51 protein-coding genes and 1 other annotated feature (1 of these 52 running past the window's edge) are annotated in these 57671 nt (G+C 40.2%); of the genes, 44 read left to right on the top strand and 7 right to left on the bottom strand.

What is annotated here, in order from left to right; genetic code table 11:
- The 13 genes from PCY16_RS09430 to PCY16_RS09370 form a co-directional block, all read left to right on the top strand.
- Positions 1–52: the final stretch of a cysteine desulfurase family protein gene (locus PCY16_RS09430; protein ID WP_175061058.1), read on the top strand. 1094 nt of this gene lie to the left of the window's left edge; 52 of the gene's 1146 nt are visible here — the last part of the coding sequence; its start codon lies beyond the left edge, outside the window; the stop codon is at positions 50–52.
- A 54-nt stretch (positions 53–106) separates the two neighbouring features.
- Entirely contained in the window at positions 107–1330 is a 1224-nt protein-coding gene (gene thiI, locus PCY16_RS09425) for a tRNA uracil 4-sulfurtransferase ThiI (protein ID WP_107372579.1), read from the top strand.
- A 105-nt stretch (positions 1331–1435) separates the two neighbouring features.
- The gene (gene gtfA, locus PCY16_RS09420; RefSeq protein WP_195414088.1) at positions 1436–2947 is read left to right on the top strand and encodes an accessory Sec system glycosyltransferase GtfA; all 1512 of its coding nucleotides are present in this window, start codon (positions 1436–1438) and stop codon (positions 2945–2947) included.
- Positions 2940–4259, top strand: coding sequence for an accessory Sec system glycosylation chaperone GtfB (gene gtfB, locus PCY16_RS09415; protein ID WP_002890082.1), 1320 nt, complete (start codon positions 2940–2942; stop codon positions 4257–4259). The genes gtfA and gtfB overlap by 8 nt, the downstream gene beginning before the upstream one ends.
- Before the next feature lie 4 nt (positions 4260–4263).
- The gene (locus PCY16_RS09410) at positions 4264–4800 is read left to right on the top strand and encodes a GNAT family N-acetyltransferase (RefSeq protein ID WP_195414089.1); all 537 of its coding nucleotides are present in this window, start codon (positions 4264–4266) and stop codon (positions 4798–4800) included.
- Between the two features lie 112 nt (positions 4801–4912).
- Positions 4913–4987, top strand: a sequence feature (ribosomal protein L21 leader region).
- 40 nt (positions 4988–5027) lie between these two features.
- Positions 5028–5342 carry a 50S ribosomal protein L21 gene (rplU, locus tag PCY16_RS09405; RefSeq protein WP_002885597.1) on the top strand — a complete coding sequence of 105 codons (315 nt, stop codon included), beginning with the start codon at positions 5028–5030 and terminating at the stop codon, positions 5340–5342.
- A 35-nt stretch (positions 5343–5377) separates the two neighbouring features.
- Entirely contained in the window at positions 5378–5668 is a 291-nt protein-coding gene (gene rpmA / locus PCY16_RS09400; protein WP_002885483.1) for a 50S ribosomal protein L27, read from the top strand.
- A gap of 57 nt (positions 5669–5725) precedes the next feature.
- Complete coding sequence (locus PCY16_RS09395) at positions 5726–6421, top strand: GNAT family protein (protein ID WP_195414090.1); 696 nt, start codon at positions 5726–5728, stop codon at positions 6419–6421.
- Positions 6422–6619: 198 nt separating this feature from the next.
- On the top strand, positions 6620–6994 hold the full coding sequence (locus tag PCY16_RS09390) for a DUF1149 family protein (RefSeq protein ID WP_002885550.1): 375 nt from the start codon (positions 6620–6622) through the stop codon (positions 6992–6994).
- Position 6995: 1 nt separating this feature from the next.
- Complete coding sequence (locus tag PCY16_RS09385; RefSeq protein WP_002886676.1) at positions 6996–7838, top strand: DegV family protein; 843 nt, start codon at positions 6996–6998, stop codon at positions 7836–7838.
- Positions 7839–7897: 59 nt separating this feature from the next.
- Positions 7898–8665, top strand: a complete 768-nt coding sequence (dapB, locus tag PCY16_RS09380) for a 4-hydroxy-tetrahydrodipicolinate reductase (RefSeq protein WP_049545670.1) — start codon at positions 7898–7900, stop codon at positions 8663–8665.
- Positions 8662–9864 (top strand): CCA tRNA nucleotidyltransferase, encoded by a 1203-nt coding sequence (locus PCY16_RS09375; protein ID WP_195414091.1) that lies wholly within the window; start codon positions 8662–8664, stop codon positions 9862–9864. The genes dapB and PCY16_RS09375 overlap by 4 nt, the downstream gene beginning before the upstream one ends.
- An 83-nt stretch (positions 9865–9947) precedes the next feature.
- Complete coding sequence (locus PCY16_RS09370) at positions 9948–11828, top strand: ABC-F family ATP-binding cassette domain-containing protein (protein WP_195414092.1); 1881 nt, start codon at positions 9948–9950, stop codon at positions 11826–11828.
- An 85-nt stretch (positions 11829–11913) separates the two neighbouring features.
- Here the strand turns inward: PCY16_RS09370 and PCY16_RS09365 are convergent, their stop codons facing one another.
- The 3 genes from PCY16_RS09365 to PCY16_RS09355 all read right to left on the bottom strand — a co-directional run bounded on the left by PCY16_RS09365 (position 11914) and on the right by PCY16_RS09355 (position 14412).
- Positions 11914–12417 (bottom strand): HdeD family acid-resistance protein, encoded by a 504-nt coding sequence (locus tag PCY16_RS09365; RefSeq protein WP_002886681.1) that lies wholly within the window; start codon positions 12415–12417, stop codon positions 11914–11916.
- Between the two features lie 68 nt (positions 12418–12485).
- Entirely contained in the window at positions 12486–13247 is a 762-nt protein-coding gene (locus PCY16_RS09360) for an NUDIX hydrolase (protein ID WP_002890096.1), read from the bottom strand.
- Positions 13248–13305: 58 nt separating this feature from the next.
- Positions 13306–14412, bottom strand: a complete 1107-nt coding sequence (locus PCY16_RS09355; RefSeq protein WP_195414093.1) for an AAA family ATPase — start codon at positions 14410–14412, stop codon at positions 13306–13308.
- A gap of 357 nt (positions 14413–14769) precedes the next feature.
- Between PCY16_RS09355 and gdhA the strand changes: the two genes are divergently transcribed.
- The 21 genes from gdhA (at position 14770) to metG (ending at position 37711) form a co-directional block, all read left to right on the top strand.
- The gene (gene gdhA / locus PCY16_RS09350; protein ID WP_037597452.1) at positions 14770–16122 is read left to right on the top strand and encodes an NADP-specific glutamate dehydrogenase; all 1353 of its coding nucleotides are present in this window, start codon (positions 14770–14772) and stop codon (positions 16120–16122) included.
- 182 nt (positions 16123–16304) lie between these two features.
- Positions 16305–17948: a hypothetical protein gene (locus tag PCY16_RS09345; RefSeq protein ID WP_195414040.1), complete on the top strand. Its 1644-nt coding sequence runs from the start codon at positions 16305–16307 to the stop codon at positions 17946–17948.
- A gap of 156 nt (positions 17949–18104) precedes the next feature.
- Positions 18105–18515: a peptide deformylase gene (locus PCY16_RS09340; protein WP_002886693.1), complete on the top strand. Its 411-nt coding sequence runs from the start codon at positions 18105–18107 to the stop codon at positions 18513–18515.
- 189 nt (positions 18516–18704) lie between these two features.
- A complete protein-coding gene (locus PCY16_RS09335) occupies positions 18705–19148 on the top strand; it encodes a MarR family transcriptional regulator (protein WP_195414041.1) in 444 nt (147 codons plus the stop codon).
- Positions 19149–19151: 3 nt separating this feature from the next.
- Positions 19152–20966: an ABC transporter ATP-binding protein gene (locus PCY16_RS09330; RefSeq protein WP_195414042.1), complete on the top strand. Its 1815-nt coding sequence runs from the start codon at positions 19152–19154 to the stop codon at positions 20964–20966.
- A complete protein-coding gene (locus PCY16_RS09325) occupies positions 20956–22734 on the top strand; it encodes an ABC transporter ATP-binding protein (RefSeq protein WP_195414043.1) in 1779 nt (592 codons plus the stop codon). Before PCY16_RS09330 ends, PCY16_RS09325 begins: the two co-directional genes overlap by 11 nt.
- A 107-nt stretch (positions 22735–22841) precedes the next feature.
- On the top strand, positions 22842–23465 hold the full coding sequence (locus PCY16_RS09320; RefSeq protein WP_037601875.1) for a GNAT family N-acetyltransferase: 624 nt from the start codon (positions 22842–22844) through the stop codon (positions 23463–23465).
- Between the two features lie 148 nt (positions 23466–23613).
- Positions 23614–24237 carry a GTP pyrophosphokinase family protein gene (locus PCY16_RS09315; protein WP_070576554.1) on the top strand — a complete coding sequence of 208 codons (624 nt, stop codon included), beginning with the start codon at positions 23614–23616 and terminating at the stop codon, positions 24235–24237.
- Between the two features lies 1 nt (position 24238).
- A complete protein-coding gene (locus tag PCY16_RS09310) occupies positions 24239–24916 on the top strand; it encodes a response regulator transcription factor (RefSeq protein ID WP_060972076.1) in 678 nt (225 codons plus the stop codon).
- 13 nt (positions 24917–24929) lie between these two features.
- Entirely contained in the window at positions 24930–26153 is a 1224-nt protein-coding gene (locus PCY16_RS09305) for a HAMP domain-containing sensor histidine kinase (RefSeq protein ID WP_070576553.1), read from the top strand.
- 236 nt (positions 26154–26389) lie between these two features.
- Complete coding sequence (pyrH, locus tag PCY16_RS09300) at positions 26390–27127, top strand: UMP kinase (RefSeq protein ID WP_002885551.1); 738 nt, start codon at positions 26390–26392, stop codon at positions 27125–27127.
- 14 nt (positions 27128–27141) lie between these two features.
- Complete coding sequence (gene frr, locus PCY16_RS09295) at positions 27142–27699, top strand: ribosome recycling factor (RefSeq protein ID WP_002885567.1); 558 nt, start codon at positions 27142–27144, stop codon at positions 27697–27699.
- A gap of 89 nt (positions 27700–27788) precedes the next feature.
- Complete coding sequence (gene cvfB / locus PCY16_RS09290; RefSeq protein ID WP_070576550.1) at positions 27789–28646, top strand: RNA-binding virulence regulatory protein CvfB; 858 nt, start codon at positions 27789–27791, stop codon at positions 28644–28646.
- 8 nt (positions 28647–28654) lie between these two features.
- Positions 28655–28870, top strand: a complete 216-nt coding sequence (locus PCY16_RS09285; RefSeq protein ID WP_002885591.1) for a YozE family protein — start codon at positions 28655–28657, stop codon at positions 28868–28870.
- 238 nt (positions 28871–29108) lie between these two features.
- Positions 29109–30407, top strand: coding sequence for a LysM domain-containing protein (locus PCY16_RS09280; RefSeq protein WP_080611532.1), 1299 nt, complete (start codon positions 29109–29111; stop codon positions 30405–30407).
- A gap of 79 nt (positions 30408–30486) precedes the next feature.
- Positions 30487–31551, top strand: coding sequence for a PhoH family protein (locus PCY16_RS09275; protein WP_070576544.1), 1065 nt, complete (start codon positions 30487–30489; stop codon positions 31549–31551).
- Positions 31552–31673: 122 nt separating this feature from the next.
- Positions 31674–32372 carry a hypothetical protein gene (locus PCY16_RS09270; protein WP_070576537.1) on the top strand — a complete coding sequence of 233 codons (699 nt, stop codon included), beginning with the start codon at positions 31674–31676 and terminating at the stop codon, positions 32370–32372.
- Positions 32373–32524: 152 nt separating this feature from the next.
- Positions 32525–33571: a hypothetical protein gene (locus tag PCY16_RS09265; RefSeq protein WP_037601891.1), complete on the top strand. Its 1047-nt coding sequence runs from the start codon at positions 32525–32527 to the stop codon at positions 33569–33571.
- 130 nt (positions 33572–33701) lie between these two features.
- Positions 33702–34580, top strand: coding sequence for a hypothetical protein (locus PCY16_RS09260; protein ID WP_037601893.1), 879 nt, complete (start codon positions 33702–33704; stop codon positions 34578–34580).
- A 102-nt stretch (positions 34581–34682) separates the two neighbouring features.
- Entirely contained in the window at positions 34683–35552 is an 870-nt protein-coding gene (locus tag PCY16_RS09255; protein WP_070576534.1) for a hypothetical protein, read from the top strand.
- Positions 35553–35707: 155 nt separating this feature from the next.
- The gene (gene metG / locus PCY16_RS09250) at positions 35708–37711 is read left to right on the top strand and encodes a methionine--tRNA ligase (protein ID WP_070576532.1); all 2004 of its coding nucleotides are present in this window, start codon (positions 35708–35710) and stop codon (positions 37709–37711) included.
- Positions 37712–37944: 233 nt separating this feature from the next.
- On the opposite strand, the gene PCY16_RS09245 is transcribed toward metG, so the two are convergent.
- The 4 genes from PCY16_RS09245 to PCY16_RS09230 all read right to left on the bottom strand — a co-directional run bounded on the left by PCY16_RS09245 (position 37945) and on the right by PCY16_RS09230 (position 40677).
- The gene (locus tag PCY16_RS09245; protein WP_060972083.1) at positions 37945–38790 is read right to left on the bottom strand and encodes an aldo/keto reductase; all 846 of its coding nucleotides are present in this window, start codon (positions 38788–38790) and stop codon (positions 37945–37947) included.
- Between the two features lie 10 nt (positions 38791–38800).
- Positions 38801–39697, bottom strand: coding sequence for a LysR family transcriptional regulator (locus PCY16_RS09240; protein ID WP_002885507.1), 897 nt, complete (start codon positions 39695–39697; stop codon positions 38801–38803).
- 238 nt (positions 39698–39935) lie between these two features.
- On the bottom strand, positions 39936–40187 hold the full coding sequence (locus PCY16_RS09235) for a CPBP family intramembrane glutamic endopeptidase (RefSeq protein WP_301354538.1): 252 nt from the start codon (positions 40185–40187) through the stop codon (positions 39936–39938).
- Positions 40120–40677, bottom strand: a complete 558-nt coding sequence (locus tag PCY16_RS09230; RefSeq protein WP_301354539.1) for a CPBP family glutamic-type intramembrane protease — start codon at positions 40675–40677, stop codon at positions 40120–40122. The genes PCY16_RS09235 and PCY16_RS09230 overlap by 68 nt, the downstream gene beginning before the upstream one ends.
- Positions 40678–41087: 410 nt before the next feature.
- Here PCY16_RS09230 and PCY16_RS09225 point away from each other — a divergent pair, with 410 nt between their 5' ends.
- From PCY16_RS09225 to PCY16_RS09180, 10 genes are all read left to right on the top strand, one after another.
- Positions 41088–43025 (top strand): GbpC/Spa domain-containing protein, encoded by a 1938-nt coding sequence (locus PCY16_RS09225; protein WP_060972085.1) that lies wholly within the window; start codon positions 41088–41090, stop codon positions 43023–43025.
- A 1302-nt stretch (positions 43026–44327) separates the two neighbouring features.
- Complete coding sequence (locus PCY16_RS09220) at positions 44328–45287, top strand: competence protein CoiA (RefSeq protein ID WP_060972094.1); 960 nt, start codon at positions 44328–44330, stop codon at positions 45285–45287.
- Positions 45288–45297: 10 nt separating this feature from the next.
- The gene (pepF, locus tag PCY16_RS09215; RefSeq protein ID WP_060972086.1) at positions 45298–47103 is read left to right on the top strand and encodes an oligoendopeptidase F; all 1806 of its coding nucleotides are present in this window, start codon (positions 45298–45300) and stop codon (positions 47101–47103) included.
- Between the two features lie 214 nt (positions 47104–47317).
- Positions 47318–48538: an OFA family MFS transporter gene (locus PCY16_RS09210; protein ID WP_060972087.1), complete on the top strand. Its 1221-nt coding sequence runs from the start codon at positions 47318–47320 to the stop codon at positions 48536–48538.
- Between the two features lie 71 nt (positions 48539–48609).
- Entirely contained in the window at positions 48610–49317 is a 708-nt protein-coding gene (locus tag PCY16_RS09205; RefSeq protein WP_014633986.1) for an O-methyltransferase, read from the top strand.
- 61 nt (positions 49318–49378) lie between these two features.
- Positions 49379–50521 carry a peptidyl-prolyl cis-trans isomerase gene (locus PCY16_RS09200; protein WP_002886735.1) on the top strand — a complete coding sequence of 381 codons (1143 nt, stop codon included), beginning with the start codon at positions 49379–49381 and terminating at the stop codon, positions 50519–50521.
- Between the two features lie 337 nt (positions 50522–50858).
- Positions 50859–51344, top strand: coding sequence for an LURP-one-related family protein (locus tag PCY16_RS09195; RefSeq protein WP_195414044.1), 486 nt, complete (start codon positions 50859–50861; stop codon positions 51342–51344).
- A 24-nt stretch (positions 51345–51368) separates the two neighbouring features.
- A complete protein-coding gene (gene alaS / locus PCY16_RS09190; RefSeq protein ID WP_021144605.1) occupies positions 51369–53987 on the top strand; it encodes an alanine--tRNA ligase in 2619 nt (872 codons plus the stop codon).
- A 175-nt stretch (positions 53988–54162) separates the two neighbouring features.
- Positions 54163–56718: an SH3 domain-containing protein gene (locus tag PCY16_RS09185; protein WP_070576512.1), complete on the top strand. Its 2556-nt coding sequence runs from the start codon at positions 54163–54165 to the stop codon at positions 56716–56718.
- Positions 56719–56926: 208 nt separating this feature from the next.
- Entirely contained in the window at positions 56927–57661 is a 735-nt protein-coding gene (locus PCY16_RS09180) for a response regulator transcription factor (protein WP_021144603.1), read from the top strand.
- Positions 57662–57671 lie beyond the last annotated feature (10 nt).

Here is a 57671-nt window from a genome sequence, read left to right as displayed (position 1 = left end):
GTTTCTCACGATTTTCAAGCAGGTCTACGCCAAGACACAAAAAGTGAGATAGCAAGATTTAAGCAATTAAACAATAAAACTAAATTCAAATTTAAAAGGAAAAGGAATGACACTAACATATTCAGAAATTATGGTTCGCTATGGTGAATTGTCTACCAAGGGCAAAAACCGTATGCGCTTTATCAATAAACTTAGAAATAACATCAAGGATGTTCTATCCATCTATCCAGATGTTAAAGTGACTTTTGACCGAGACCGTGGTCACATCTACCTCAACGGTACAGACTATGAGCCAGTAGCAGAGTCTTTGAAGCAAATTTTTGGTATTCAAGCCTTTAGTCCTGTTTACAAGTTTGAAAAAGATGTCGAGGTCTTGAAAAAGGCTGTTCAAGACATTATGACTGGGCTCTATCGTGACGGTCTTACCTTTAAAGTGACTGCTAAACGTAGTGACCATGATTTTGTTCTCGATAGTCGTGAGCTCAATCTTACTTTAGGAAATGCAGTTTTTGATGTATTGCCTGACATTAAGGCTCAGATGAAGGGCCCAGATGTCAACCTTAAGGTAGAAATTCGTGCCGAGGCGGCTTATATTTCTCACGAGGAAGTCAAAGGAGCAGGTGGACTACCTGTAGGGACTGCCGGTAAAGGAATGCTCATGCTTTCAGGTGGGATTGATTCGCCAGTGGCAGGTTATCTTGCACTTAAACGTGGTGTGGATATTGAAGCTGTCCACTTTGCAAGCCCTCCTTATACCAGTCCTGGTGCACTGAAAAAGGCTCAAGATTTGACCCGTAAGTTGACCAAGTTTGGTGGTAATATCCAGTTCATCGAAGTACCTTTTACTGAAATCCAAGAGGAAATAAAAGAAAAAGCGCCTGAGGCTTATTTGATGACCTTGACGCGTCGTTTTATGATGCGTATTACTGACCGCATTCGAGAAGAACGTCGAGGTCTTGTGATTATCAATGGTGAGAGTCTTGGTCAGGTTGCTAGTCAGACTATGGAGTCTATGCAGGCGATTAATGCTGTTACATGTACGCCAGTGATTCGTCCAGTTGTCACTATGGATAAGTTGGAAATCATTGATTTGGCACAAAAAATTGATACCTTTGACATTTCCATCCAACCTTTTGAGGATTGCTGTACTATCTTTGCACCTGACCGTCCAAAGACTAATCCAAAAATCAAAAACGTTGAACAATATGAACGTCGTATGGATGTTGAAGCCTTGGTTGAACGTGCGGTTGCGGGAATCATGGTGACTGAAATCACACCTATTGAAGAAGCGCAAGACGAAGTGGATACACTTATTGAAGACTTGCTCTAGTCTAGGAGGATATAGTACTAACATAGTAGTATTTAGGTGCTACTAGAGTTAGGTATGTCCAAAAAGAAATGTCGATGTTGAGCTTTTACCCAGAAAGGAAAATACATGACTGTTTATAACATCAATTTAGGAATCGGTTGGGCATCAAGTGGGGTTGAGTACGCCCAGGCCTATCGTTCTACAATTTTCAAAAACACAGGTATTAAGGCCAAATTTGTCTTTATGGATATGTTCCTGCAGGACAATCTTTCTGATTTGACCCGTAACATGGGGTTTGAAGATGAAGACGTCATCTGGCTATACAGCTATTTTACAGACCTGAAAATTGCTCCAACGACCTATACTGTCAAGGATTTGGAAAAGGAAATCCCTTATGACATCACGCGTCGTGAGATTAATGGCAAGGTGGTTAAGCTCTTTTGTGCCAAGGAAGATATTTTCTACGCCGCTTATTTGCGTAAAGAGGGTGAAGATATTGTCCATCGTGTGGAAAAAGTATCGCGTGGTTGCTTAATTCGTAAAGACTTTTACTCTTACACCAAGATGTTCACGGAGTACTACACCCCTGTAGATAACAAGGCCCACCTCTATCAACGTCGTTTCTTCAATGAGGATGGTAGTGTTGCCTATGATGAAATTGTTGATGGTAAGGATAGTGTCTTCCGTTTCCCAGATAAGATTTTGTCATCTAAACATGAATTTATCGCCTACTTCATGTCGCAACTTGGTCTAACTGACCAGGATATCGTTATTTTGGACCGTGCAACTGGCACAGGGCAGGCTGTTTTCCGCAATACCAAACCTGCTAAGCTTGGGGTTGTGGTCCATGCAGAGCACTTTAGTGAAAATGCTGTGACAGACAAGACTATTTTATGGAATAACTTCTATGAGTACCAATTCAGCAATGCAGATAAGGTTGATTTCTTCATCACAGCGACAGAGCGTCAACGTAGCATTATGCTAGATCAGTTCAACAAATACACACCATTTACACCTAATATCGTAACGATTCCTGTGGGAAGTTTGGATAAACTGAGAGAGCCTGAGGGAGAGCGTAAACCATTCTCAATCATCACAGCTTCACGTTTGGCCAATGAAAAGCACGTGGATTGGTTGGCTAAGGCTGTTGTTAAGGCTAAAGAAAGACTGCCTCAAGTGAACTTTGATATCTTTGGTACAGGTGCTGAAGAAGCTAAGCTTAAGGCAATTATCGAGGAAAATCACGCTCAGGATTACATCCATCTTAAGGGTCACCAAGATTTAACAGAAGTCTACAAGGATTACGAACTTTACCTATCAGGTTCTAAGAGTGAAGGTTTTGGCTTGACACTTCTAGAAGCTGTTGGATCGGGCCTTGGTATGATTGGTTTTGATGTCCGTTATGGGAACCAAACTTTTATCAAGGATAATGAAAATGGTTACTTAATCCCTCGATTTGAAAAAGATGACGAGCTTGCTATTGTGGCTGCCTTGGCAGAGAAAATTGTAGCTTTCTTCAATCGTTCAGATTTAGATCATGTTCATCAAGTCTCTTATGATATCGCCAAAGGCTTTTTGACAGAGGAGATCGAGCAGAAGTGGCTTAACTTAGTAAAGGAGATGACTAATCATGATTAATTTATTTGAGAACTATAGTCAAGGTAGTTGGGATCTCCATTACTCGCTGATTGTCGCTGGCTATGTAAATACAACAGTTTGTCTTTCAGATGATGGCTTTCTGCCTAGTGATGTGACCTCACCTTACCTTTATTTCACTGGTTTTGACAAGGTTCAAGGTTCTGCACTTTACTTTAATCAGGTTCCTGTGCCTGACTACTGGGAAATTTTAGGAACAAATAGTAACGCGGAAATCTTCCGTTTTGATAAGAAACGTGGTCATATTCACTATGCGCATCCTGCTCATCAGCGTCTAGTTAAAGCTGTGGATTGGTATGATGAGTCAGGTCGCCTGCGTGTGACTGATCGCTACAATAATAAGGGGTACCGTTTCTCACAAACAACTTACAATGTTAAGCAAGAAGCGACCATTACTAGTTATTTCACTCCAGACAACAAGGAAGTTATCGTCATTAACCATTTGACTAAAGACGTTATCTTGAATTGGAAAGACAAGGTCTACATTTTCAAAAACAAATCGGAGTTTGTAGTCTTTTATCTTAAAGAAGCTGGCTATGATTTGCGACGTATCCTTTATAACTCCTTGTCAACGCCTTTCTTGACAGCTATGAATCTTCCGAATTCTGGTCAAGATGTCCTCTTCTGGCAAGAGCCTATCACTGATTCAGTCCCTGGGAATATGCGCCTCCTTCTTGATAGCAATCACCGTCAAACTAAGATTGTAGTGCAAGAATACACGGCATATACGAATCTTCTAAAGTTGGTTAGTCCAGAGCAGGCTTCTCGCGTGGCCTTTCTCGGATTCATGTATCCATTTGCTCGTCAGAATAATTTCCAAAATCAAGCACTGATCTTGACCAACTCAGATCAGATTGAACACTTGGAAAACATTGTTAGTGAAGTGCCTACCATGCACTACCATATTGGTGCAATCACTGAAATGTCAAGTCGTTTGATGGATTTAGCTAAATATAGTAATGTTAGCCTTTATCCGAATATTACAACAGAACAGGTTAAACGTCTCTATCAAGAGGCTGATTTCTATTTAGATATTAACCACCAAAATGAAATCCTGTCAGCGACACGTGCTGCCTTTGAAAATAACCTGCTTATCCTGGCTTTCACGAACACAAGCCATGGTCCAGATTATACTGCACCAAGCAATATTTTCTCAGCTATGAATGCTGGGCAATTTAAACAAACCCTTAAAGAAGCCTTGGGCAACCGTGACTTCCTTAGTCACTTGCTTGATCGTCAACGTGAGCACGCTCATGTAGCAACACCAGAAGATTATAAGAAGGTTATTGGTTAGGAAAATGACACTAGAGGTTCGTAACATTTATCCTCTGACATCAACATTCAAGATGGTCGCTTCGCTTTATGAAGCGGCTTTTCCTGTGGAGGAGAGACTCCCACTTTGGCAATTGTCTTGGAATAATTTGAAAAATGGACAATCTTTCTTGGCTTATTTTGATCAGGGAGTTTTTATTGGTTTTACCTATGCAATCTGTACTGATAACCTGGTCTACCTTCTCTTTCTTGCGGTTGAGGAAAGTAAACAGTCGCAGGGTTACGGTAGTCAAATTTTGGCACAAGTTAGGGAAGAAGCAGGAGAACGACCGTGTGTGCTTACGATTGAACCCATGGATGAGGAGCAAGTCTCTAATCGGGCTCAACGTCTAAAACGTTTAGCATTTTATGAACGAAATGGCTATCAGGCATTGAATCACTTCTATTTTGAAGGAAGTGAACGCTATCAAATTTTGACAACGGATAAGAGCCTTTCCTTAGTTGATCTGGAGCGGGCTCTAGCTAAGACTTTCCTAGGAAGATATGGAATAAGAGTTGATTAGGGTAATCGCTACTTTGATAAATTTCAATGAGCAGAATAAGAATAATCAAAATAACTTTTTCTCTTGTCATTAGAGGGAAAAAATGATAGAATTGTAACGTTGACTAAATGCACGTCCTGTGCAACCGCACGACTACTGTTTACAAGTGGGTTCGGCCCCGCAGTACTAGGCGAGTCTTCACAGAGGGAAACCTCAGACACATTAAAAATTTTAATAGGAGGTGCATCATGAGCACATACGCAATCATCAAAACTGGTGGAAAACAAGTTAAAGTTGAAGTAGGTCAAGCGATCTACGTTGAAAAAATCAACGCTGAAGCTGGATCAGAAGTAACTTTTAACGAAGTTGTTCTTGTCGGTGGTGATAAAACTGTAGTAGGTACTCCAGTTGTTGAGGGAGCTACTGTTGTCGGAACTATCGAAAAACAAGGTAAACAAAAGAAAGTTGTTACTTTCAAATACAAACCTAAAAAAGGTAGCCACCGTAAACAAGGTCACCGTCAACCTTATACAAAAGTTGTTATCAACGCTATCAACGCGTAAGTTAGCGACTAATCACTAAGAAAGGACACAATCTTATGTTGAAAACTCTTGAAAACTTGCAACTTTTCGCCCACAAAAAAGGTGGGGGTTCTACTTCCAATGGTCGTGATTCACAAGCTAAACGTCTTGGTGCTAAAGCAGCTGATGGACAAACTGTATCAGGTGGATCAATCCTTTACCGTCAACGCGGTACACACATCTACCCAGGTGTAAACGTAGGCCGTGGTGGTGACGATACACTCTTCGCTAAAGTTGAAGGTGTTGTACGTTTCGAACGTAAAGGTCGCGACAAAAAACAAGTATCTGTATACCCAGTTGCTAAATAATTAAGCTAAAGTCTGCACTTTTGTGTAGGCTTTTCTTTATGAAAAAAGGAGAATCCTATGCCTTTAAATCACTACCAACAAGAAGTAGGGCCAAGTCTAGCAGATGCCAGTCCAGGTAAAATGCCAGATGTTGCTCTATTAGAAGGTCGTTATTGTAGCGTTGAACATTTGACAGTGGCAGAGCATTATGAGGACATTTTAGACTTTTACTTTACTAATCAGATTCTTTCGGATTGGACCTATATGTATGCGGACCCTTTTGAATCTGAAGAAGCTGTACGTCAGTGTTTGGAGGATTATGAGCAATCCCAGAATCCTTATTTCTTTGCCATCAGGGATAAGGCTTCTGGTAAAGTTCTAGGAACCTTTTCACTCATGGCTATTACACCCAAAAATCGCAGTGTTGAGATGGGGCGGGTAATTTTGGCACCTGCCTTACAAAAGACTCGAGCAGCCACAGAAGCTCAATACCTGCTTATGAAATATGTCTTTGAAGATCTTAACTATCGTCGTTATGAGTGGAAATGTGATAGTCTCAACCGCCCTTCTGCCAATGCAGCCATGCGTTTAGGGTTCACCTATGAGGGGCGTTTTCGTAACCATGCTATTTATAAGGGACGTAGCCGTGATACGGACTGGTTCTCGATTATTGACAGTGAGTGGCCAGTACTTAAGAAACGATTTGAGAATTGGTTGTCTCCTGAGAATTTTGATGAACAGGGACAGCAGAAACGTTCTTTGAGGGACTGTTAGCTATCAATGTAAGGCTCTTTTCTGATGAAGGAGCCTTATTTTAGTGTTCTTAGACCTAAATCAAAGCTCCTACTTTTCTAGTGATTATTATTGCTGTCAAAATCAGTCTAAATACTCATTTTTCTGTCAATAATATTCCCATAATAAAGCATATTTATGCTATAATAAAGAGTAATTGTATCAAGGAGAATATGACTAATGGATTTAATTCGCGAAAAAGTATTTGTTAACCGTTACCACTATGATGTTCGTAACCATGAGTGGGAAAAAGAGAATGGTGTGCCTAAAACAAATGTTGAAGTAACTTTCCAGTTGCACAATAAAGATGAAGAAGCTAACAATACGTCTGTTGTAGCTGTTTTGCAATTTATGATTGTCCGTGATGAGTTTGTTATCTCAGGGATTGTTTCTCAAATGGACCATATTCAAAACCGTATCGTCAATGAACCAAAAGACTTCTCACAAGAAGAAGCAGAAGCCTTGGCTGCACCGCTCTTGGATACGCTTCAACGTTTGACTTATGAAGTAACTGAAATTGCCTTGGATCGCCCAGGTATCAACTTGGAGTTCTAAGATGTCTCTTGCAGTTATTACGGATTCATCGGTTAATCTCCCTGCTGAGATTCAGGGCCATGCTGATGTTTATGTTTTAGATATTCCAGTCATCATTGAGGGGCAGCCTTTTGTTGAAGGAAAAAACTTGGATGTCAATCAGTTTTATGAACAAATGGCAAACTCTGAGGAACTGCTCAAGACGTCACAACCAAATCTAGCTGACTTGGATAACTTGCTTATGGAGTTGGAGGCGGAAGGTTATACCCATGTCATTGGGCTTTTCCTTTCTTCAGGAATCTCTGGTTTTTGGGCCAATAGTCAGTTTTTGATTGAGGACCATGCCAAGTTGAAGATTGCTTTTCCTGATACAAAAATCACAGCAGCTCCTATGGGAGCTATGGTGAGAAACGTTTTGCATTGGTCAGCCCAAGGAATGTCTTTTGAGAACATTTTGAAGAAGCTTGAGGAGCAAGTTGGCCAAACGACGGCCTATATTCTTGTGGATGATCTTAATCATCTGGTTAAAGGTGGTCGTTTGTCGAATGGTTCGGCGATTTTAGGAAATCTTTTGTCTATCAAACCTATTTTGAATTTTAATGACGAAGGAAAAATCGTTGTTTTTGAAAAGGTGCGTACAGAGAAGAAAGCTGTGAAACGTTTGGTTGCCCTAGCTGAGGAAAATCGTGAAATGGAGCTTAGTATCCTTCACACGAATGCTCCTGAAAAAGCTGAGGATTTTAAAAGACAGCTAGAAGCAGAGGGAATTAGTGTTTCAACAGTGGTATCCTTATGTGCCGTAATTGCGACACACTTGGGTGAAGGAGCGCTAGTACTAGGTCTAACACCTAAATTTACCAAATAAGTACTATCCATGTGGGATGGGCTTGTCTATGATTAAAATCAATAGAGAGGAAAAATGACATGTCTATTAAAGTTATTGTTGCTGGATTTAAAGGAAGAATGGGTTCAACTGCGGTTGAGATGGTCAAGGGAGATGACGAATTGACTTTGGCTGCCTTGCTTGACCCATTTGCGACAGAAAAAGAAGTGGACGGTATTCCTGTCTTCACAGATAAAGCGGATTTGGTTGGCTTTGATGCAGATGTCTGGGTGGATTTCACTATGCCTGCTGTTGCCTATGAAAATACTCGTTTTGCTTTGGAGAATGGTTTTGCACCAGTTGTGGGTACAACAGGCTTTACTGAAGCACAAATTCAGGAATTAACAGACCTTTCTAAAGACAAGTCTATTGGTGGTTTGATTGCTCCTAACTTTGCTATTGGTGCTATCCTTCTTATGAAGTTTGCGGCAGAAGCTAGCAAATATTTCCCAGATCTTGAAATCATTGAGCTTCACCATGACAAGAAAAAAGATGCGCCTTCAGGTACAGCAGTGAAAACGGCTGAACTTATTCGTGAGGTTCGCGAGACTAAACGTCAGGGAGCTGAGGATGAGGTGGAAACACTTGCTGGGGCACGTGGTGCGGAGTTTGATGGTTTCCGTATTCACAGTGTGCGTTTGCCAGGTCTTGTGGCTCACCAAGAGGTTATCTTTGGTGCCCAAGGAGAAGGATTGACCTTGCGTCACGACTCTTACGACCGCATTTCCTTTATGGGTGGTGTTAATCTTGGGATTAAAGAAGTTGTTAAACGTAATCAGCTTGTTTATGGTTTGGAACATTTACTATGAGATTAAGTTATTTGCCTTCTGAATTTCAGAAGGCTTTACCAATATTAGAGAAAATTAAGGCTGCAGGGTTTGAGGCTTACTTTGTTGGTGGATCGGTCCGCGATGCCCTTCTCAACCGTCCCATTCACGATGTTGATATTGCTTCGTCTTCTTATCCTGAGGAGACTAAACAGATTTTTGAGCGTACGGTAGACATTGGTATTGAGCATGGGACCGTTTTGGTCTTGGAAAATGGCGGTGAGTATGAAGTGACGACCTTCCGAACAGAGGACGTCTATGTGGATTACCGTCGTCCGTCTAGCGTGTCCTTTGTGCGTTCATTGGAAGAGGATCTTAAGCGTCGTGATTTTACAGTCAATGCTTTTGCTCTTAATGAAAATGCTGAGATTATTGATAAGTTCAATGGTCTTGCTGATTTGGACAACCGTGTCTTAAGGGCTGTTGGTAAGGCTGAGGAACGCTTTAACGAGGATGCTCTTCGTATCATGCGTGGACTACGTTTTGCAGCGAGCTTAGATTTCGATATTGAAGAAAAGACTTTTGAGGCTATGACCAGCCATGCTCCTCTTTTGGAAAAGATTTCGATTGAGCGAAGTTTCATCGAATTTGATAAGTTGCTCTTGGCACCACATTGGAAAAAAGGGGTTAAGGCACTTCTAGCGACTAAGGCTTATCAGTATCTTCCAGATTTTCAAGAAACTGCTGAAGAATGGCAGTCTTTTGTATCAGATTATGCTGATGACTTTAGATTTACAAGTTCTGAGCAGGCCTGGGCGGCAACTCTTTTGGCTCTCAAGCACGATAATCCACGCTCTTTTCTTAAAAAATGGAAGACATCTGTTAATTTCCAAAAGACAGTTCAGTCCCTGGTTGACATTTTCAATTTCCGTTTGGAGAGAGCTGTGACCAAGCAAGATGTTTATCAGTATGGTAAGGAACTCTTAGAGGAGGCTGAAACCTTGAGACGGGCTCAGGGCTTGGACGTCGATTATGAGCGTATTGCCGAGTTGGATGGCCAGTTGCTCATCCATGATAAGCACGAAATCGTTGTGAATGGTGGCACACTGATGAAGGAGCTGGGATTCAAACCTGGTCCAGACCTTGGTCGTGCACTTAAGGCTATCGAAAATGCCATCGTTGATGGTCAACTAGCTAATGCCGAGGAACCCATCATGGCCTTTGTTCAAGCTATGAAATAAGTCTAGAGACGTGATAAAAAAGACACACCGCTACAGAGCATGCGTAGGATCCGTAGCGGTGTTATTTGTAAGAAGGAAGTAAGATGTCAGATTTTATTGTTGAAAAATTAACCAAGTCCGTTGGAGATAAGACGGTTTTTAAAGAGATTTCATTCATTATCCATGATTTGGATCGTATTGGGATTATTGGTGTCAATGGGACAGGTAAGACAACCTTGCTAGATGTTGTCTCTGAGCGTATTGGTTTTGATGGTGATGTGTCACCTTTCACCAAGGCTAATGGCTATAAGATTGCTTATTTGACTCAGGAGCCAGAATTTGATGATAGCAAGACGGTTCTTGAAACTGTCTTGTCATCAGACCTTCGTGAGATGGCTTTGATTCGAGAATATGAAACCCTTATGGCAGAATATTCTGAGGAGAATCAGGCTCGCTTGGAGAAGGTTATGGCAGAGATGGATAGTCTAGATGCTTGGTCCATTGAGAGCGAGGTTAAGACAGTCTTGTCTAAGTTGGGATTGTCAGACCTCTCGCAAAAGGTCGGGGACCTCTCAGGTGGTCTTCGTCGCCGTGTGCAGTTGGCTCAGGTTCTCTTGAATGATGCAGATCTCTTGCTCTTGGATGAGCCAACTAACCATTTGGATATTGATACTATTGCTTGGTTGACTAATTTTCTCAAGTCTTCTAAAAAAACGGTCCTCTTTATTACCCACGACCGTTATTTCTTGGACAATGTGGCCACACGTATCTTTGAGCTAGACCAGGCTAATCTGATTGAATACCAGGGAAATTATCAAGACTATGTGCGTCTAAAGGCTGAACAAGATGAACGAGATGCAGCGGCTCTTCACAAGAAAAAGCAACTCTATAAGCAGGAGTTGGCATGGATGCGAACGCAACCACAGGCACGCGCGACCAAGCAACAAGCTCGTATTAATCGCTTTAAGGAGCTTAAGGGTGAGGTTCACCAAACGGTTAATAATGACGATCTTGAAATTAATTTTGAGACTAGCCGTATTGGTAAGAAGGTGGTTAACTTTGAGCATGTCGATTTTGCTTATGAAGATGGCAAACAAATTCTCAGTGATTTCAATCTTATCATGCAAAACCGTGATCGTATCGGTATTGTTGGGGATAATGGTGTTGGGAAATCGACCTTGCTCAATCTGATTAATGGTGACCTTGTGCCTACAGCTGGTGTTCTGGATATTGGTGAGACGGTACGTATTGGTTATTTCTCGCAGCAAATTAAGGACATGGATGAAAGCAAGCGTGTCATTAACTACTTGCAAGAAGTGGCAGACGAGGTTAAGACAACGGTTGGAACAACTAGTATCACAGAGCTCTTAGAGCAATTCCTTTTCCCTCGTTCTACCCATGGGACACAGATTGCTAAGCTCTCTGGTGGGGAAAAGAAACGTCTTTATCTACTTAAGATTCTGATTGAAAAGCCTAACGTTCTGCTCTTGGATGAGCCGACAAATGATTTGGACATTGCGACTTTGACAGTTTTGGAAAACTTCCTCAATGGTTTTGGCGGCCCTGTCGTTACCGTAAGTCACGACCGCTATTTCTTGGACAAGGTGGCGAACAAGATTCTAGCCTTTGAAGAGGGTGGTGTGCGTGAGTTCTTTGGTAACTACACTGACTACCTTGATGAAAAAGCCTTCTTCCAAGAGCAAGCAGTCCTCTTAGAGAAGGAAAAAGAGCAAGCTAGCGTTAAAGTTGAGAAAGTCAAAGAAGACAAAAAACGCATGAGCTACTTTGAAAAACAAGAGTGGGCGACCATCGAGGATGAGATTGCTGACCTTGAAGCCAAAATCGAAGAGATTGAAGCAGCCATGCTTGAAAATGCTAGTGATTATGGACAGTTAGCCACCCTCCAACGAGACTTGGATGCTGCTAACGAAACCTTGCTTGAAAAGTATGAACGTTATGAGTATTTGAGTGAGCTAGAAGGATAAGCTCTTTAGTAATCAAAGTATGACAAAAGCCCTGCAAATGTGAATTGCAAGGCTTTTTTATGTTTATGTAGTGACTATTTTCTTCCTACCACAAGCGGAACGAAAAGGAGAGGACAGAGACCCCCGCGAAGATAATTAAGGAAGCTACCAAGCGCCCAATAAGAAAGGCTGAGAAAAACGGAGCACTAAAGAGCAGGAGTCCAAAGACTAGACAAATCAAGGCAATTGATAGGGCAGGTTGACCTGAGAAGCCGAATTGACGTTGGCGATAAGCTTGAAAGCCTTGCGTAAATGCTGAGACAAGAAGCCACCAAGCGATAATGGTTACAGCTACGCCCGAGAGCACCCATGCTGATGTTGATAGCAGGATAATACCAAAAACGATGGAAATGATACTCTGAAGTAGTTGGAAGAAGGAGCGGTTTTCGTTATCTCGTTTAAAATAAACCATGAGACTTGAAACACCAGATACCAGCATCACTAGGGCAAATAGCCAACCAACGATGGCAAGAAGATTTGTAGGATTAGCGAAGAAAAAGACACCCAAGAGTGTAATGAGAATTCCACTAATTAATGTAAAACTTTTCATAGGATACCTCTTATTAATTTTCTTAATACTACTATGTAAGTATCAAATTGTCAAACAAAGACCTTACTTTAGAGTGGCTTGATATGATAAGTGTAGGTGGCAGCCTTTCTGGTTCTAGTAGCTACCTGACGACCTGTTTTTTGGAAGAGGTGTTTAAAGCGACGCAAGAAATTTGTGGAATCCATCTTGAGGTAGTCTTCATTGAAGGTACCAAAAAGTTGGCGGTAGGTGGTCAAGGTGTTTTCCTCGGGCATAATGGAAAGAATAGTTGGATAGTATTCGAGTCGTCCCTTGATACGTTCCATAGCTGTTAAGAGAATTTCCCAATGGTCAAAGGCAAGGTCATCATGTGACAGCGTCTTATCACCATCAACAAGTTGCAGTTGACCGTCTACCATGGCAATGTCTAACCAATGCGTAGACGCTGCATCGTCGGCAGCCTTTTCCACTTGAATGTCATTGAAGGTCATGAAGCAGAGGTAAGCCACTGTAATGGTCCACATTCGAGGATCCCGATAAGGTGTTCCCACAGTAATGAGTTGCTCAATATGATCAGGATTGAGTGTAATGGATGTTTCCTCCTGTACTTCGCGACAGACAGCTAGATTGAGATCTTCTTGCTCCTGAACGAAGCCACCACTGAAGGCGTATTTCCCCATGAAGGGATGGTTTTTTCGCTTGATAAGTAAGGTTTGGACTCTTCCTTCATAATAGCGGAAGATGACCGAGTCAACGGTCACTGAGGGCTTAACGTACTTATCCATTTCCTCTCGCTGATAGATGTCCAAAAATTCCTTTTCGCTACCAGAGTTTTCGAAGGTTCTAGTCATATGTTTCCTCCATGTTTGTGTTGTAAGTTTTAAGCGATGATTACGTTGGATTGGTCTTTTAAATATCGATGTGTAGACGTTCTTTGATTGCTTTTTTGGCATTGTGGTAGTTGTCCGCAAAGAAGCTGTCACTATTACTATTTTCCCCTAAAATAACGATTTTATCCTTGAATGGTGATAGGAGGTCTAAGAGATGCTTGGTAAACCAGTCACGTGTTTGGCTATCAGCCATAGTCATGTCACGGAAGCCATCATCCACATAGTTTGATTTTGGCAGAATTACAAAAATCAAATCCCATTTTTCACGGGCTTGAGTTACCTGATAGAGCCGATCCAGCATATCAAATTCTTCTTTAGAAATATTTTCTTTCAAATAGTAGTCGATATAAACTTTTGTGACTGTTGAGTTGGTATCGGCAAAGATAAGTCCTGAGTGCTGCCCTTTATCAATGATATCAGAGGTCTGGGCATATTGATCTGTCAGGAGGTGAATATAATCGTTAGTATCTAACTCGTCATCTCGTACATTATACTTTTCTTGATACTCCCTAGCATATTCAAGAGAGCAGGGAGCGTTGTAAGTTCGGGCCAAATCTTTAACAAGAGTAGTTTTTCCACCACTAGCAGAGCCCACGACAAGAACCTTATGAGTAAAGTGACGACGGAAAGGCTTGGTGATAAAACGCCAATTTTCCATAGGATTGTCTCGAATCTCGGTAGCAGAGATGTTGATAATAGAGCGTTCGATGAGTTCTACCTGAGCTTGAGGATAATAGCGATTGAGCTCGGTCACGTACTCTGGCTCTCCAACATAAAAGGTAATCTTTTCAGGATTATCCGTATTTTTAGAGATAAGCTCTTTGACATGATTAACCCAAGGTACCCATCCCTCGGGATAGGCTGGCATCCCAGCCTCATCCAGTTTATCCACAACGACTAATTCATCATCATAGAAAACTTCTCGAACATAACGGAAACGGCGGTTGAGTGATAGGCCTGCGCGTGTCCCTCGATCTTCTTGTGTGTTGCTGCCACTTACGATGACGAGCACATTGTCATTAGCGCGTTTTGCCTTGGTAATAAGATCAACGTGCCCAACATGCATTGGAGCGAAAGTTCCAAAAACAATGCCGATGTGCTTTCCTGATAATTGCTTTCTTTTCATAAAAAATGACCCTTTCCAAGATTTAGTAAAATTACTAAATTCATAATAACATAGTTGGGGATCTTTGTAAATGTAAAAATAGTAAATTTACTAAATTGTTTTTAGGCTATTTTAGCTTTAAAGTTGAAAAAAAGTTTAAAAAATTTTGGAGAAAAACTAGAAAAATAGAATTCGCTTACATTGTTGAATTGATAACTTTTTAGGAGTAGCTTAAAAAAGATAAATCACTTGTTATGTCATAAAACCTAACATAAAAATCAAAAAAATAGCAGAAAATACTTGACAAGAAGATTCTGAAAATTTATACTATTCATGTAATTAAATTACTAAGGTAATTATTTGAAAGGAAACATTGATATGACAACAGGTAAAGAGTACGTTGCTAGCGTTTTTGAAAAAGTGAAAGCTCAAAATGGCCATGAGGCTGAGTTCCTTCAAGCAGTTGAAGAAGTTTTCGATTCACTTGTTCCTGTCTTCGATAAATATCCTAAATATATTGAAGAAAACCTTTTGGAACGTTTGGTTGAACCAGAACGTATCGTTTCATTCCGTGTGCCATGGGTTGACGATAAAGGACAAGTACAAGTAAACCGTGGTTTCCGTGTACAATTCTCATCAGCTATTGGTCCTTACAAAGGTGGTCTTCGTTTCCACCCATCAGTAAACCAATCAATCATTAAATTCCTTGGTTTCGAACAAATCTTTAAAAACTCATTGACTGGTCAACCAATCGGTGGTGGTAAAGGTGGATCAAACTTCGATCCTAAAGGTAAATCAGATAACGAAATCATGCGTTTCTGCCAAAGCTTCATGACTGAATTGAGCAAACACATTGGTGCAGATACAGACGTACCTGCAGGTGATATCGGTGTTGGTGGACGTGAAATTGGTTACCTCTATGGCCAATACAAACGTCTTCGTAATGAGTACACAGGTGTTCTTACTGGTAAAGGTTTGAACTGGGGTGGATCACTTGCTCGTACAGAAGCAACTGGTTACGGTGCTGTTTACTTTGCAGAACAAATGCTTAATGCACGTGGTGAAAACTTTAACGGTAAAACAGCAGTTGTTTCAGGTGCTGGTAACGTTGCCATCTACGCTATTGAAAAATTGCAAAGCCTAGGTGCTAAAGCTGTAACATGTTCTGACTCATCTGGTTTTGTTTATGATCCAGACGGAATCGACGTTGACTTGTTGAAAGAAATCAAAGAAGTTAAACGTGAACGTATCGTTAAATATGCAGAAGCTCGTCCAAATGCAACCTTCACACCTGCTGGTGGTGAAAAGACAGTTTGGTCTATCAAAGCTGACTTGGCATTCCCATGTGCAACTCAAAATGAATTGGATGAAACAGATGCAGAAACACTTGTAGCAAATGGTGTATTGGCTGTTTCAGAAGGTGCTAACATGCCTTCAACTTTGGGAGCTATTGATGTCTTCCTTAAAGCTGGTGTATCATTTGGTCCTGCCAAAGCTGCTAACGCTGGTGGTGTTGCTGTATCAGCTCTTGAAATGGCACAAAACAGCGGACGTACACAATGGACATTCGAAGAAGTTGATGCTAAACTTTACGATATCATGAAAGGTATCTACGAAAATGCTGCAGCAGCTGCTAAAGAATTTGGTCATGAAGGTAACCTTGTTGTTGGTGCCAACATCGCTGGATTCCTTAAAGTTGCAGACGCTATGTCAGCTCAAGGTATTGTTTAATTAACAGCCTTGACCTGATTAATAAGCCTCTCGATAAAATAAAAAAAGAAGCCTGCGGGTTTCTTTTTTGTTTAGACAGACTTAGGAGGAAGAGGAGTTTTGTGCTTTTTTTGGTATAATACCTTGTAAGAAATCTCTTTCTAGAGTAGATTTTTATGAATTAGAATACGAGAGGAATAATTGTGAGTATTGGAAAGGGTCCCTGTGGGGTAAAAAAGAAGAAGTATACTAATCAGACAGTCATTCTAATAAGTTTTTTGATCAGCATAGTGTCAATACTGCCTATGTTCTTTTTTAGGGACAAGCTTTATGGTGATGATATTGTCTTTCACATTAACCGACTCTTATCCTTGGATACTGTATGGAAGAGTCCTATCAATTTTACGACTAACGGAGGGACCGGACAATTAATCAATACCTTTTATCCTTGGTTAACTTATTATCCTATTTTCATAATCTATAAGCTGACTCAGTCGGTCTTTGTAGCCTGGATGAGTTTTCAGTTTCTTGTTCGCTTTGTAACTTGTTTGCTTAGTTTTTACGGATTACGTTTATTGAACTATTCTGATAAACAGGTGATGATATTTTCTACCTTTTATCTCTTTTCGGGGTATTTCTTGCACAATTCTTATTACCGGGCAGCCGTTGGCGAAACGCTAGCAATGATTTTTCTACCTCTAGTTTTCGTTGGCGTTCGTTTGATAACTTTTGGAGATTACAAGAAATGGTGGATCTTGACTCTTGGGATGCTTGGTTTAGTTTATTCCCATGTCTTATCGGTCCTTTTGGCTTCTGTTGGGATTTTCTTTGCGGTGGTAACTAGTTTTTGGATTTGGGATAATAAAAAAGAACGTGTCCTAGGATTTCTTAAGGCCACCCTTGTCACTCTTAGTATGTCTCTAGCTTTCTTTGTTCCTATGATAGAGCAATTCAAGTATGTCACTCTACGAACGACTTTTAAACCGCTCCTATCAAAGACTGCTTTAAGTCTGGCAGACAACTGGGAGTTGATTCTAAAAAGTGATTTAAGGACTCCATCAGTTAATCTTCTCTACCTCCTGGGCCTAGTGCTAAGCCTGATTTTTACTAAGCGTTTTGTTAAGGTTGGGGAAGCTAGAATTTACCTTTTTATTTCTCTTATTTTAGCTTTTTTAACCTTGAAAAGTTTTCCTTGGCAGTTCTTACAGGCAAGTCCAGTGTCCAACCTTCAATTTCCTTGGAGATTATGGAGTTTTGCTCTGCTTTTCTTCAGTTTAGCCTTGGCGAATATCTTAGAAAATATTTCTATAAAGGCATCGACAATACTTGTCTTGTTAGGTCTTTGTCTAAATATGTTTCAGATTGTTACTGTTCAAGATAAGATGACTAAAGCCAAGAATATATTGCCAAGTCATACAAAAGTCACGAGAGAAATGCTGGCCAAGGGAACTTATAAAAATATAAATGGGGATTATACCAATAAAGAAGTGCCTTTTGGCTTTGTATTTGACAAACATCTTTTCTTGGATAATCAGGAAATCAAGCCATTCATCAGCCGTTCTCCCAACGAGCTAGTTCTTACGGTGACCAACGAGTCTAAAGAATCTAAGGTCTTGTCGTTGCCAGTTTTCTACTACAAAGGACAAGAAGCAAGGATTGATGGGAAGCGAGTAACCACTTACTTAGCTAAGGAAAAGAATCCAACTAATCTAGTCTTACCACCAGGTAAACATGGTGTTGTTTTGACCTATAGCTATACTACAGTTGCTAAAGTGGCAATGAGTGTTTCAACTATTAGTCTTTTGGTTTTTATTGGTTATTTGTATAGAGTGAAGAAAGATGACTAAAAAGGAGCCTGCGGGTTTCTTTTTTTGTCTGTTTTACTAGAGGGTTGGCCTTTTGATATAATAGGTCAAGGTGATTTATTTGGAATGAAGACCTTTGGTTCCGATAAAAGAAGGATATATCATTTCATAGTTTAGATAAGAAAAGGGAGTAAATAGATGATAAAAACTATCGTAAAGGATGTCTTTTTCCTTGGACAAAAATCGACAGAAGCGACTAAAGAAGACCTCTATTTGGCTAAAGATTTGCGTGATACATTGGAGTTTCATAAGGATGCCTGTGTGGGTATGGCTGCCAATATGATTGGAGTTAAAAAGCGTGTCATTATCGTCAATATCGGTTTTGTTAATCTAGTCATGTTTAATCCTGTTTTAGTCAGCAAGTCCTCGCCTTTTCAAACAGAGGAGTCTTGTTTATCTTTAGAAGGAAGTCGTCCAACCAGACGTTATGAGTCGATTGAGGTAGCTTATTTAGATGAACAATGGATGCCTAAACAGTTAAGTTTTTCTGGCATGCCAGCCCAAATTATTCAACATGAATTGGACCATTTGGAGGGTATTATTATTTAGATAGCCTAGCTCAAGCGTTGTTAGGTTTTAGAGTCCAAAGCCCTAATAATCACAGTTACGGGAGTGAGAGTGGAAAGCAATATTCTTTTTCACTCTTTTTTAGTTCTCATAGGAACCTTTTTTTCTTGACAATAGTTCTCATAAGAACTAAGATAGTTTCCATGAGAATTATTCAAGGAGGAACTTGCGATGCATGGAAAAGATCCTTTTAGTGACTTCAGAGAAATCATCAATGCTATGGAATCTCGCGTGCAAGAGTTAGGGAAGGTCCACGGTGTTGAACATTTAGCCGGCCCACAAGGATTTGCCGTCAGGTACTTGTTTGAGAACCAAGATAAAGAAATCTTTATCAAAGATATCGAGAAAAGGCTATCTATATCTAAATCAGTAGCTAGTAATTTGGTCAAACGTATGGAGAAAAACGGTTTCGTTGAATTGGTGACATCGGACAAGGACAAACGCTACAAGTATGTTCATCTGACAGACTTGGGTAAAAAGAAGGCCCAAGATGTTGGACATTTCCGAGAGGCTATCCATGAACAGCTATTAGAAGGCATTTCGAAAGAGGATGCTGAAACAGCTTTTCGGGTCTTTCACCAAATTCGTAAGAATTTAGAAAAAAATAAGGAGTAACTTATGTTTAAAATTTTTAAACGTTTGACAGCAAAAGAGTTAAGCATGATTATCTTAGCTGTGATATTTGTTTGTTTGAACGTCTATCTAAACTTGAAAATTCCAGACTATATGTCTGATATTACGACCCTCTTATCAACCAAGGGGACTAAGGCGTCAGATATTTTTGCCTGGAATACAGATGCCCCAGGGATGCGAATGCTTTTAATGTCCTTTGCGGGCTTTATGGCCTCAGTAGTGGTTGGTTTCCTAGCTGCCAGAACAGCAGCAAGTTTTACAACCCGTCTTCGTGATGATATCTTCCATCAAGTTCTAGATTTTTCGGATGCAGAGATTAAGCAATTCTCCATTCCTAGTCTTTTGACCCGCACGACAAATGATATTACCCAATTACAGATGGTACTGACCATGGGACTACAGGTCATTACACAGGGGCCTATCATGGCCATTTGGGCGATTACAAAGATTGCCGATAAAAATGGAAATTGGCTCCTTGCCTTGCTTGTCGCTGTGGCAGTGATTGCCGTTCTCATGCTCTTCCTCTTAATTATGGTTATGCCTAAGCAACGCTTGATTCAAACTCTGACCGATAAACTGAATAGCGTAACGCGTGAATCTCTTACAGGAATTCGTGTGGTGCGTGCCTACAACGCCGAAAGTTATCAAGAGGATAAATTTGAAAAGGCCAATACTGATTTGACCCAAAACAACCTCTTTATCGGTCGTTCTTTTGCCTTGCTAACACCGGTAATGACTGCTGTATCCAGTGGTTTGACACTGGCTATTTATTGGATTGGTGCGCATCTGATTGAAGATGTTAAGATTCCAACAGATCCAGCGAAAATTGCTGGTGCCATGGAAGACAAGGTCCATCTCTTCTCAGATATGGTTGTCTATTCGTCTTATGCTATGCAGGTTGTTATGGGATTCATGATGATGATTGTCGTTTTCTTCCTTCTTCCACGTGCCGTTGTAGCAGCTGGCCGTATCAATGAAGTTCTAGATACCCAATCTTCAATCTCTTACCTTAAAAAAAGTTCTGAAAAACCTAAAGACGTGGGCACTGTCGAATTCGATGATGTTTCCTTCCGTTATTCTGAAACTTCAGAGCCTGTTTTGGAGCATGTTAGCTTCAAAGCTAAAAAGGGTGACACGGTTGCCTTTATTGGTTCGACTGGGTCTGGTAAATCAACGCTTGTCAATCTTATCCCACGATTTTATGATGCCACGCAAGGAACTATCAAGGTTGACGGTGTGGATGTACGACATTATGACCACGAAACCTTGCACAATATAGTCGGTTATATTCCACAAAAGGCTGTGCTTTTCTCAGGTAATATCACGTCAAATATGACAATGGGAACGAGCAATAATAGTCCTATAGATGACGCTAAGATTTGGGAAGCTCTCGAATTGGCTCAAGGAAAAGACTTTGTTGAAAATAAAGAAGGCCAACTTAAGGCAGAAGTGGCTCAAGCTGGGTCTAACTTCTCAGGTGGCCAGAAGCAACGTTTGGCTATTGCGCGTGCACTTGCCCGTAAGCCTGAAATCTTGATTTTTGACGATTCCTTCTCAGCTTTGGACTATAAGACTGATCGTAAACTGCGTCAAGAATTGTCTGAAAAAACACAAGATATGACCAAGTTGATTGTTGCTCAACGTATCTCTACTATTATGGATGCTGATCAAATCTTGGTACTTGATCAAGGTAAAGTAGTCGGGCAAGGAACCCACAAGGAACTCTTGGCTAACAATGAGGTTTACCAAGAAATTGCTTATTCACAATTGTCTAAGGAGGAGTTAGAAAATGGAAAATAAGCCAAAAACATCGTCCTATAAACGTTTAAAACCCTATATTAAAGGTTTCCCAATTCCCTTTGTCCTTGCGATTGTTGGAGCAATTATTTCAGCTGTCATTACAGTTATTGGACCAGATAAGCTTAAAGAAATTACCAATACTATTACTGAAGGTATTACACCTACCAAAATGGGGACGATTCCAGGTATTGATTTGGATAAGGTGACAAGTATTGCTATGACCTTGGCTGTTCTCTATGCCATTTCAGCGATTGTTGGTTATTTACAAAGTTTTACCGTTGCGACAGTTACACAACGCTTTTCACAACGTTTCCGTACAGCAATCCAAAAGAAAATCAACAGTGTTCCCCTTAATTATTTTGACAGTCATTCTCAAGGGGACACCCTCTCTCGTGTGACTAATGACGTTGACCTTTTGGGACAATCTCTTAGTCAAGGTCTGGGTACCCTAATTACTTCAAGTGTTCTCTTGGTCGCAGCCATTATTATGATGTTTTACTCAAATGTCACTATGGCTTTCACTGCGATTGGTTCTGTCCTGATAGGATTTGTTCTAGTAGCCTTCATCATGGGTTTCTCACAACCCCTTTTCAAACGTCAACAAGAAAATTTGGCTAACATTAATGGATATATTGAAGAAATCTACACAGGTCAAGCAGTTGTAACGAGTTACAATGCATCTGAAGAAAGTAGTCAAGCTTTCAAGGGGCTTAATGATAAGCTCTATAAATCGATGTGGCAATCTCAGTTTATCTCAGGTATTATGATGCCACTTATGATTTTCATTGGGAACTTTGGTTACGTCATGGTCTGTCTTGTGGGAGCTATTAAGGTTATTGATGGTAGCTTGACTATTGGTGATGTGGTAGCCTTCATGACTTATGTTCGTATTTTCTCACAACCTCTTTCTCAAATTGCACAAGGGATTACACAGCTCCAGTCAGCCACTGCAGCTATTGGTCGTATCTTTGAATTTTTGGAAGAAAAAGATATGGATGACGAATCAGGTAAGACAGCTGAATTGACAGATACTAAAGGTCAAGTTGTCTTTGATCATGTTTCCTTTGGTTATACTCCTGAAAAGACTATTATTCATGATTTTTCAGCTCTTGCTAAGCCAGGTCAAAAGATTGCGATTGTTGGTCCAACAGGTGCTGGTAAGACGACTATTGTTAACTTGCTTATGAAGTTCTATAACATCGATCAAGGCCATATCACCATTGACGGTGTAGATACTGGCGACATGAAACGTGAAACTGTCCATGATCAATTCTCTATGGTGCTTCAGGACACTTGGCTCTTTGAAGGTACTATTCGTGATAATTTAATTTACAACCAAGAAAATATCTCTGACGAGCAAGTTATTGCTGCAGCCAAGGCTGTCGGTGTTCACCGCTTTATCACCACACTTCCAAAAGGTTATGACACTTATTTGGATGATTCTGTGACATTATCAGTTGGTCAGAAACAGCTCTTGACCATTGCACGTGCCCTTCTGAAGGATGCCCCTCTTCTTATCTTGGATGAAGCGACATCATCTGTTGACACCAGAACAGAAGAATTGATTCAAAAAGCCATGGACAAACTTATGGAAGGTCGGACTTCCTTTGTCATTGCTCACCGCTTATCAACTATTAGAAATGCTGATCTTATCCTTGTGATGAAAGATGGGAATATTATTGAACAAGGAAATCATGATGAGCTCATGGCAGCAGATGGTTTCTATGCTGATCTTTATAATAGTCAATTTACAGAAGAAGTTGCCTAAACTTTTCTTATAAAATTATAAGATTTTACAAAAAAACATAGAACGTATGACTGTCAGTCATGCGTTTTGTGTTATACTGAAAAAAACAGACAGATTAGGAGATTAAGATGCAATATCGCAAAGCAAGACTAGACGAAGTTCAGGAAGTGGCACAAGTATGTGCAGATGCCTTTGAAGATTATCCCTATCTTTCAATGATTGCCACTAATTTAAAGAATCCTGAACAGTATGAGGAATTTGTCTTAGCCTTGCAGGAAATGTTGGTGCGTTTAGCTATAAAGATGGATTCGTGTTTGGTGGCTGAAAAGGATGGTCGCATTGTTGCGGCAGCTATTTTACAGCATCAGACGATTTCTATGCTTAACTATCTCCAGAACGGAGCGACCAAGCTTTTCCGTTTCATAAGCATCACTAAGTTGTTTAAGTACTTTAATTTTGTTGAAGAGTCTGAAAGACATCTGGAGGATTCTGCAGAATACGATTGGTATCTGATGATGTTAGCAGTAACTCCAGATTATCAAAGAAAAGGTATAGGAAGTCGTTTCTTGCTTGAAGGGGTTGAACCTTTTGTACGTAGTACAGGAGGTCGTAGTCTTGGCTTGATTACCAATCGCGATTACAATGTGCCTTTCTATGAGAAAAATGGCTACAAGCAATGTGGTTATAAGGTCTTGACCTATGAAACACACAAACTAGGCAACTGGCCTTTTGTCAAACCACTTGATGCATAGCCTTGTGTTAATTGAACTTAGATAAGCAAATTGAATCTGGCTTCGGCTGGATTTTTTTCTTAGCTTTAGAGTCCTTCTTGTCTGGCTCATTCCTTATTTTTAAGCCTATCTATGCTATAATTAAGAAACGCTATTAGAGGAGGTTTATATGTCAACTCCAAGTATTTATGGGGAATATGCTCAGTGTCTCCCTAAGATTTTACAAGAAATAACAGACCCAATTATTGCGGCTAATATTACTAGCAAAAAAGAAACAGGCTTCAAACTCTATGAACATTTTATTTCACGAATCAAAGAGAGCGATTCTATGCGTGAAAAGTGTCGTCGGAAAAATTTACCTGAAACCAGCCAGTCTGCCCTCAAGGAAATCCGTGACAGTATAGGGATTCGAATTGTTTGTGGCTTTGTCGATGATATTTACAAGACTATCGATGTCATTAAGGCTATCCCTGGTGTTTCTATCTACAACGAGAAAGATTACATTTTAAATGCTAAGCCTAATGGTTATCGTTCATACCATCTCATTTTGGAAGTAGAAACCGAGTTTCCAGATGTCTTAGGAAATGAGAGAGGAACCTATTTTGTTGAGGTTCAGCTTCGGACCATCGCTCAGGATTCGTGGGCCAGTTTGGAGCATCAGATGAAGTACAAGCACGATATCAAGAATCCAGAAATGATTACCCGTGAGCTTAAGCGCTGCGCGGATGAATTAGCTTCATGTGATTTGACCATGCAGACCATCCGTAACTTAATTCAAGAAGGAGGGGACTAGAATGGCTTTGAAAATTCTACTAGCTGAGGATGAGGAAGCTCTTTCTCGAGTTTACAAGGCGGCTCTTGAGCATCAAGGCTATGAGGTGGATCAGGCCTTTAACGGTCAAGAGGCAGTTGACCTAGCCGCACAGAATGCCTATCAAGTAATGATTATGGATATCATGATGCCCATTAAAACAGGTATTGAGGCCCTGAAAGAGATTCGCTCCTCTGGGAATACGACGCATGTCATTATGTTGACGGCCATGGCTGAAGTTGATGATCGTGTAACAGGACTTGACGCTGGGGCAGACGATTACTTGACCAAGCCGATTTCTCTTAAGGAACTTTTGGCTCGTTTGCGCTCGCTAGAGCGTCGTGTTAGTGAGACCTTTACTGCCAAAATTTTGACACTTGGTTCTGTACGTTTGGATCAGGAGGAACAGGAGTTGGTAGCTGGCAACGCCATTAGACTTTCGAGCAGAGAGACCAAGCTAATGGCTCACTTCATGCTCAATCCTGCCAAGAAATTAACGACTGAGCACCTTTTTAAGACCATCTGGGATGATGAGGAAGATGTGGACGAGTCGATTGTCTGGGTCTATATTTCCTATTTGCGTCAGAAATTGCAAGCCATCCAGGCCGATATCAGCATTCTTGGTGAAAAGGGTGGTGACTTTTGCCTTCTTGCCAATTAGAGAGGAGTAGTTCATGTTTAGACGTTTACGACTTCAATTTATTACGATTGCTTCCTTGGCTATTCTCTTTATCTTGGTTTTTACAGTGGGAATCATCAATACTGTGAGGTCCTTTCAAACAGAACAGGAAATTAGTAAGGTTCTCAACACGCTTACAGAAAATAATGGTAGTTTCGGAAAAACTAAAAAAATTGAGACCAATCAAGGGCATGAAATTCCATCGGATAGTTTTCGTTTTTTCAGTGTGACCTTATCTGGTGATAAAGTGGTCAGTCAGGATACCAGCCATACTTCTTTAATAGATGATGAAGAAGCTGTTAGCTATGCACTTGCAGCTAGCCGTATGACGAATACTCTTGGAACAATTAGAGAAAAAAATATCAATCTGAGTTATCAGGTTAGCAAAGTCAGCAAAAATAAGATTCTTGTGGTCTTCCTGGACACGACCTCTTATTACAATTCTTCCCAAGCCTTGCTCAGTCTTTCTATCCTCTTATCAATGTTTGGGTTTATCTTTTTTGTCGTCATTGTCAGTGCCTTATCAGGAATCGTCATTCGTCCCTTCATTCGAAACTACGAAAAGCAGCGACGTTTTATTACCAATGCTAGTCATGAATTAAAGACACCATTGGCCATTATTTCTGCCAATACGGAGCTACAGGAACTCATGACAGGGGAGAATGAATGGACCAAGTCAACTAATGACCAGGTGGCACGTTTGACCAATCTAATCAATTCTCTTGTGGCTCTATCTCGTCTGGAAGAGCAGCCGGACATTGTTCTTCAAGATGTGGATTTTTCCTATATTACAGAGGATGCAGCCGAGGACTTTAAGGGACCTGTCGTCCGAGATGGCAAATCCTTCGTTATGGATATCGCCCCAGATATCCATGTAAAGGCTGAGGAGAAGTCTCTCTTTGAACTTGTAACTCTCCTTGTGGATAATGCTAACAAGTATTGTGATCCAGAAGGGACAGTTACGGTAAGACTTCGTCAGATTGGAAGAACGCGAAAACGGGCTCGTTTAGAAGTGTCAAACACCTATAAAGAAGGTAAGGCTGTTGACTATAGCAAGTTTTTTGAGCGTTTTTATCGTATTGAAGAATCCCATAATAACAAAGAACACAAAGGTTTTGGCATTGGCCTTTCCATGGCTCAAAGTATGGTCAAATTATTTAAGGGGCGTATCTTTGCCTCTTATAAAAATGACACCATCACCTTTACAGTTATCTTGTAAGGATATTTTTTAAATATTTGACTAGGTGAAAACCCTAATTTATGATAAAATAGTAAGGATGAAGATTTAGTGTTTTCTTTGCAAAAAAAGAGAACATTTTCCTATCCTAATCATAAAAAGGAGTTGCTTGAATAAGCCCCTTAACCACCTTAAAAGGATGGTAATTGACGACTTAGGAAAGATGAATCTCAGCTAAGAATTAAATCATAAAACAAAATAGTTAATAGGGAGAAATCATGGCAGAACCAAAATACAAACGTGTCCTCATTAAGCTTTCAGGTGAAGCTCTAGCTGGTGAACGAGGTGTTGGGATTGATCTTCCAACTGTCCAAGCTATGGCTAAAGAAATTGCTGAGGTAGCGGATTCAGGTATTCAAATTGCTCTAGTTATCGGTGGTGGTAACCTTTGGCGTGGGGAACCTGCAGCTGAAGCAGGAATGGATCGTGTTCAAGCAGACTATACTGGTATGCTTGGAACAACTATGAATGCCCTTGTTATGGCAGATAGTTTGAAACAACTCGGTGTTGATACACGTGTTCAGACAGCGATTGATATGAAATCTGTGGCAGAGCCTTATATTCGTGGTCGTGCCCTTCGTCACCTTGAAAAAGGTCGTATTGTTATCTTTGCAGCAGGTATTGGTTCGCCATACTTCTCAACAGATACAACAGCGGCTCTTCGTGCAGCTGAAATTGAAGCTGATGCTATTCTTATGGCTAAAAACGGCGTTGATGGTGTCTACAATGACGACCCTCGTAAAAACGCTGATGCTGTCAAATTTGATGAATTGACACACGTGGAAGTTATCAAACGTGGTTTGAAAATTATGGATGCCACAGCTTCTACCCTTTCAATGGATAATGACATTGACCTTGTTGTCTTCAACATGAACGAACCAGGAAACATCAAACGTGTTATCTTTGGTGAGCAAATTGGAACAACCGTATCTAACAAAGCAGAATCACACAAGTAAGAAAGAGAGAATTTATGACAAACGCAATTATTGAAAAAGCAAAAGAACGTTTCGCCCACTCACACGAGTCATTGGCCCGTGAATTTGGCTCTATCCGTGCAGGTCGTGCCAATGCCTCACTTCTTGACCGTATCACTGTAGAATACTATGGTGCTCCAACACCACTTAACCAATTGGCTTCAATCACGGTTCCTGAAGCACGTGTCCTTTTGATTTCACCATTTGATAAAGGTTCAATTGCTGATATCGAACGTGCGATCAATGAATCTGACCTTGGAATCAACCCAGCTAATGATGGTTCTGTTGTGCGCTTGGTTATCCCAGCACTTACAGAAGAAACACGTAAAGAGTTGGCTAAAGAAGTGAAAAAAGTCGGCGAAAATGCTAAAATCGCTATCCGTAACATCCGCCGTGACGCTATGGATGAAGCTAAGAAGCAAGAAAAAGACAAAGAAATCACAGAAGATCAATTAAAAGCTTTGGAAAAAGATATCCAAAAAGCAACTGATGACGCTGTTAAGAAGATTGACAGCATGACAGCAGAAAAGGAAAAAGAACTCCTTACTGTTTAATCAATAGAAAAATAAGGAGAGTGGGACAGAAGCAAAAGAGCATGGACTATGTTAGCTTCCTTGTCCGACTCTCTTTTTAGAGGAAAAAGATGAATACATTACTTGGAACGATCATTACTGCCCTAGTAACTGATGAAAATGATAAATTTTACTTTGTACAAAAGGACGGTGTGACTTTTGCTTTATCTAAAGAAGAAGGAGAACACGCTATTGGTGACATGGTGACAGGCTTCGCCTATACAGATAGCAAGCAAAAATCACGTCTAACACAAAAGGAAATCAAGGCAACTCGTGATTCTTATGATTGGGGAGAGGTCACTGAAGTCCGTAAGGATTTGGGTGTCTTTGTAGACGTAGGAATTCCAGATAAGGAGATTGTTGTCTCTCTCGATGTTTTGCCAGAACTCAAAGAGCTTTGGCCTAAGAAGGGGGATAAACTCTTCATCAAACTCGATGTTGACAAAAAAGACCGTATTTGGGGACTTCCTGCCGAACCTGAGGTCTTTCAACGTATGGCTGGACCTGCTTATGATAATATGCAAAACCAAAAATGGCCAGCTATTGCCTACCGTCTCAAATTGTCAGGAACTTTTGTTTATTTGCCAGAGAATAACATGCTTGGTTTCATCCATCCATCAGAACGTTATGCAGAGCCACGTTTAGGTCAGGTCCTTGAAGCGCGTGTGATTGGGTTCAGAGAAGTTGACCGAACCCTCAATCTTTCTCTTAAGCCACGTTCTTTTGAAATGCTTGAAAATGATGCTCAGATGATTTTGACCTATTTAGAGAGCAATGGTGGCTTTATGACACTTAATGACAAGTCATCACCAGCAGATATCAAGGCAACCTTCGGTATTTCTAAGGGTCAATTTAAGAAGGCTCTAGGTGGTCTAATGAAGGCAAAAAAAATCAAACAAGATCAGTTTGGAACAGAATTAATCGGTTAGGAGAAGGCATGAGAAAATCCTTTTATACTTGGCTGATGGCCCAGCGTAATCCCAAATCCAATGAACCAGTAGCAATCTTGGCTGATTTGGCTTTTGAAGATTCAACCTTCCCGAAGCATACTGATGACTTTGAAGAAGTCAGTCGTTACTTGGAAGATCAAGCTAGCTTTTCCTTTAATCTAGGGCAGTTTGACCAGATTTGGGAAGATTATCTAGCCCATTAATAGTGACTAAGTTTACGATAAGCATAATGACTTTTAGCATTTTCTTTAAAAAGTAATTACCATTTGAAATGGGATGAATTGTTACATTTTTTTACAAATATATCAGATGTTTTTCAATAAATTAGGCTTGTTACAACTAGTTAGTAATTGCTTTAAAGAGCAGTAAATCATAACTTTTTTGATGGAAAGTGTGGTATTATTGTAGATGTTAAAATTGTTAAAAAGGAATGAATTATACATGTTATCAAAATCTAAAACAACAAAGGCTCTTCTATACTCGACCGCAGCACTTTCACTTTTTGCTGCAAGTCACGTACATGCCGATGAAACTTCAAACTGGGCAGCACGTTCAGTAGATCAAATCAAAGCAGATATCGCTGTAAGTGATAACCAACAAACTTATACAGTTCAATACGGTGATACTTTGGGAAGTATCGCTGAAGCAATGGGTATCAATGTGAACGTTTTGGCTAACATCAATCAAATTACAAACATTGATTTGATTTACCCTGGAACAGTCTTGACAGCAACTTACAATTCTGATAATCAAGCAGTCTCTGTTAAAGTTGAAACTCCAGCTTCAGAAACATCAACCACACCTGTAGTTGCAGAAGCTAATTTGACAACTAACGAAGTGACTGTAAACGGTCAATCTGTAGTTGCGGCGGACTTGACGGCTCCAGTTGAAACAGTAAGCACAACAGCTACTCAAGCACCTGCTACAGAAGAATCAACTCAAGCTGTTTCAGAAGTAACAGAAGCTATCGCATCAGCATCAGAAGCACCAGCATACGCAGAAACTGAACAACCAGTTGCTGATGCTATTGATCATGTAACTGCGTCAGCAGAAGCTACACCTGATGCAGAAACTACTCCAGCTGCTGCAACACCAGAACAACCTGAAGTAAAAGAAGAAGCACCAGCAGCAACATCAGAAGCGTCTTCAGAAGCACCAGCAACTTCAGAGGCACCAGCAGCAACATCAGAAGCGTCTTCAGAAGCACCAGCAACTTCAGAGGCACCAGCAGAACAACCAGCTGCAGAGCCAGCAGCAACATCAGAAGCTGCTTCAGAGGCACCAGCGGCTTCAGAGGCGCCAGCAGAACAGCCAGCGGTAGAACCAGCAGCAACATCAGAAGTAGCATCAGAAGCACCAGCGGCACAACCTGCATCAACAAATACACTTCCAACGGATCCACACCTTCAACCACAAGCTGAAGCTTTCCGTCAAGATGTAGCAGCACAATTCGGTCTTACTGATATCGGTGGTTACCGTGAAGGTGACCCACAAGACCATGGTCAAGGACTTGCCGTTGACGTTATGGTACCAGTTGGTTCAGAAGTTGGTAATCAAGTCGCACAATATGCTGTAGACAATATCTCAAATGCAGGTATTTCATACATCATCTACAGACAACAATTCTACGCACCAGTAGATAATATCTACGGACCAGCCAACACTTGGAACCAAATGCCTGACCGTGGTAGCGTTACTGAAAACCACTATGACCACGTTCACGTATCATTCAACGCATAATTAAGAATTACAAAAAGTCACGCCTGGCGTGATTTTTTTGATATAATGGAGAAAAAGACGAAAGAAAGAGGAACTCTATTTGCAAGAGTATTCTGTTGAAATTACCCTAAATCACCCAGATGATGTCTTGTCACTTTTTGGGACCAATGAGCGCCATCTAAAACTTATCGAAGAAAACCTAAATGTTATCATTCATGCTCGAACAGAGCGTGTGCAAATCCTTGGAGATGACGAAGAAAGTGTCAAATTGGCCCGCTTGACCATTCAAGCCCTCCTTGTTTTAGTGGAGCGAGGGATGTTAGTTAACACTTCAGATGTTGTCGCAGCCTTGACCATGGCTCAAGATGGTTCGATTGATAAGTTTGTTGCTTTATATGAAGAAGAGATTATCAAGGACAATAGTGGTAAGCCTATCCGAGTGAAGACTTTAGGACAAAAGGTCTATGTTGATAGCATTAAAAATCATGATGTGGTCTTTGGGATTGGTCCAGCCGGTACAGGGAAGACCTTTTTAGCGGTTACCCTTGCAGTTACAGCTCTTAAACGTGGTCAAGTTAAACGTATTGTTCTAACACGTCCGGCGGTTGAGGCAGGTGAAAGTCTTGGCTTTTTGCCTGGCGATCTCAAGGAAAAGGTAGATCCTTACCTTCGTCCAGTTTATGATGCCCTCTATCAAATTCTTGGCAAAGAGCAAACGACTCGCCTAATGGAACGTGAAATTATTGAGATTGCCCCTCTTGCTTATATGCGTGGTCGTACCCTCGAAGATGCCTTTGTTATCCTTGATGAAGCGCAAAATACAACCATCATGCAGATGAAGATGTTCTTGACTCGTCTTGGGTTTAATTCTAAGATGATTGTCAATGGAGATATGAGCCAGATTGACCTTCCACGTCGTGTTAAATCTGGTCTTGTCGATGCCATGGAGAAATTGAAGGGAATCAAGGCTATTGATTTTGTTCATTTCTCTGCCAGTGATGTCGTACGTCACCCAGTTGTTGCCGATATCATTAATGCTTATGAAAAAGATGCACCTAAGTTTGATCTTGAGAAAAAATCAGAAGAATCAGACCAGGCTAAAGAAGTAGTATCAGGATTGACCGAATACCCAGTCATTGGTGCTGAGGATGTTAAAAGTAAATAGATGAAAAGAGGTTTGAGAGTAAGTGTTCTCCCCCTCTTTTTCTTTGATAGTCAAGTCACAGATTTCCTCTCTATTTTTGGTAAAATAGTATTGAAGAATAGGCCAAAATGGGGGGGAGAAGTATGACTAAGGCAAAAAAATGGAAGATTGCTCTTATTTCGGTTCTTGGCCTTGTGGCAGTAGTCTTAATAGCCATTATAGAGGGAAGGTTTTGGAAGTATCAAGAGAACTATATTCCAGATGGTACCTATCAGATGGTAAAATATGAGGCTAAATCAGCATATTCCAATGAATTGATAAATTGGACTAAGCGGGGAGAGAATAATGATAGTTTATATGAGGATTTTATAGTTGTTGAGAATATGAAATCTCAATTTTATTATGTTTTTGTGGGGGATGGGGAACCTTTTGTCTCACCATTTGAGCACGATGAAAAGCTTCCACAGACTTTTGACCCACATACTGGGACTTTGAAACAGGATCTAACAGTCTCTGAATATAAAGCTCTAGTGATTTCTCATATTGATAAGATTTCTAAAAAGGGAGAGGAGTACTCAAACGTAAAGGAAGTATCTGTCCAAAGGTGTGTAGACGATTATAAAAAAATGTTGAAGCAAAAAAGAACTTATGAAAAGCGACCTAATGGTCTCGTTCTGACTGTTTATGCTGATGATGGACATATTGAGTCGCGTAGAACTTTTAAACGATTGAGCTCAGAGGAAGCCAAAGAGGTCAAAAGTGGTTATGATTGGGATTATGAGTATTCCTTGAAGTATTATAATTATTCAAGGCATGATGGGGATTATCTCATCTGGCGTTGAACTACTTACCGACCAAGTACCTCTTTACTATCGAGAATCATAGCCAAATGTTTTATTAAAAAAACTTACAGTCTTTATGATAATTGTCAAATACTATTTCACCATTTATTTTGGTACAATAGAACAGTAGACCAATAAAAAAGGAGATTATTATGAACCAGCAAGAGTGGATTGAGTACTTTGAATTAGTCAACGGTCGTAAACCAACTCCCGAAGAGTTATCTCAAGCTCAAGCAGCAGGCGAGTTTATCCTTGAACGACCTAATATTTTTAGCTCAAATGGACAAGTGACGGAGCAAAGACCGATTAAACCAGCTGAACCTGTAATTGCTATGACGCAACAGCCTCAGTTTGCCCAAGCAACAGCAACCTTCCAACAAGTAGTACCCCCTAAAAAAGGTATGTCTAAGAAAACTAAGATTATTTTGGCATCAGTCTTAGGTTCCTTGGCAGCGATTTTACTTATCGTTGGAGGCTATTCACTATGGCGCTACCAATCAGGTAAGATTGCGGATGGAACATATGAGGTAGTGGCCTATTCTTATCGTGATGAAGATAAAGATAAGATGGTAAATGCTTTCGATGAATTTGATGATGTCTACTCCTTTGTAGAAGTAAAAAATAATAGATCTAGATACTATTCTTATCTCGAGGACAATAAATCACCTTATGTTAGCTTGTTAGAGTATGAACATGAAATCCCTCAGCAGTTCGATCCATGGAATAAAACTCAGACAGAAGTTTTAACAGTTGAAGAGCTTGAATCTACAGTCAAAGACTTCATGAAAGATATGTCTAAGGATTATTCTTTTTACACTAAAGACGCTACAAAAGAAGCCGTTAAAGAATCTGTAAAATCTTACAAGAAATCTCTCAAAGAAAAACGAACTTACGTCAAAAAAGGTAACGAGTATACGCTATCTACTTATGACAAGGATGGAGAGCTTCAATCCCGTGTTACTTTTAAGCGTATGAGTAAGGGGGATGCTGAAGAGCGTTGGGATGATTATAAGGATGCAATTAAAGATTATAAGAAAGAATTGAAGACTTATAGTGATCAGTACGACGAGTATAAGGATTACTTTAATTATGGTTATGGAGGTGACTACGGTTATGGTTACAGCGATGACTATGGTAGTGGTTCTAAATCAGGCTCTGACGATAGTAAAAGCAGCAAAAGAGGCATTGATAAAATTTAATCAGCCAATGATGTAAATGAGCAAAGTGGTACAAGAAGGAGAGCTAAAACTCCATCTTGGTACCGCTTTTCTTTTTATGAAAATAGTCAAATAGCTTTGGAGTCTTTTTTCTGGTAGAATGGAAATATCAATGAAAAAGGGGACTTTTATGAACGAAAAAGAGTGGTTAGATTATTTCGAAACAATCAATAATCGTAAGCCGACAGAGGAAGAAATCCAACAAGCAAAAGCTAATGGGGAATTTATTTCTCAAGAGTCTAAGGACGAGGGTGTTAATCCTCAACAATCTCAGTTGAGTGATCAAGTGACACAAGCCGTTTCACAAGTTGCTCCTGCTAAGACAGGCTTGTCTAAGAAAGCTAAAATTATTATTGCTTCTGTGGTGGGAGCGATTGTCCTAGTGGCACTTTCATTTGGTGGCTATGCGTTTATGCACCTGCAAGGTGGTAAAATACCTGAAGGAACCTATCTACTTGAAACTTATCGCTTTTACCATAAAGATAAGAAGAAAATGGTTGATGGTATGGAATCTTTCAAGGAAAGTGGCCTAGAGGCTCATGATTTTGTTAAAGTCAAAGGGAACAATGTTAAATTTTATTTTTATACCTTAGCTGGCGGGAACAATCTGGTTGACTTTACAGACTATGATACTGACGAAGCATACCGTCCAGATGCTTGGTCTAGAACGCTTAAACCAAACATGTCACTATCTGAATATACGAAAGTCATTGACCAGGCAGTAGATAATCAATACAAAATAAGTGAATATCGAACTAAGGCTGATAACGATGAAAGTAAAAAGATTTACGTTAAATCCTACAAAGAATCTCTCGAAGAAACCGTTCGATACAAGGTTAAGGGTGATAAATTAATCGTCACAACTTATAATAAGAAAGGTAAACTTACAGAAGAAAGAAGCTTCAAACGCCTATCAGAGGATGACGTGAAGAAATTAGATTATGACTATGAACGTGATGTTAGAGCTGATAAAAAGCGCTTTCAAAACTAGTAATGTTTAAAACCAGCCTAGCTGGTTTTTTCTTTTATGAAAAGCGTTTAAGAAGGTATTTTTCTGGTAAAATGAAAGTAGAAATGGGAAGGGGGTACTATCATGAATGAAAAAGAGTGGTTAGACTATTTCGAAATAATCAATAATCGACAACCGACAGTGGAAGAAATCCAACAGGCTAAATCTAGTGGCGATTTTATTTCTCAAGGGCCTAAGGTAGAGAAAGTCAAGCCACAAGTTCAACTCAGAGAACAGGTGACACAACCAGTTTCACAAGTTAGGACTCCTAAAACAGGATTGTCTAAGAAGGCAAAAATCATAATAGTTTCTCTAGTTGGGACAATCCTTCTAGTGGCACTTTCCTTAGGTTCTTACGCCTTTATACACCTGCAAAGAGGTAAAATTCCTGAGGGAACCTATCTAATTGAATCTCACTATTATTATGACAAAGATGAGAAAGAGATGGTTGATGTTTTAGAGTATAATGAATCCATCGATATATATGTTCGAGACTTTGTTAAAGTAAGAGGCAATCATTTAAAAACATGTGATTATTTTTTAAGTAATGGCGAAGGCTATGTTTATAAGATAGATTATATGACTGGTTATAATTTCGACTGTGACGCTTGGTCAAGGAGTCTTAAGCATACTTGGACACTTTCAGAATATGAAGATATGGTTGGTAAGCTTCTAAGAAAATACTATAAGGGTGCTCCTCTTAAAACTGAGTCTGGAATTGAGAGAGACATAAAAGAGTATAGAAAAAGGTATAAATCAGAGTTGAAAAGGACTTATCGTTATAAGTTAATAGGAGACAGACTAACAATTATTAGCTATGATGGAGATGGGGAAATTCATTCTGTGCGGACCTTCAAACGCTTGTCCAAAGCAAAAGAGGAAAAATTACAATCTGACTATGATAAATTCTCTAAGAAGGATAGGGAGTTGAAAAGGTTAATATTAAGCTTTTAAGTTGCGAATGTCATTCAAAGTGAATCTTATGTTCCTCGCAAATTAATATTATTTAAAACCAGCTAGTCTGGTTTTTTTAGTGTCCAAAACGTGCTATAATAAGATGTTATATCATCAGTGTTAGCCCATTTGTTAACACATGAAAGGAAATTAAAATGACAAAAACATTCTACATCACAACACCTATTTACTACCCATCTGGTAAATTGCATATTGGTTCTGCCTATACAACCATTGCTTGTGACGTCTTGGCACGTTACAAACGTATGATGAACTATGATGTCTTCTATCTTACTGGGCTTGATGAACATGGCCAAAAGATTCAACAAAAAGCTGAAGAAGCAGGCATCACACCACAAGAGTATGTGGATGGTATGGCTGTTGGTGTTAAGGACCTCTGGCAACTTTTGGATATCTCATACGATAAATTCATCCGTACGACTGATGATTACCATGAAAAAGTTATTGCTCAAGTTTTCGAGCGTCTCTTGGAACAAGGAGATATCTATCTTGGTGAATACTCTGGTTGGTACTCAGTTTCAGACGAAGAATTCTTCACTGAAAGCCAGTTGGTAGAAGTTTACCGTGATGATCAAGGTAATGTCATTGGTGGGGTAGCTCCATCAGGACATGAGGTAGAGCTTGTTTCTGAAGAATCCTATTTCTTTAAACTCAGCAACTACGCAGACCGTTTGACTGCCTTCTTTAAAGAACACCCAGAATTTATCCAACCTGATGGTCGTATGAATGAAATGCTTAAAAACTTCATCGAGCCAGGCTTGGAAGATTTGGCTGTGTCACGTACAACCTTCACTTGGGGAGTAAAAGTACCGTCAGATCCAAAACACGTGGTTTATGTGTGGATTGATGCTCTTATCAACTATATTACTGCCCTTGGTTATGGTCAGGATGAGCATGGTAACTTTGATTTGTTCTGGCAAAATGATGAAAACCACGAAATTATCCACATGATTGGTAAGGATATTCTTCGTTTCCACTCAATCTACTGGCCAATCATCCTTATGGCTCTTGATTTGCCATTGCCTACACGTCTTGTTGCCCACGGTTGGTTCGTCATGAAAGACGGTAAGATGTCTAAGTCTAAAGGAAACGTGATCTATCCAGAAATGTTGGTAGAGCGTTTTGGTCTTGATCCACTCCGTTACTACCTCATGCGTAGTTTGCCAGTCGGTTCAGATGGTACCTTCACACCAGAAGACTATGTGGCCCGTATCAACTACGAGTTGGCTAATGACCTGGGGAACCTCCTCAACCGTACAGTTGCCATGATTAACAAGTATTTCGGTGGTCAAGTGCCTGCCTATGTTGAGAACGTTACAGACTTTGATGCTGATTTGGCTAAGGTTGTGGCTGAAAATATTGAAGAATTCCACAAACAAATGAATGCTGTAGATTTCCCACGTGCCTTGGACGCCGTTTGGAACATCATTTCACGTACCAATAAGTATATCGATGAAACAGCTCCTTGGGTACTTGCCAAAGAAGATAGTAACAAGGAACAATTGGCAGCTGTTATGGCTCACTTGGCTGCTAGTCTTCGTGTGGTAGCCCACCTCATCCAACCATTCATGATGACAACTTCAAATGCCATTATGGAACAACTTGGTTTGCCAGTAGCATTTGACCTTGAAAATCTTGAACTTTCAGGCTTCCCAGAAAATGTGACAGTCGTTTCAAAAGGAACTCCAATCTTCCCACGTCTTGACATGGACGAAGAAATTGCCTACATCCAATCTCAAATGAACGCAGGCAAACCTCAAGAGAAAGAATGGAACCCAGAAGAGGTCGAACTTAAGTCTGAAAAAGACCAAATCAAATTTGACGACTTTGACAAGGTTGAAATCCGTGTTGCTGAAGTTAAAGAAGTGGAAAAAGTCGAAGGTTCAGACAAATTGCTTCGCTTCCGTCTTGACGCTGGCGACGGAGAAGACCGCCAAATCCTCTCAGGTATCGCTAAATTCTATCCAAACGAACAAGAATTGGTCGGCAAAAAACTTCAAGTCGTGGCTAACCTCAAACCACGTAAGATGATGAAAAAATATGTCAGCCAAGGTATGATTCTTTCCGCAGAACATGACGGCAAACTCACTGTCTTGACAGTAGATCCATCTGTTCCAAACGGAAGTGTGATTGGGTAAAATATTATATAAAAACAGTTTTTCAATTCGTAGAATTGCTAAACTGTTTTTTACTAAACTTCGGTTGTGAGTAAAGCGCTTGAAAGACATCTAAGTCTAGCACTTAGGAGTTCTGATTCCTTAAAACTGAAAATTATTTACTGGAGAATATCACCTAAGCTCCGTCACTACTTAAAGAAAGCCACAAGAGGAGCTAGAGTATAAGAAAAACGAGTTCAGTCGAACTCGTTTTCTTATACACTATATTTCAATAAATGCTTAATGCGTTCCACACTTTCATCAGGACCATAAGCATTTGGGTATCGGTCCAGTCTACTAATAGCATCAAGATCTGCTTGGTCTAAGTGGAAGTCAAAACTATTAAAGTTTTCCTTCATCCGTTCGATATGGGTACTTTTAGGAATGGTCAGAATGCCTTGTTGGGTTTGCCATCTGAGGATGACCTGAGCAACTGTCTTGCCATGTTTGTCAGCGATAGCAGTCAGAGTTGAGTCCTGAAAAATACCATCCTCTCCTCTGTGAAAAGGGGCCCAGGCTTGTGTTAGGGTACCGAATTCCTTATCAGCTTTCTGAATCAGTTTGTGTTGTTTATAGGGATGCAACTCGATTTGATTGACTGCTGGAATAACAGGTGTTTGCAAGGCAAAATCTGCCAAACGTCCTGTTGAGAAGTTAGAAACCCCAATGACTCTAATAAGTCCTTCATGCTGAAGCTCAATCATAGCACGCCAGGCACCATGTAAGTCGCCAAAAGGTTGATGAATCAAATATAAATCAAGATAGTCAGTATCTAGTTTGCGAAGTGTTTCTTTTAGGGCTAATTTGGTATCTTCGTAGCCGAGCTGGCTAATCCAGGCTTTACTAGTCAAGAAAATATCCTCTCGAGGGATACCAGATGACTTAATGGCACGTCCAACAGCCTCCTCATTTCGATAAAGACTAGCAGTATCAATTAATCGATAGCCTACAGAAAGAGCGTCTTCAACGGCTTTTTGACATTCCTTTTGATCGAAAATTTGCCAGACACCAAAACCAAGCACGGGTATTTTGATGCCATTGTTAAGTGTTTGAAATTCCATTTTCTTCTCCTTAGTGGTGGGGTAGTAAGCTATCCTGAATTTCCTCGATAAATGCTTGAATAATTGCGGATTGTTTCTGTTTATTATTTGTCACAAACCCCAAGGTGTGCTTGGGACTGTTCTTCAGTGGAAGTAAAACAATTTGGTCCTTAATGAAACTATTAACAATACCGAGGCCAGAAGCGTAACTATCTGAGGCACAGAGCAAATTCATGACACTGCCTCGGTCATTACTGTAAATCACTTGTTGGTCAGGCAGAACCTCGAGAGGATCTTCGTCAAAATGAATTCCAGAGCTTTCTTGACGAAAGCGGACCTGTGGGTATCCCTCTAAATCTTTGAGGTTGAGGGATTTTTTGTGAGCTAGGGGATGTTGGCGACCTAAGAAAATCTTGGTTTCAAACTCTCCAAGTGGGGTAAAAGTTAAATCCATGTGTTGGAAACTGCGTTCTAGGATATGGTCGTTATCTTCATCTAGATAAATAATCCCCAGATCACTTTCGAAGCTTTCAACGCTTTTGAGAATCTTCCTAGTTGTTGTTTCAATCAGTTGAAATTCTTGATAATCACTACGAAAACGTTGGGCAATGTGAGCCATGGGAAGTGACAAGAAATCGTAGTGGTGACTGGCAACAGTGAATGATTTCTTAAAGGATTTGCGATAGCGTCCTTCTAGTAGATCTAGCTCTCCAAGAATACGTTTGGCGTATTTGAGAAAATCATGACCGTCATCAGTTAGTTTAGCTCCTGTATTGGAACGTTCAAAGAGTTGGACTCCAAGTTCTTCCTCTAAATCACGGATGGATGCTGAGAGATTAGGTTGAGTCAAAAAGAGTTTTTTAGCAGCCTTACTAAAAGACCCTGTTTCAGCGATAGTCTGAACATAGCGACATTGTTGAAAATTCATAAGCATCCCCTTTAAAAAATATGATTGTAGGTCATATTATAACAAAATGAGAAGTCTAAAATCAGCAAAATTCTGATAGGAATAGATGAAGACTTGATATGAAATTTCTATGATTAAATCGTTTTAGGAGTAATAATGGAAATTGAGATAAGTTGTAAGAATGTGGTGCTGATAAATGAAAAACTGCATCCCCAGGTTAGACACCAAAAATCTAACTTGTGGGATGCAGTTTGAAATATTAGTCATTAAGATATCTAATGGCTTTCAATTTTTTAGGACGAATAAGGAAGAGTCCTAGGGCAATTAAAGGTAGCCAGAAAATGAAATGCCAGATACTTGTAGCTGGTGCAGCCTGTGTTGATTGCGAGAGAAGGACACTGGCAAAATCAACCAAACAGTGCAGAATAATAGTCCACCAGAGACTACCAGTACGTAGGTAAATAGCAGCAAAGAATATTCCTATAGCTGTCGCATAATAAACCTGGAACAAGGTAGCGTTCAAGGGCTGGTGAGTGAGGTTTCCAAGATGGGCTAGTCCAAAAAAATATGGCAGATAAGAAAACGACTCCTAAAACCTGTTTTGAAGATCTAATACCATCTTGGAAGGCGAGTTTAAGGAAAAGTCCACGAAAAAAATATTCCTCAAAAAACCCGGCTCCTAAGGCAATAACCAAGGCAGTTCCTATCATGTGAGGTGCTTTACTGATCCCAAAAGCAACCGCAGAAAGATAGAAGAAATCTGCCAAAAGAAGAAACCAACAAACCCCTAAGGTTTCAGACCAACTTATCTTTTTAGTCGATTTGATCTTTAATCCAAGGCGTCTCTGTACGAGGAAATAGTATAGACACATAAGGCCAAGCGTTTTAATGAGATAACCTATATTCTCAGGCAGAGGCTTAAGAATCAAACGCAGTACAAGGTTCGCTAAAATAATACTAACCCCAAGAAGGATCAGCAATCTCATTTCTTTTTTTGTCATTGAAAAGTCCCCCAACTTTCTTAACATTTTTTTTAAGCATACGACGAAAAACGCTTAAAGTCAAGGTCTTGAAGGTGTTTTTTATGTGTTTTTAGTAATGAAGAGGTCACTTCATGTTAACCCGAATATAGTAGAAAACATATGTTATCTTAGAAACAGTCCTTTATGAGAAAAAAATGAACGGCTGTAAGAAAGTAATAAGTGAAAACTCTATGAACCCCTTACGAATTACAATTAATTGTAAAGAGATGGTTGAATTATAACAAAAGTGTGTCAAATTTTAAAAACATGTAGCAAATATATAATATTTTTTTCAGAAAACTATTGCCAAATTTTGAAAATCACGGTAGTATATTAAACGGTGAAGAAAATAGGTTAATAAAATGTTAACCAAGAAGGAGAAAGTGTAAATGAAAGTCAATCCATTTAAAACAACATTGTATTCAAGCGTATTGCTTGCAGGACTCGCGGCTACAAGCGTAGCAGCTGCGGATGAAGCTAAAGATGTAACAGCAACTACTGATACTGATGCAACCGTATCAAATACGACTGCAGAATCAAGTGCTAATCTTGTTAAAACAACAGGTGATGCAGCGGTTGTCACTACAGTACCTGGAACAGAAGAAAAAACTACTACTGAAACAGATACTACTGTAAAAACAACAACTAAAGCTATTGCGGAAGTTTCAAATCCTGACTTCGATAACGCTGTTGAAGCTGCAACAACGACTGCAGCAGCATCAAAAGATTCTGCTGATGTTAAAGCTGTTCAAGATCAAGCAGCTAAAGATGCTCAAGAAGCTTCAAATACAGTTGTTTCTGAAAATAAATTGACTCGTGAAGAAGCTGATGCAGCTCTTACATCTGCTAAAGCAAATGTTGTTGCAACAGGAGGATTCACAGCTACAGAAGAAGCAGGTGTTAAACACACTAGCGTCGAAGCTGCTAACAATGACAACAAAGTTCAAACAACAGCTTTGACAACTGCGGTTTCAGAATATAAACAAAAACTTGCAGATTACAAAACACAATTGGACAAATACTACCAAGACGTTCTTGCTTATGCTGCTTGGGAAAAATCATACAAGGAATATACTGGTGGAACAACAGCTCGTCTTTTGACAAAGGGCTTGGCTGAAAATGCCACTGGCTTGATTTATAAAACAGAATCTAATGCTACTATGACTGTTGAAAACTCAGCAGGTTCAGTTGACTACTTGGATAAAACAATCCAATCAGGTCACTCAGTAGATGAAATCCTTGAACAATTCAACACATCTCGTTACATTCCAAGTGACTTCAGTGCAGCTAACGGTACACAGTACACTATCAATGCTGATGGTGAATATACTGAAGATGTATGGTTGAAGATGGCTACAGGTCAAACGTTGACTGTAACATACAACAATCTAAACGGAACATCATTCAATGGTACTCCAGTTAAGAAAATCGTTGCAACTTACACTTTGGTAGAAACACCAAGTACAGATGGTTCAGCCATTGTTAAGTTGTACCACGATCCAACGAAGACACTTTTCATTGGTTCACAAACTGACGACACTAACAAAAAACTTCATGTTAAGATGAACTTGAACTTCTTTGATTCTGAGTCATCAGTGAAACCACTTGATTTGTCTAAGAATGGATCAGTTTTGAGTATCTCATCACTTAACCACTGGAACACTGAACTTGGAAACCACATTGAAAAAGTTGGTTTGAATGGTAATGAATACGTTCAAATCCCTGGTTCATCAATCACTTTGCATGAGGATGGTTATGCTTATGCAACAAACGATAACGAATTTGTGGCTAACGGTTCACGCTTTAACAGTGACCCAACAGTTGATCCAACAACTGGTGAAGTCACAGATGAAGGTTGGGATGCGATTAACCCAGATGGAACACCTCGTACGAAGAATGCCTACTATGGTGCTGCTGCAACAATCTTCAAAGGCCAACCAATGGACTTTATCGTAAGCGGAAATAACCTTAACGTTCCAACTGCTTACTGGTTCGCAACTAACTCAACAGTAGTTGTTCCTGAATTGCCAGAAGAACCAAATAAACCAGTTCTTCCAAATACTGTTTCAGCATCAGTTACTTACCACAAAAACTTTGTGTCTGTTGAAGAAACAACTGAGAAACCAAAACCTCAAGTACCAACAACTCCAACAGAACCTACACCAGGTAAACCTGTAACACCAACATCAGTACCTGTAAAAGAAGAAGCTCCAGCTCTCCCAGCTACTGGTGAAAAATCAACAGCAGCTTCTGCAGCAGCAGGTGCAGCTATGGTGACATCAGCTTTGGCCTTGTTCGGTATCTCAACTTACAAACGTAAACACTAAGATAATACCAAAAAAGCTAGGAAATTTTCCTAGCTTTTTTGGTTTGGAAGAATCAAGATAGCTAGAAATAAGAAAGATGAAATTTTCTGACATTTAGTAAAACTACTTGATTTAGACTCAAAAAAGAAAAATTGATATACATTTTCTAATTTTTTCAAAACTGTAAAAAGGCCTATATTATAGGCTTTTCTCTATAGCTAACCATGTAAAAAACAAGGGTCTAAATATTATTTTCAAAAAATATGAAATAAATTAATTGACAAAAAATTATAATACAGTATAATAGATTGTGTTAGGAAGAGTTTGTTTTTTTGGCAGGGTGACTCCCTAGTCCAAAAAAGACTAGCTTAGAATCTGGAATTCTAAGTTATCAAATTCCAATGTTTCATTGTGATGATTTAAAAAAGAGAAGATTTAAACAGCAAAAAAATTAGATTAATCGATTTTAAACATCAGCATCATCGTAGCGGGAGCTAGCGGTATTTTTAATCCGTGTAGAGCAAACGACAGATTCAAAAACAGCAGAATCGGTAGAGACTAATCTTCAAAAGCGAAGAGGGAAAGAAAATAAAGCAGTAACTGCTAATATACCTATCAGAAGGTGGATTAAACCTAATGACTGATAGGTGATATGTTTTGAGAGTGGCGTTTTTAGCCATTACTCTTCTAGGAAATAGTATCTTGTAAGCAGTAAGATGTTCTGCGTCAAAAAGCTAGAGGGAAAGCTTTTCAGATTGACTGACTATCAATCATAAGATACTCTTGACTAGAAACCATTTTGGACCAACACGGTTTTGCGTTTGTTGGTATTGAACTGCACCTAGGGAAATGGTGGTTCAATGTTAGTAAATAAAGACTTTACATTTCAAAAAGTCAAAAAATTGTTTTATCACAACGTGAACTCGAGGGATTAAGTTCAAGTTGAGATTCAGGAACAAAAAGGTAAGAAGCATATTGGGATGATGTTTTAGCGACGGAATTTGACTAGATGTTTGTGAGAGCATCTGTCTATGCTACATTGACTATTTTTAAAGGTCGTGTGGAATAGAAACTGTTTTCAAGATCCTGATTCCTAGGAAAGTTGGGGGATTTTCCTTTAGGTATCGAGATTATTGAAAAGAGATCAAATGGACTGAGCGGCACTTGTATCCCAAGGTAAGCAATACACCTATAAACCTAAGTTTCCATACAGCAGGGAGCAAGTTTCAGTTTGAATGGGGGACGCATCTAGAGTCATCTAGATGTTTTTTATTTTGTGAATTCTTTTGCGAATAAGTAAGAGAGTGCATGAAGGAGGGTGTCGTGTTAATTGCAAAAAATCCGGAAGGGAAATTGGTTTCAGCACTTGAAACTGAGTTAAATCGCGAGGAAACTTATTATTGTCCAGGTTGTCAAGGTAGAGTCCTATTGAGGCAGGGGCAGGTAATGTGTCCACATTTTGCTCATATATCTTTGCAAGATTGTCAGTTCTTCTCGGAGAATGAATCGGCCCAACATTTATCCCTTAAGGCAGCCTTATATAAATCTTTGGTTAATCATGGTGAAAAAGTAAGTATTGAAAAGGTTTTGTCTGAGATGGGGCAAATTGCAGATTTATTTGTTGGCGATTCCCTGGCTCTAGAAGTTCAGTGTTCTCGTTTATCCCAGCAACGTTTGAGAGAGAGGACACGCGCCTATCAGCAAGCAGGTTATGAAGTGCGTTGGCTTTTGGGGGAAGACCTATGGTTGGGACGGCGTTTAACAGACTTACAGCGGGACTTTCTCTATTTTACGGCTAATATAGGATTTCATCTATGGGAGCTTGATTGGAAGAAAGAGGAAATTAGACTTAAGTATCTTATCTATGAGGATATTTTTGGGAAAGTCTATTACTTAACTAAGATCTGGCCTTTAACCGAAAATCTGATGGCAGTTCTACGTTATCCTTATCAATCAGAAAAGGCTGAGACCTATCAAGTGACTCAGCGAAAGAAAGTCTCACATGTAATTCAACGAGAATTAATGGGGAAAAATCCAAGGTGGATGAGAAGGCAGGAAGAAGCCTATCTTAGGGGAATGAATTTGTTAAGTCTGTCTGATCAGGATTTTTTCCCACAAGTGAGATTTCCTGAATCTAAGCAAGGATTTGTCCAAATTAGACAGTCACTTGAAGGTTTTGAAAAGCTTTTTAAGAAATATTATCGAAAAAGGCATTTTTCTTATCGACAAACTCTCTACCCTCCCACCTTTTATGCTAAAATAGAAAAGAATAGACACAATTAAGGAGAATATTATGTCAGACAATCGTACTCATTTAGAAGAAAAATACACATGGGATTTGACGACCATTTTTGCGACAGATGCAGATTGGGAAACCGAATATGAAAGCACTGTTCAGGATTTGAAGAAGGCTAGTGCTTATGCAGGTCATCTCTTGGATTCTGCTAAGAACTTGCTTGAGGCAACAGAACTTTATATGAGCCTTATGCGTCGCTTGGAGAAAATCTATGTCTATGCGTCAATGAAAAATGACCAAGACACAACAGTAGGTCTGTATCAAGAGTACCAAGCAAAGGCCTCAAACCTTTATTCACAGTTGAGTGAAGCCTTTGCTTACTTTGAGCCTGAGTTTATGGCCTTGGATGCTGAAAAGTTAACAGCCTTCAAAACAGAGGAACCAGGGCTTGGACTTTATGACCACTATTTCGAACGCCTCTTGGCAAACAAGGATCACGTTCTTTCTCAAGAAGCTGAAGAACTCTTGGCAGCAGCCGGTGATATTTTCAACGGTCCAACGGATACCTTTAATGTCTTGGATAATGCTGATATCCTCTTCCCATGGGTATCAGATGGCCAAGGGGATGTGGTTGAGTTGACACATGGTAACTTTATCACCCTCATGGAATCTAAGGACCGTGACATTCGTAAGGGTGCTTATGAAGCGATGTACGGTACTTACGAGCAGTTCCAACATACCTATGCACAAACACTTCAAGGCGTTGTTAAGGTTCACAATTACCAAGCCAAAGTTCGTCACTATAATTCGGCACGTCATGCAGCACTTGCGGCTAATTTTATTCCAGAGAGTGTTTATGACTCACTCTTGGAATCAGTGAATAAGCATTTGCCACTTTTGCACCGTTACCTTGATTTGCGTAAGAAGGTCTTGGGGCTTGATGAGCTTAAGATGTATGACGTCTACACACCACTTTCTGAGACTGAAACTGCTCTTACTTATGAAGAATCCCTCAGGAAAGCAGAAGAAGTCTTGGCAATCTTTGGTGAAGAGTATAGTAAAGGGGTTCATGCAGCCTTTACGGAACGTTGGATTGACGTTCACCCTAACAAAGGAAAACGCTCAGGTGCCTACTCAGGTGGTGCCTATGATACAAATGCTTTCATGCTTTTGAACTGGCAAGACACTCTGGACAATCTCTTTACCTTGGTTCACGAGACTGGCCACAGCTTGCATTCAACGTTCACACGTCAGACACAACCATATGTTTATGGAGATTACCCAATCTTCTTGGCGGAAATTGCGTCTACAACTAATGAAAATATCTTGACAGAAACACTTCTTAAAGAAGTTAAAGACGACAAGACACGTTTTGCTATTCTTAACCACTATTTGGATGGTTTCAAGGGAACTGTCTTCCGTCAAACCCAATTTGCTGAGTTTGAACATGCTATCCATGAAGCAGATGCCTCTGGTCAAATCTTGACAGCTGACTTCATGAATAAACTTTACGCAGACCTCAATGAGAAATACTATAACCTTAAAGCTGAAGATAACTACGAAATTCAGTTTGAGTGGGAACGTATTCCGCATTTCTACATGAATTACTATGTCTACCAATACGCTACAGGGTTTGCAGCAGCAAGCTACTTAGCTGAAAAAATTGTTCACGGTACTGAGGAGGATAAAGAAGCTTACCTTACTTACCTTAAGGCGGGAAGCTCAGATTATCCTTTGGAAGTTATCAAGAAAGCTGGCGTTGATATGACCAATACCGACTACTTGGATGCTGCCTTCAAAGTTTTTGAAGACCGTCTCGTTGAATTGGAAGCCTTGGTTGAAAAAGGTGTTCACCTTTCTTAAAAAAGTCATTATACTATATGAGAGAATCATTCTAGATAAGAGTGGTTCTTTTTACATCTAAAAAACGAACGTTTACAGCATACAAGTCCTGATTGCTACGGAAAATTACTAATGAGCATATTTATAGCTCCTTGTTTATATTCATGATAGACTAAAAACCTAACGTTTTATAATTGATAAGTGAACAGTGTTCAGAAATAGAAAGTAGGTTTTTGTGAAAACAACCAATCGTTATCTTGTAGCAACGTGTGGTGTCTTACTCCATCTTATGTTGGGGTCTACCTATGCTTGGAGTATCTATCGTAATCCTATTATGGCCCAGACTGGCTGGGATCAATCTTCAGTTTCTTTTGCCTTTTCATTGGCCATCTTTTGTCTTGGTCTTTCTGCAGCCTTCATGGGACGTTTGGTTGAAAAATTTGGTCCTAGAGTGACTGGAAGTATGTCGGCTGTTCTCTATGCCGGAGGTAACATTCTAACAGGAGTTGCCATTGCTCAGGGAGAGCTGTGGATACTTTATCTTGGTTACGGTATTCTTGGTGGTCTAGGACTGGGTGTGGGGTATATTACGCCTGTTTCAACCATCATTAAGTGGTTTCCTGACAAGCGTGGGCTTGCGACTGGTCTTGCCATTATGGGCTTTGGCTTTGCATCGCTCTTGACCAGCCCTATTGCCCAATATCTGATTCAGGCACGTGGTGTTGAGCAGACCTTTTATATCTTGGGAGTTGTTTATTTTATTGTGATGCTTTTTGTCTCACAATTCATTAAACGACCAAGCTTAGAGGAAGCACAACTGTTGGCTGACAAGAGTCCAAACTGTCAGGCTGCTGATTTGAGCAAAGGGGTTACGGCTAATGAAGCTCTGAAATCGTCAACTTTCTACTGGTTATGGCTTATCTTGTTTATCAATATTTCATGTGGCTTAGCCCTTGTCTCTGCTATTTCTCCAATGGCTCAAGATATGGTTGGGATGTCAGCGGAATCAGCAGCAGTTGTTGTCGGTGTTATGGGAATCTTTAATGGTTTTGGTCGCCTTCTGTGGGCAGGCTTGTCGGATTATATTGGGCGTCCGAAGACCTTTATCCTCCTCTTTGCGGTTAATATCGTTATGGCTATCCTCCTAATTGTCCTGCAAGTTCCACTTGTCTTTGTGGTTGCGATGGCTGTTCTGATGACTTGCTACGGGGCAGGATTCTCCTTGATTCCTCCCTACCTTAGCGATATCTTTGGGGCAAAGGAATTGGCTACCCTTCATGGTTATATTCTGACTGCCTGGGCTATGGCAGCCTTGGTGGGACCAATGCTCCTGTCGGTAACCTATGAATTGACAAAATCTTACCAGATGACCTTGCTTGTTTTCATTGCTCTTTACGTGGTAGCTTTAGTTATTGCTTACCTCTTGAAAAAGAAGGTTATTCGTCAAGTAGTCTAATGATGAGGATTTGAGTTATAGATAAGAAAAATCTCTAGCACTCGCTAGGGATTTTTTATATAATAAAACACATGGTTAAATCATATAGTAAAAACGCAAATCACAACATGCGTCGCCCAGTAGTAAACAAGGATATCGTGGATTACATGCGAACGCATCTTCAGGAAAATAAAGGGCATTTGGCTGAGCTGGAGGCCTTTGCTCGTAAGGAAAATATTCCAATTATCCAGCACGAAGTTGTTGCTTATTTCCGATTTTTGTTACAGACCTTGCAGCCTAAGAAAATCCTTGAGGTAGGAACTGCTATTGGTTTTTCAGCTCTTCTTATGGCTGAGTACGCCCCTGATGCTCAGATTACGACGGTTGATCGTAATGAAGAAATGATTGGCTTTGCCAAGGAAAATCTAGCCAAGTATGACAGCCGCAAACAAATTACCTTGGTCGAAGGTGATGCAGCAGAAGTTTTGCAAGATTTGGACACTGATTATGATTTTGTTTTTATGGACTCAGCCAAGTCTAAATATATCGTCTTTCTGCCTGAAATCCTAAAACGTCTCAAGGTAGGTGGTGTCATTGTCTTTGATGATATCTTCCAAGGGGGGGATATTGCCAAAGACATTATGGAGGTTCGTCGTGGTCAACGTACGATTTACCGTGGTTTGCATCGTCTTTTTGATGCGACCTTAGATAACCCTGGTTTGACTGCTAGTTTGGTACCTATGAGTGACGGGCTTCTTATGCTTCGGAAAAATTCTGAAAATATTATCTTGCCAGATTAAGCATTATTTAAGTAAGTGTGGTATAATAACAAAGATATTGACAATTTAAGGAGTAGATAGAATGGCTAAAGAAAATGAAAACCTTGAGTCGACAGAAGAAACTGTTGAAGAGGTTGTAGCAGACAAAGACGCAGAACAAGAGCATCTTGATCGCCAAAAAGAAGAAGAGGAAAGCATCGCCCTCGCTAGTGAAAAAGCGAAAGAAAAAGCTAAACGTGCTAAAACGAAAAAGACACGTGATGCTGGTAAACCAAGCTCAGGTGGCCGCTTCCTTGGAGGTCTTGCCCTTGTAGCTGTTTCAGCTCTCGTTGGTGCAGGTGCTATGTATGTTTCTCTAGGGAACAAAACGACTGAAGAAACAACTTTGGTATCTATGAAAGGTGATACTGTTACTGTCGGTGATGTCTTTGATTCACTTAAAGGTAGCAGCCAAACACAACAAAGTGTTTTGAGTGCAACGTTGCAAAAGGCTCTTGAAAAAGAATATGGTAGCAAAGTCAGCAAAGAAGACGTAGACAAAGCTTATAAGCAAGCTTCAGAACAATACGGAGATCAATTCTCACAAGTACTTGCAGCCTATGGTCAAACAGAAGAGTCATACCGTACTCAAATCCGTACACAAAAATTGGTTGAGTATGCTGTTAACCAAGCCGCACAAAAAGATTTGACAGAAGCCAATTACAAGGCTGCCTATGATAACTACACACCAAATACTGAGGTGCAAGTGGTTTCAACTACTGATAAAGCAGTGGCAGATAAGGTGGACTCTGAAGCTAAGGCAGAAGGAGCAGACTTCTCACAAGTTGCTAAAGATAACAGCTTGGAAGTAACTTCTAAGACAGTTAACTCAGCTTCTCAAGACTTCCCAGCAGATGTTTTGACAGCAGCCTTCAAACAAGATGCTAATGCTGTTTCTGACGTAGTGACTGTTTCAAACAGCTCAACTGGTGCTGCAACTTACTACATCGTTAAAACTGTTTCAAAATCTGAGAAAAATGCAGATTGGAAAAACTATAAGGATGATTTGACTAAGGTTATCATCAATGGTAAGAAATCTGATACTAACTTCACTAATTCAGTGATTGCTAAGGTCCTTAAGAAATATAATGTTAAAGTTGTAGACAAGGCCTTTAGCGCAATTCTTGACCAGTATGTGACTGGTTCTGGAGCTTCATCAAGTTCATCATCAAGCTCTAGCAAATAAATCACAAGATAGAGTTGATAATGCTATTATCAGCTTGACCTAAGACCTAAAACACGTTAAAATGGAGAGTGGCTGAAAGTTCTAATATCATGACATTTTTGGCCATCCCTTTGAGATTGGTAATCATTGCTTCTGATACAGAAAAATGGCGGTCGCTGCGAGCCACGGACGAATCTGGTTACTTGCTACTCAAAGTTCACAATTAAAGACAAATAAGAATGACAAGTTCATTGAATGAAGGTGGTACCGCGGTTCACGTCGCCCTTCGTTTAGTGGCCTTGTCTTTTATTCTTTTAGTATTTTTTGAATGAATGTATGACATTATTGGAGGTAGCTTATGAAAACCTATTTTGTCAAACAGAAGTTTCGATTGGGTGGTGAACGCTTTGATATCAAGGATGATCAAGGTAGAGTTGCCTATCAGGTTGAAGGATCCTTTTTTAAGATTCCAAAGACCTTTACGATTTTTGGCGAGGATGGTCGTGAGATCAGTCATATCACCAAGGAGCCTATTAGTCTCTTACCCAAATTTACGGTGGATTTACAGGATGGTTCGAGTTTTTACATTCGTAAAAAATTAACCTTTCTTCGTGATAAGTATGATGTCGATAATCTTGGTTTGCGAATAGAGGGGAATATTTGGGACCTGGATTTTCAACTGCATAATAGTCAAGATCAGGTAGTTGCTAGGATTCAAAAGGAACTCTTCCATCTAACATCGACCTATACTGTTACCGTTTATGAAAATACTTATGCCGATTTAGCCATTTCCCTATGTGTCGCTATTGACTATGTGGAAATGCTCGAGAATAGCTCAAAATAAGAAACAATTGATTAAGGAGAAACAATGAAACAACTTACTTCAGCACAAATTCGTCAAATGTGGCTTGATTTCTGGAAATCAAAAGGTCACGCTGTTGAACCATCAGCTAACTTGGTTCCAGTTAACGATCCAACCCTTCTTTGGATTAACTCAGGGGTTGCCACTTTGAAAAAATACTTTGATGGCTCAGTAATTCCTGAAAATCCACGTATCACTAACTCACAAAAAGCTATCCGTACCAACGATATCGAAAACGTTGGTAAGACAGCTCGTCACCACACTATGTTTGAAATGCTTGGTAACTTCTCAGTTGGTGATTACTTCCGTGATGAAGCTATCGAATGGGGTTATGAGCTTTTGACAAGCCCAGAGTGGTTTGATTTTCCAAAAGACAAGCTTTACATGACTTACTATCCAGATGATAAAGATTCATACAACCGTTGGATTGCCTGCGGTGTTGAACCAAGTCATTTGATTCCAATTGAAGATAACTTCTGGGAAATCGGTGCTGGACCTTCAGGACCAGATACTGAAATCTTCTTTGACCGTGGCGAAGACTTTGACCCTGATAATATTGGTATCCGTTTGCTTGAAGAAGATATTGAAAACGATCGTTACATTGAAATTTGGAACATCGTTTTGTCACAATTCAACGCAGACCCAGCAGTTCCCCGTTCAGAATACAAGGAACTTCCTAATAAAAACATTGATACGGGCGCGGGTCTTGAACGTCTTGTAGCCGTAATGCAAGGGGCTAAAACAAACTTTGAAACAGACCTCTTCATGCCTATCATTCGTGAAATCGAAAAAATGTCTGGTAAAACTTACAATCCAGATGGTGACACAATGAGCTTCAAGGTTATTGCTGACCACATTCGTTCATTGGCATTTGCCATCGGTGATGGTGCTCTTCCAGGTAATGAAGGTCGTGGTTATGTCCTTCGTCGTCTTCTCCGTCGTGCTGTAATGCATGGTCGTCGTCTCGGCATTTCTGACGCTTTCTTGTACAAACTTGTTCCAACTGTTGGTCAAATTATGGAAAGCTATTACCCAGAAGTTCTTGAGAAGAAAGACTTTATCGAGAAGATTGTTAAACGTGAAGAAGAAACCTTTGCGCGTACCATCGATGCAGGTTCAAGCATGCTTGACGAGCTTCTTGCTAACCTTAAGAAATCTGGTAAAGATACGCTTGAAGGTAAAGACATCTTTAAACTTTACGATACTTATGGATTCCCAGTGGAATTGACAGAAGAGTTGGCTGAAGATGAAGGCTTCAAGATTGACCATGAAGGTTTCAAAGCTGCCATGAAAGAACAACAAGACCGTGCGCGTGCTAGCGTCGTCAAAGGTGGTTCTATGGGTATGCAAAATGAAACTCTCGCTAACATTACTGAACCATCTGAGTTCTTGTATGAAGCGGAAACTGCTGAAAGCCGTTTGAGCGTCATCGTTGCTGATGATACTCGTCATGATAGTGTTAGCTCTGGTCAAGCCCTCCTTGTCTTTGAACAAACACCATTCTACGCTGAAATGGGTGGACAAGTAGCAGACCACGGTACGATCTCAGATTCAGCTGGTACAGTCGTTGCACGTGTGGTTGATGTTCAACGTGCACCAAATGGACAAGCCCTTCACACTGTTGAAGTTGAAGGTGAACTTGTTGTAGGAGCTAACTACAAACTTGAAATTGACCACACACGTCGTCACCGTGTCATGAAGAACCACACAGCGACTCACCTCTTGCACGCTGCCCTTCATAACATCGTCGGTGATCATGCTGTTCAAGCTGGTTCTCTTAACGAACAAGAATTCTTGCGTTTCGACTTCACTCACTTTGAGGCTGTAACTCCAGAAGAATTGCGTGCTATCGAAGAACAAGTCAACGAAGAAATCTGGAAAGCTACTCCAGTAACAACTATTGAAACAGACATTGACACCGCTAAATCAATGGGAGCTATGGCCCTCTTTGGTGAAAAATATGGTAAGAATGTTCGTGTCGTTTCAATCGGTGATTACTCTGTTGAGCTTTGTGGTGGTACGCACGTTGCCAACACTGCTGAAATCGGTATGTTCAAGATTGTCAAAGAAGAAGGTATCGGTTCAGGAACACGTCGTATCTTGGCAGTGACATCACGTGAAGCTTACCTTGCTTATCGTGAAGAAGAAGATGCCCTCAAAGCAATCGCAGCAACACTTAAGGCACCACAATTGAAAGAAGTGCCTAACAAGGTTGCTAGCCTTCAAGAGCAATTGCATGCCCTTCAAAAAGAAAATGCTGCGCTTAAAGAAAAGGCAGCTGCGGCTGCAGCTGGTGACGTCTTCAAAGATGTTAAAGAAGCTAACGGTGTTCGTTACATTGCTAGCCAAGTAGAAGTTTCTGATGCAGGTGCCCTTCGTACCTTCGCGGACCAATGGAAACAAGCAGACTACTCTGATGTCCTTGTCCTTGCAGCTCACATTGGCGAAAAAGTTAATGTTCTTGTAGCAAGCAAGTCTAAAGATGTTCACGCAGGTAATGTTATCAAGGTTCTCGCACCAATCGTATCAGGTCGTGGTGGTGGTAAACCAGATATGGCCATGGCCGGTGGTAACGATGCCAATGGTATCCAAGATCTTCTTTCAGCAGTAGCAGAACAGCTCTAAGATGTGATACAATAAAAGAAACTTGAAAAGGTAGGATGAAAATCCTATCTTTTTTCTTTAAAAACTTTAGTAATAATATTGAAATAATTGTAAAAAATATTCCAAAGGGGTATAATAGAAATATGAAAACGGTTCCAATGTTTATCAAACAGCCTAGAAAGTGAGAGTGATCAAAATGAGAAAGGCATATGTTGTTAAGGAACGTCAACGTTACTCAATTCGTAAATATTCTTTTGGAGCTGCATCAGTCTTGATTGGTGCGAGCTTGATGCTTGGTGGACATGCTTTGGCTCAGGAACAAGCCAACAGCACAAGTACTAGCAAGGATTATGAAGTTTTTGTAAATAATTCTGAACCACTTCAAATCGACCAGGCAACTTCAGAAGCTGTTACCGATGTCCTCAATCAACCAGCTTCAAGATCTGAAGCGCCAAGACCTAAGCTTGCTAGCAGTGAGGTTGCCTCTTCTGAAGCTAATAGTGTAGTGGCTAGCGAGGCTGCTTCTTTGGAAGTACCGGCAGAGGTTGCTCATTCTGCATCTGCTGTTGCTACTGTTTCTAGATCAGAAGTGGCTAGCCCACGTTCTGAAGTGTCATCAGTAGCTAGCTCTGAAGTAGCAAGTGAGACTAACCGTTCAGCAACTTCAGAAGTAGCAGAAGCTAGAGTTACTGACCGTGAAGCTGTGGATACTCCTCAACCTGGTGTGGATGGTCCAGTGACTGCTGATGGTTCTCTTGATATTCCATCAAACGGTACCTATTATTTCCGTCGCACAACAGAAATTCGTACTGCGCCAATCATGGATATCAAACCTACCTTCGTCTTTAGTGCAGGCGACCATGTTATCTACGACAAGGTCTTGAAGAGAGACAATCACCAATGGATTTCTTACATTGGTTACGACTATGAACGCTACTATGCTGATATCGCAGCTTTGAAGGCCGAAAATACTAGTAGCACTACTGAAGCGACTAGAGATGAAACTATCCCTGAACGTGGTACTTATTATTTCACTAAACCTGCAGATGTGAAGAACCAACCTAGCTTGACTGCTAAGACTGAGTTCAATTTTGATCCTGGTATGTCAGTCAACTACGATAGATCTTTGCTTGCGGACAACCACCGTTGGATTTCTTACACTTCGTACAGTGGTACTCGTCGTTACGTCGACCTAGGTGCTGTTGCAGAGGCTGTAGCTAAACCAAGAGGCGATATCGCTATTGAAAGTCATAACAATGGTGACTTTAGTGTGGTTATCAGTAATGTTTCAGATCAAAACGGTGTCCTTGGAGTATCTGTTCCAATCTGGTCTGAAAAGAATGGTCAAGATGACATCATCTGGTACAATGCGACTCGTCTTAACAATGGTAACTACAAGGTTAACGTCAGTCTAACTGACCACAAGAATGAACGTGGCCTCTACAATGTTCATCTTTACTATGTTGAAACTAATGGTAAATTAGTTGGTGTGGGTGGCACAACTTACACAGTTCCTGCCAAAGTTGAAGAAACTCATACAACTACTAGCTATAGCCTTCCTGATGCAGGAACTTACACCTTCAGAGAACGTTCTAGCATCAAGGCAGAACCTCGTGTGGCAAGTCCAGAGTTGGCCTACTACGATGCTGGCATGTCAGTCAACTACGACAAGATTGTCAGTGGTGATGGTTACCAATGGCTTTCTTACCTCAGCTACAATGGCAACCGCCGTTATGTAGCCGTGTCTAAACTTGCTCAACAAGAAAGCAAACCAAGTGGTACTATCAATATTGAAAATCTCTCTAACCTCGGTTTCGATGTTCATATCACTAATGTTTCTGGTGGAGATAAAGCTATCCAAGGCGTAAGTGTTCCAGTATGGACAGCTAAGGACGGCCAAGATGATCTTGTATGGCACCAAGCTGACAGACAAAGTGATGGTAGCTACAAGGTTCGCATCAATGTTAGTGATCATAAGGCTGAAGCAGGCGAATACATTGTCCATCTCTACTATGTTCAAGATGGTAAGATGGTAGGTATTGGAGGCACTAGCACAACTGTTCCAGTTCAAAATGCAACTCGCCACAATCTTCCAGCCTCAGGTTCATACACCTTTACTGCTCGTTCTGGCATTAAGACTCAACCTTTGGTAGCCAACCCAGATGTTAGCTACTACGATGTTGGTATGTCAGTCAACTATGACAAGGTTGTCAATAATGATGGCTATACATGGCTTTCTTACCTTAGCTATTCAGGACATCGTTTCTATGTGGCTATCGCACCAACGAGTGTAACTAAACCTGTAGAACAACCAGTCCAACCAAGTACACCTTCATCTGGCACCTATACTTTCAAGGAACGCTCTAGCATTAAAGCAGAACCAAGTGTGGCAAGTCCAGAGTTGGCCTACTATGATGCTGGTATGTCCGTTAACTATGACAGATTGGTGACTGCAGATGGTCATACCTGGCTCTCTTATGTCAGCCATGGAGGCAACCGCCGATACGTTGCTATTGATGCTAAGGCAACAGCAGTTGCTCAACCAGCAAGCCCAAGCTTAGCGGCAACTGGCACCTATACCTTTACCAAACCGAGCTCTATCAAGGCTCAACCAAGCGTTGCAAGCCCAGAGTTAGCCTACTATGATAAAGGCATGTCCGTTCGCTATGACAAGGTCCTTACAGCAGATGACCATACCTGGTTGTCTTATGTAACCTATAGCGGTGCAAGACGCTATGTGGATATTTCTTAAGATTCGTAACATCACTCTCTTTTGAGGGTGGTGTTTTTTTGGTGAATGAAGCAAAAAAATGTTACAAACTATTGTTTTTTGTAATAAAAATGTAAAATAGGTAAAGAGAACAAAAAATCTCATTTTAAATAAATAAGAGAGGTTCATTTATTAAAGAAATGCTCTAACTTAGAATTTCTCTTAAGATTATGCTAAAGGAAGTTATGCCATGCTTAACATCTATGTTTTAGAGGATCATTTTATCCAACAAAATCGTATTGAAGAGGTTATTCATACGATTCTTAAGAAAAATAATATTAAAGTGGGGGACTTTGAGGTTTTTGACAAACCCAATCAACTGTTAGAGTCTATTACCGAGCGAGGGTCTCATCAGCTCTTTTTCTTGGACATTCAAATTAAAGACGATACTAAAAAAGGTTTGGAAGTGGCTAAGCAGATTCGCAGGAATGATCCCTATGCCAATATTGTTTTCTTCACGACCCATTCAGAGTATCTTCCCTTGACTTTTCAATACCAACTGGCAGCTCTAGACTTTATTGATAAGTCTTTGGAGGGTGAGGACTTTCAAAAGCGTGTGGAAAGTGTTATCTTATTAACCTGCAAAAAGACACAGAGTCAGAATCCAGAAGATGCTTTTCGGATTGAGAATGCTAAGACCGTTATTCAGGTTCCCTTTCATGATATCTTATACTTTGAGACATCAGACATTGTTCACAAGGTTATCCTTTATACCAAAGAGGAGCAGATTGAGTTTTATGGCAGTCTCTCACAAATCGAAAAGAGTGACCCTAGACTGTTTAAATGCCACAAATCTTTCCTTATCAACCCAGAAAATATCATCAAATTAGATAAAAGTACGGGGACAGTCTATTTTGAAAATGGTGGCGTTTGCTATGTTTCAAAGTTGAAACTAAAGAAATTGCTTGAGAGAATCAGCCTATGACAGCAATCAA

This window comes from Streptococcus sp. SS4, from assembly GCF_030440125.1.
Taxonomy (GTDB): domain Bacteria; phylum Bacillota; class Bacilli; order Lactobacillales; family Streptococcaceae; genus Streptococcus.
Note: the sequence above shows the minus strand (reverse complement) of the source record. Positions and strands in the feature narration are given on the sequence as shown.

What these genes read in the sequence shown, in the direction of transcription:
- thiI (WP_107372579.1), top strand. Translation starts at nt 107, where the DNA reads ATGACACTAACATATTCAGAAATTATGGTTCGCTATGGTGAATTGTCT.
- gtfA (WP_195414088.1), top strand. Translation starts at nt 1,436, where the DNA reads ATGACTGTTTATAACATCAATTTAGGAATCGGTTGGGCATCAAGTGGG.
- gtfB (WP_002890082.1), top strand. Translation starts at nt 2,940, where the DNA reads ATGATTAATTTATTTGAGAACTATAGTCAAGGTAGTTGGGATCTCCAT.
- PCY16_RS09410 (WP_195414089.1), top strand. Translation starts at nt 4,264, where the DNA reads ATGACACTAGAGGTTCGTAACATTTATCCTCTGACATCAACATTCAAG.
- rplU (WP_002885597.1), top strand. Translation starts at nt 5,028, where the DNA reads ATGAGCACATACGCAATCATCAAAACTGGTGGAAAACAAGTTAAAGTT.
- rpmA (WP_002885483.1), top strand. Translation starts at nt 5,378, where the DNA reads ATGTTGAAAACTCTTGAAAACTTGCAACTTTTCGCCCACAAAAAAGGT.
- PCY16_RS09395 (WP_195414090.1), top strand. Translation starts at nt 5,726, where the DNA reads ATGCCTTTAAATCACTACCAACAAGAAGTAGGGCCAAGTCTAGCAGAT.
- PCY16_RS09390 (WP_002885550.1), top strand. Translation starts at nt 6,620, where the DNA reads ATGGATTTAATTCGCGAAAAAGTATTTGTTAACCGTTACCACTATGAT.
- PCY16_RS09385 (WP_002886676.1), top strand. Translation starts at nt 6,996, where the DNA reads ATGTCTCTTGCAGTTATTACGGATTCATCGGTTAATCTCCCTGCTGAG.
- dapB (WP_049545670.1), top strand. Translation starts at nt 7,898, where the DNA reads ATGTCTATTAAAGTTATTGTTGCTGGATTTAAAGGAAGAATGGGTTCA.
- PCY16_RS09375 (WP_195414091.1), top strand. Translation starts at nt 8,662, where the DNA reads ATGAGATTAAGTTATTTGCCTTCTGAATTTCAGAAGGCTTTACCAATA.
- PCY16_RS09370 (WP_195414092.1), top strand. Translation starts at nt 9,948, where the DNA reads ATGTCAGATTTTATTGTTGAAAAATTAACCAAGTCCGTTGGAGATAAG.
- PCY16_RS09365 (WP_002886681.1), bottom strand. Translation starts at nt 12,417, where the DNA reads ATGAAAAGTTTTACATTAATTAGTGGAATTCTCATTACACTCTTGGGT.
- PCY16_RS09360 (WP_002890096.1), bottom strand. Translation starts at nt 13,247, where the DNA reads ATGACTAGAACCTTCGAAAACTCTGGTAGCGAAAAGGAATTTTTGGAC.
- PCY16_RS09355 (WP_195414093.1), bottom strand. Translation starts at nt 14,412, where the DNA reads ATGAAAAGAAAGCAATTATCAGGAAAGCACATCGGCATTGTTTTTGGA.
- gdhA (WP_037597452.1), top strand. Translation starts at nt 14,770, where the DNA reads ATGACAACAGGTAAAGAGTACGTTGCTAGCGTTTTTGAAAAAGTGAAA.
- PCY16_RS09340 (WP_002886693.1), top strand. Translation starts at nt 18,105, where the DNA reads ATGATAAAAACTATCGTAAAGGATGTCTTTTTCCTTGGACAAAAATCG.
- PCY16_RS09335 (WP_195414041.1), top strand. Translation starts at nt 18,705, where the DNA reads ATGCATGGAAAAGATCCTTTTAGTGACTTCAGAGAAATCATCAATGCT.
- PCY16_RS09330 (WP_195414042.1), top strand. Translation starts at nt 19,152, where the DNA reads ATGTTTAAAATTTTTAAACGTTTGACAGCAAAAGAGTTAAGCATGATT.
- PCY16_RS09325 (WP_195414043.1), top strand. Translation starts at nt 20,956, where the DNA reads ATGGAAAATAAGCCAAAAACATCGTCCTATAAACGTTTAAAACCCTAT.
- PCY16_RS09320 (WP_037601875.1), top strand. Translation starts at nt 22,842, where the DNA reads ATGCAATATCGCAAAGCAAGACTAGACGAAGTTCAGGAAGTGGCACAA.
- PCY16_RS09315 (WP_070576554.1), top strand. Translation starts at nt 23,614, where the DNA reads ATGTCAACTCCAAGTATTTATGGGGAATATGCTCAGTGTCTCCCTAAG.
- PCY16_RS09310 (WP_060972076.1), top strand. Translation starts at nt 24,239, where the DNA reads ATGGCTTTGAAAATTCTACTAGCTGAGGATGAGGAAGCTCTTTCTCGA.
- PCY16_RS09305 (WP_070576553.1), top strand. Translation starts at nt 24,930, where the DNA reads ATGTTTAGACGTTTACGACTTCAATTTATTACGATTGCTTCCTTGGCT.
- pyrH (WP_002885551.1), top strand. Translation starts at nt 26,390, where the DNA reads ATGGCAGAACCAAAATACAAACGTGTCCTCATTAAGCTTTCAGGTGAA.
- frr (WP_002885567.1), top strand. Translation starts at nt 27,142, where the DNA reads ATGACAAACGCAATTATTGAAAAAGCAAAAGAACGTTTCGCCCACTCA.
- cvfB (WP_070576550.1), top strand. Translation starts at nt 27,789, where the DNA reads ATGAATACATTACTTGGAACGATCATTACTGCCCTAGTAACTGATGAA.
- PCY16_RS09285 (WP_002885591.1), top strand. Translation starts at nt 28,655, where the DNA reads ATGAGAAAATCCTTTTATACTTGGCTGATGGCCCAGCGTAATCCCAAA.
- PCY16_RS09280 (WP_080611532.1), top strand. Translation starts at nt 29,109, where the DNA reads ATGTTATCAAAATCTAAAACAACAAAGGCTCTTCTATACTCGACCGCA.
- PCY16_RS09270 (WP_070576537.1), top strand. Translation starts at nt 31,674, where the DNA reads ATGACTAAGGCAAAAAAATGGAAGATTGCTCTTATTTCGGTTCTTGGC.
- PCY16_RS09265 (WP_037601891.1), top strand. Translation starts at nt 32,525, where the DNA reads ATGAACCAGCAAGAGTGGATTGAGTACTTTGAATTAGTCAACGGTCGT.
- PCY16_RS09260 (WP_037601893.1), top strand. Translation starts at nt 33,702, where the DNA reads ATGAAAAAGGGGACTTTTATGAACGAAAAAGAGTGGTTAGATTATTTC.
- PCY16_RS09255 (WP_070576534.1), top strand. Translation starts at nt 34,683, where the DNA reads ATGAATGAAAAAGAGTGGTTAGACTATTTCGAAATAATCAATAATCGA.
- metG (WP_070576532.1), top strand. Translation starts at nt 35,708, where the DNA reads ATGACAAAAACATTCTACATCACAACACCTATTTACTACCCATCTGGT.
- PCY16_RS09245 (WP_060972083.1), bottom strand. Translation starts at nt 38,790, where the DNA reads ATGGAATTTCAAACACTTAACAATGGCATCAAAATACCCGTGCTTGGT.
- PCY16_RS09240 (WP_002885507.1), bottom strand. Translation starts at nt 39,697, where the DNA reads ATGAATTTTCAACAATGTCGCTATGTTCAGACTATCGCTGAAACAGGG.
- PCY16_RS09230 (WP_301354539.1), bottom strand. Translation starts at nt 40,677, where the DNA reads ATGACAAAAAAAGAAATGAGATTGCTGATCCTTCTTGGGGTTAGTATT.
- PCY16_RS09225 (WP_060972085.1), top strand. Translation starts at nt 41,088, where the DNA reads ATGAAAGTCAATCCATTTAAAACAACATTGTATTCAAGCGTATTGCTT.
- pepF (WP_060972086.1), top strand. Translation starts at nt 45,298, where the DNA reads ATGTCAGACAATCGTACTCATTTAGAAGAAAAATACACATGGGATTTG.
- PCY16_RS09205 (WP_014633986.1), top strand. Translation starts at nt 48,610, where the DNA reads ATGGTTAAATCATATAGTAAAAACGCAAATCACAACATGCGTCGCCCA.
- PCY16_RS09200 (WP_002886735.1), top strand. Translation starts at nt 49,379, where the DNA reads ATGGCTAAAGAAAATGAAAACCTTGAGTCGACAGAAGAAACTGTTGAA.
- PCY16_RS09195 (WP_195414044.1), top strand. Translation starts at nt 50,859, where the DNA reads ATGAAAACCTATTTTGTCAAACAGAAGTTTCGATTGGGTGGTGAACGC.
- alaS (WP_021144605.1), top strand. Translation starts at nt 51,369, where the DNA reads ATGAAACAACTTACTTCAGCACAAATTCGTCAAATGTGGCTTGATTTC.
- PCY16_RS09185 (WP_070576512.1), top strand. Translation starts at nt 54,163, where the DNA reads ATGAGAAAGGCATATGTTGTTAAGGAACGTCAACGTTACTCAATTCGT.
- PCY16_RS09180 (WP_021144603.1), top strand. Translation starts at nt 56,927, where the DNA reads ATGCTTAACATCTATGTTTTAGAGGATCATTTTATCCAACAAAATCGT.